Origin of the sequence: Bradyrhizobium sp. NBAIM08 (assembly GCF_020193935.1) — a bacterium.
GTDB classification, from domain to species: Bacteria; Pseudomonadota; Alphaproteobacteria; order Rhizobiales; family Xanthobacteraceae; genus Bradyrhizobium; species Bradyrhizobium yuanmingense.
In genome coordinates this window covers 1-56,561 of record NZ_JADYVR010000021.1, presented here as the reverse complement: position 1 = coordinate 56,561, position 56,561 = coordinate 1, and the positions used below count along the sequence as shown (strand labels likewise).

The 56,561-nt window shown below is 64.9% G+C and carries 51 protein-coding genes and 1 tRNA gene (1 of these 52 running past the window's edge); 30 read left to right on the top strand and 22 right to left on the bottom strand.

Annotated features, from left to right (window positions below; translation table 11 throughout):
• The 12 genes from I6F37_RS36485 to I6F37_RS36430 form a co-directional block, all read left to right on the top strand.
• Positions 1-218 carry the 3' portion of an arylesterase gene (locus I6F37_RS36485; RefSeq protein WP_036008792.1) on the top strand. The gene continues 418 nt to the left of window position 1, outside the view, so 218 of the gene's 636 nt are visible here — the last part of the coding sequence; its start codon lies beyond the left edge, outside the window; its stop codon occupies positions 216-218.
• 176 nt (positions 219-394) lie between these two features.
• Entirely contained in the window at positions 395-931 is a 537-nt protein-coding gene (gene thpR / locus I6F37_RS36480; RefSeq protein ID WP_027572985.1) for an RNA 2',3'-cyclic phosphodiesterase, read from the top strand.
• Positions 932-1,171: 240 nt separating this feature from the next.
• Positions 1,172-2,359 carry a cell division protein ZapE gene (gene zapE / locus I6F37_RS36475; RefSeq protein WP_036008788.1) on the top strand — a complete coding sequence of 396 codons (1,188 nt, stop codon included), beginning with the start codon at positions 1,172-1,174 and terminating at the stop codon, positions 2,357-2,359.
• Between the two features lie 240 nt (positions 2,360-2,599).
• Complete coding sequence (mdh, locus tag I6F37_RS36470; RefSeq protein ID WP_025032846.1) at positions 2,600-3,568, top strand: malate dehydrogenase; 969 nt, start codon at positions 2,600-2,602, stop codon at positions 3,566-3,568.
• Positions 3,569-3,771: 203 nt separating this feature from the next.
• The gene (sucC, locus tag I6F37_RS36465) at positions 3,772-4,971 is read left to right on the top strand and encodes an ADP-forming succinate--CoA ligase subunit beta (RefSeq protein ID WP_036008785.1); all 1,200 of its coding nucleotides are present in this window, start codon (positions 3,772-3,774) and stop codon (positions 4,969-4,971) included.
• A gap of 4 nt (positions 4,972-4,975) precedes the next feature.
• On the top strand, positions 4,976-5,455 hold the full coding sequence (locus tag I6F37_RS36460) for a DUF1579 family protein (protein WP_036008783.1): 480 nt from the start codon (positions 4,976-4,978) through the stop codon (positions 5,453-5,455).
• A gap of 36 nt (positions 5,456-5,491) precedes the next feature.
• Complete coding sequence (sucD, locus tag I6F37_RS36455) at positions 5,492-6,376, top strand: succinate--CoA ligase subunit alpha (RefSeq protein WP_036008780.1); 885 nt, start codon at positions 5,492-5,494, stop codon at positions 6,374-6,376.
• Positions 6,377-6,513: 137 nt separating this feature from the next.
• Entirely contained in the window at positions 6,514-9,471 is a 2,958-nt protein-coding gene (locus tag I6F37_RS36450; RefSeq protein WP_036008777.1) for a 2-oxoglutarate dehydrogenase E1 component, read from the top strand.
• Positions 9,472-9,632: 161 nt separating this feature from the next.
• Complete coding sequence (gene odhB / locus I6F37_RS36445; RefSeq protein WP_036008775.1) at positions 9,633-10,874, top strand: 2-oxoglutarate dehydrogenase complex dihydrolipoyllysine-residue succinyltransferase; 1,242 nt, start codon at positions 9,633-9,635, stop codon at positions 10,872-10,874.
• Between the two features lie 54 nt (positions 10,875-10,928).
• Positions 10,929-11,690, top strand: coding sequence for an SDR family oxidoreductase (locus tag I6F37_RS36440; protein ID WP_128265196.1), 762 nt, complete (start codon positions 10,929-10,931; stop codon positions 11,688-11,690).
• Positions 11,691-11,742: 52 nt separating this feature from the next.
• Complete coding sequence (gene lpdA / locus I6F37_RS36435; RefSeq protein ID WP_225154058.1) at positions 11,743-13,143, top strand: dihydrolipoyl dehydrogenase; 1,401 nt, start codon at positions 11,743-11,745, stop codon at positions 13,141-13,143.
• A 34-nt stretch (positions 13,144-13,177) separates the two neighbouring features.
• Positions 13,178-13,708 carry a hypothetical protein gene (locus I6F37_RS36430; protein WP_225114551.1) on the top strand — a complete coding sequence of 177 codons (531 nt, stop codon included), beginning with the start codon at positions 13,178-13,180 and terminating at the stop codon, positions 13,706-13,708.
• Between the two features lie 189 nt (positions 13,709-13,897).
• On the opposite strand, the gene I6F37_RS36425 is transcribed toward I6F37_RS36430, so the two are convergent.
• Positions 13,898-14,485, bottom strand: coding sequence for a DUF4337 domain-containing protein (locus tag I6F37_RS36425; protein ID WP_036008765.1), 588 nt, complete (start codon positions 14,483-14,485; stop codon positions 13,898-13,900).
• A gap of 85 nt (positions 14,486-14,570) precedes the next feature.
• Entirely contained in the window at positions 14,571-15,536 is a 966-nt protein-coding gene (locus tag I6F37_RS36420; protein WP_225141890.1) for a tyrosine recombinase XerC, read from the bottom strand.
• 113 nt (positions 15,537-15,649) lie between these two features.
• On the opposite strand from I6F37_RS36420, the gene I6F37_RS36415 reads away from it, so the two are divergent.
• The gene (locus tag I6F37_RS36415; protein WP_225154057.1) at positions 15,650-17,854 is read left to right on the top strand and encodes a primosomal protein N'; all 2,205 of its coding nucleotides are present in this window, start codon (positions 15,650-15,652) and stop codon (positions 17,852-17,854) included.
• A gap of 226 nt (positions 17,855-18,080) precedes the next feature.
• Here the strand turns inward: I6F37_RS36415 and I6F37_RS36410 are convergent, their stop codons facing one another.
• Positions 18,081-18,578, bottom strand: a complete 498-nt coding sequence (locus I6F37_RS36410) for a septal ring lytic transglycosylase RlpA family protein (protein ID WP_225141879.1) — start codon at positions 18,576-18,578, stop codon at positions 18,081-18,083.
• Between the two features lie 659 nt (positions 18,579-19,237).
• Between I6F37_RS36410 and I6F37_RS36405 the strand changes: the two genes are divergently transcribed.
• From I6F37_RS36405 to I6F37_RS36385, 5 genes are all read left to right on the top strand, one after another.
• Positions 19,238-19,798, top strand: coding sequence for a F0F1 ATP synthase subunit delta (locus tag I6F37_RS36405; RefSeq protein WP_109141817.1), 561 nt, complete (start codon positions 19,238-19,240; stop codon positions 19,796-19,798).
• Complete coding sequence (atpA, locus tag I6F37_RS36400; RefSeq protein WP_057026554.1) at positions 19,798-21,327, top strand: F0F1 ATP synthase subunit alpha; 1,530 nt, start codon at positions 19,798-19,800, stop codon at positions 21,325-21,327. The genes I6F37_RS36405 and atpA overlap by 1 nt, the downstream gene beginning before the upstream one ends.
• 170 nt (positions 21,328-21,497) lie before the next feature.
• Positions 21,498-22,370, top strand: coding sequence for a F0F1 ATP synthase subunit gamma (locus I6F37_RS36395; RefSeq protein ID WP_225114554.1), 873 nt, complete (start codon positions 21,498-21,500; stop codon positions 22,368-22,370).
• Positions 22,371-22,404: 34 nt separating this feature from the next.
• A complete protein-coding gene (atpD, locus tag I6F37_RS36390) occupies positions 22,405-23,847 on the top strand; it encodes a F0F1 ATP synthase subunit beta (RefSeq protein ID WP_225130761.1) in 1,443 nt (480 codons plus the stop codon).
• An 88-nt stretch (positions 23,848-23,935) separates the two neighbouring features.
• Positions 23,936-24,343, top strand: coding sequence for a F0F1 ATP synthase subunit epsilon (locus tag I6F37_RS36385; RefSeq protein WP_036008748.1), 408 nt, complete (start codon positions 23,936-23,938; stop codon positions 24,341-24,343).
• Between the two features lie 170 nt (positions 24,344-24,513).
• On the opposite strand, the gene I6F37_RS36380 is transcribed toward I6F37_RS36385, so the two are convergent.
• From I6F37_RS36380 to proB, 10 genes are all read right to left on the bottom strand, one after another.
• Positions 24,514-25,014: an RNA pyrophosphohydrolase gene (locus I6F37_RS36380; RefSeq protein WP_036024643.1), complete on the bottom strand. Its 501-nt coding sequence runs from the start codon at positions 25,012-25,014 to the stop codon at positions 24,514-24,516.
• Between the two features lie 197 nt (positions 25,015-25,211).
• A complete protein-coding gene (locus tag I6F37_RS36375; protein ID WP_036024645.1) occupies positions 25,212-25,718 on the bottom strand; it encodes an RNA pyrophosphohydrolase in 507 nt (168 codons plus the stop codon).
• Positions 25,719-25,793: 75 nt separating this feature from the next.
• A complete protein-coding gene (locus I6F37_RS36370; protein ID WP_074447571.1) occupies positions 25,794-27,014 on the bottom strand; it encodes a divergent polysaccharide deacetylase family protein in 1,221 nt (406 codons plus the stop codon).
• A 146-nt stretch (positions 27,015-27,160) separates the two neighbouring features.
• Positions 27,161-28,522, bottom strand: coding sequence for a S41 family peptidase (locus I6F37_RS36365; RefSeq protein WP_036008736.1), 1,362 nt, complete (start codon positions 28,520-28,522; stop codon positions 27,161-27,163).
• Positions 28,519-29,898, bottom strand: a complete 1,380-nt coding sequence (locus I6F37_RS36360; protein ID WP_225154061.1) for a murein hydrolase activator EnvC — start codon at positions 29,896-29,898, stop codon at positions 28,519-28,521. Before I6F37_RS36360 ends, I6F37_RS36365 begins: the two co-directional genes overlap by 4 nt.
• 32 nt (positions 29,899-29,930) lie before the next feature.
• Positions 29,931-30,413 carry a 23S rRNA (pseudouridine(1915)-N(3))-methyltransferase RlmH gene (gene rlmH, locus I6F37_RS36355; RefSeq protein WP_036008734.1) on the bottom strand — a complete coding sequence of 161 codons (483 nt, stop codon included), beginning with the start codon at positions 30,411-30,413 and terminating at the stop codon, positions 29,931-29,933.
• A 93-nt stretch (positions 30,414-30,506) separates the two neighbouring features.
• Positions 30,507-30,863 carry a ribosome silencing factor gene (rsfS, locus tag I6F37_RS36350; protein ID WP_024338888.1) on the bottom strand — a complete coding sequence of 119 codons (357 nt, stop codon included), beginning with the start codon at positions 30,861-30,863 and terminating at the stop codon, positions 30,507-30,509.
• 209 nt (positions 30,864-31,072) lie between these two features.
• On the bottom strand, positions 31,073-31,717 hold the full coding sequence (locus tag I6F37_RS36345) for a nicotinate-nucleotide adenylyltransferase (RefSeq protein WP_036024650.1): 645 nt from the start codon (positions 31,715-31,717) through the stop codon (positions 31,073-31,075).
• Between the two features lie 19 nt (positions 31,718-31,736).
• Positions 31,737-33,032: a glutamate-5-semialdehyde dehydrogenase gene (locus I6F37_RS36340; RefSeq protein WP_225148668.1), complete on the bottom strand. Its 1,296-nt coding sequence runs from the start codon at positions 33,030-33,032 to the stop codon at positions 31,737-31,739.
• 106 nt (positions 33,033-33,138) lie between these two features.
• Positions 33,139-34,260, bottom strand: coding sequence for a glutamate 5-kinase (gene proB / locus I6F37_RS36335; RefSeq protein ID WP_036008728.1), 1,122 nt, complete (start codon positions 34,258-34,260; stop codon positions 33,139-33,141).
• A gap of 191 nt (positions 34,261-34,451) precedes the next feature.
• Here proB and I6F37_RS36330 point away from each other — a divergent pair, with 191 nt between their 5' ends.
• Positions 34,452-35,417: a Bug family tripartite tricarboxylate transporter substrate binding protein gene (locus tag I6F37_RS36330; protein WP_036008726.1), complete on the top strand. Its 966-nt coding sequence runs from the start codon at positions 34,452-34,454 to the stop codon at positions 35,415-35,417.
• Between the two features lie 160 nt (positions 35,418-35,577).
• Here the strand turns inward: I6F37_RS36330 and I6F37_RS36325 are convergent, their stop codons facing one another.
• The 3 genes from I6F37_RS36325 to I6F37_RS36315 form a co-directional block, all read right to left on the bottom strand.
• A complete protein-coding gene (locus I6F37_RS36325; RefSeq protein WP_225154056.1) occupies positions 35,578-37,212 on the bottom strand; it encodes an alkaline phosphatase family protein in 1,635 nt (544 codons plus the stop codon).
• Positions 37,213-37,449: 237 nt separating this feature from the next.
• Entirely contained in the window at positions 37,450-38,490 is a 1,041-nt protein-coding gene (obgE, locus tag I6F37_RS36320; protein ID WP_036008723.1) for a GTPase ObgE, read from the bottom strand.
• Positions 38,491-38,575: 85 nt separating this feature from the next.
• A complete protein-coding gene (locus I6F37_RS36315) occupies positions 38,576-39,058 on the bottom strand; it encodes a MaoC family dehydratase (RefSeq protein WP_225115129.1) in 483 nt (160 codons plus the stop codon).
• A gap of 273 nt (positions 39,059-39,331) precedes the next feature.
• On the opposite strand from I6F37_RS36315, the gene I6F37_RS36310 reads away from it, so the two are divergent.
• Entirely contained in the window at positions 39,332-40,246 is a 915-nt protein-coding gene (locus tag I6F37_RS36310; RefSeq protein WP_225154055.1) for a DMT family transporter, read from the top strand.
• Between the two features lie 180 nt (positions 40,247-40,426).
• On the opposite strand, the gene I6F37_RS36305 is transcribed toward I6F37_RS36310, so the two are convergent.
• From I6F37_RS36305 to rplU, 3 genes are all read right to left on the bottom strand, one after another.
• Positions 40,427-41,020: a GNAT family N-acetyltransferase gene (locus I6F37_RS36305; RefSeq protein WP_225154054.1), complete on the bottom strand. Its 594-nt coding sequence runs from the start codon at positions 41,018-41,020 to the stop codon at positions 40,427-40,429.
• Positions 41,021-41,182: 162 nt separating this feature from the next.
• On the bottom strand, positions 41,183-41,452 hold the full coding sequence (gene rpmA / locus I6F37_RS36300; protein ID WP_025032812.1) for a 50S ribosomal protein L27: 270 nt from the start codon (positions 41,450-41,452) through the stop codon (positions 41,183-41,185).
• A 103-nt stretch (positions 41,453-41,555) separates the two neighbouring features.
• Entirely contained in the window at positions 41,556-41,942 is a 387-nt protein-coding gene (gene rplU / locus I6F37_RS36295; protein WP_036008712.1) for a 50S ribosomal protein L21, read from the bottom strand.
• Between the two features lie 332 nt (positions 41,943-42,274).
• Here rplU and I6F37_RS36290 point away from each other — a divergent pair, with 332 nt between their 5' ends.
• Complete coding sequence (locus I6F37_RS36290; RefSeq protein ID WP_036008710.1) at positions 42,275-43,402, top strand: ROK family protein; 1,128 nt, start codon at positions 42,275-42,277, stop codon at positions 43,400-43,402.
• 174 nt (positions 43,403-43,576) lie between these two features.
• Here I6F37_RS36290 and I6F37_RS36285 read toward each other — a convergent pair whose 3' ends face one another.
• Positions 43,577-44,440: an alpha/beta fold hydrolase gene (locus I6F37_RS36285; RefSeq protein WP_109141810.1), complete on the bottom strand. Its 864-nt coding sequence runs from the start codon at positions 44,438-44,440 to the stop codon at positions 43,577-43,579.
• A 136-nt stretch (positions 44,441-44,576) separates the two neighbouring features.
• On the opposite strand from I6F37_RS36285, the gene I6F37_RS36280 reads away from it, so the two are divergent.
• Positions 44,577-44,666, top strand: a tRNA-Ser gene (locus I6F37_RS36280).
• A gap of 34 nt (positions 44,667-44,700) precedes the next feature.
• Here the strand turns inward: I6F37_RS36280 and I6F37_RS36275 are convergent.
• Positions 44,701-45,612, bottom strand: coding sequence for a LysR family transcriptional regulator (locus I6F37_RS36275; RefSeq protein WP_225154053.1), 912 nt, complete (start codon positions 45,610-45,612; stop codon positions 44,701-44,703).
• Between the two features lie 111 nt (positions 45,613-45,723).
• On the opposite strand from I6F37_RS36275, the gene I6F37_RS36270 reads away from it, so the two are divergent.
• On the top strand, positions 45,724-47,364 hold the full coding sequence (locus tag I6F37_RS36270) for an FAD-dependent oxidoreductase (RefSeq protein ID WP_225154052.1): 1,641 nt from the start codon (positions 45,724-45,726) through the stop codon (positions 47,362-47,364).
• Positions 47,365-47,439: 75 nt separating this feature from the next.
• Positions 47,440-48,420 carry a tripartite tricarboxylate transporter substrate binding protein gene (locus I6F37_RS36265; RefSeq protein WP_225154051.1) on the top strand — a complete coding sequence of 327 codons (981 nt, stop codon included), beginning with the start codon at positions 47,440-47,442 and terminating at the stop codon, positions 48,418-48,420.
• Between the two features lie 32 nt (positions 48,421-48,452).
• On the opposite strand, the gene I6F37_RS36260 is transcribed toward I6F37_RS36265, so the two are convergent.
• On the bottom strand, positions 48,453-49,355 hold the full coding sequence (locus tag I6F37_RS36260; RefSeq protein WP_225154050.1) for a LysR family transcriptional regulator: 903 nt from the start codon (positions 49,353-49,355) through the stop codon (positions 48,453-48,455).
• A 92-nt stretch (positions 49,356-49,447) separates the two neighbouring features.
• Between I6F37_RS36260 and I6F37_RS36255 the strand changes: the two genes are divergently transcribed.
• The 6 genes from I6F37_RS36255 to I6F37_RS36230 all read left to right on the top strand — a co-directional run bounded on the left by I6F37_RS36255 (position 49,448) and on the right by I6F37_RS36230 (position 56,280).
• On the top strand, positions 49,448-50,509 hold the full coding sequence (locus I6F37_RS36255) for an aldo/keto reductase (protein ID WP_225154049.1): 1,062 nt from the start codon (positions 49,448-49,450) through the stop codon (positions 50,507-50,509).
• A 76-nt stretch (positions 50,510-50,585) separates the two neighbouring features.
• Complete coding sequence (locus I6F37_RS36250; protein WP_225154048.1) at positions 50,586-51,101, top strand: nuclear transport factor 2 family protein; 516 nt, start codon at positions 50,586-50,588, stop codon at positions 51,099-51,101.
• Positions 51,102-51,389: 288 nt separating this feature from the next.
• Complete coding sequence (locus I6F37_RS36245; RefSeq protein WP_225154047.1) at positions 51,390-52,661, top strand: DUF2157 domain-containing protein; 1,272 nt, start codon at positions 51,390-51,392, stop codon at positions 52,659-52,661.
• 5 nt (positions 52,662-52,666) lie between these two features.
• Complete coding sequence (locus tag I6F37_RS36240) at positions 52,667-53,284, top strand: GDYXXLXY domain-containing protein (protein WP_225154060.1); 618 nt, start codon at positions 52,667-52,669, stop codon at positions 53,282-53,284.
• 497 nt (positions 53,285-53,781) lie between these two features.
• Positions 53,782-54,534 (top strand): site-specific DNA-methyltransferase, encoded by a 753-nt coding sequence (locus I6F37_RS36235; protein WP_225154046.1) that lies wholly within the window; start codon positions 53,782-53,784, stop codon positions 54,532-54,534.
• A 627-nt stretch (positions 54,535-55,161) separates the two neighbouring features.
• On the top strand, positions 55,162-56,280 hold the full coding sequence (locus tag I6F37_RS36230; protein WP_368736807.1) for an FAD-dependent oxidoreductase: 1,119 nt from the start codon (positions 55,162-55,164) through the stop codon (positions 56,278-56,280).
• The last annotated feature ends 281 nt before the right edge of the window (positions 56,281-56,561 follow it).

Below are 56,561 nucleotides of genomic sequence, written 5' to 3'. Positions count from 1 at the left end.
CCGAATACGCCGCGCGCTTCAATTCGATTTATCCGGATCTGGCGAAGACATTCGACGTGCCGCTCTATCCGTTCTTCCTCGAAGGCGTCGCGGCCGAGGCCAAGCTCAACCAGGCCGACGGCATTCATCCGACCGCTGAAGGCGTCGACATCATCGTCGGCAGGATCATGCCCATGGTGGAGGCATTCATTGGCACGATCGCTGAGCAACGGCGTTGAAAACCAGGCAGCGCTAACCCTAATTCCCAGGGTTTTACCGGGGTGAGGCGCGGTGTGCTTCGCAGAGTCACACAACTGCGATAGGAATCAGGGTACCGGTGATTCGTCGCCGGCTCTAATTTGGATATGGTTCTCGCTGTTCGAGCACCGTACCCAAGCATCGGGAGTGCGAAACGATGCCGCGTTTGTTCACGGGTCTGGAAATTCCGGCCGAAATTGGCCAGTCGCTTTCCAACTTGAGAGGTGGCCTCCCCGGCGCCCGCTGGATCGATCCCGAAAATTATCACGTCACCCTGCGCTTCATCGGCGACATTGACGGGGCTTCCGCCAACGAGATCGCTTCGATGCTGTTTCGCGTCGACCGCAAGCCGTTCGAGGTGAAGGTGCAGGGGCTCACCAGCTTCGGCGGCCGCAAGCCCCGCGCGGTGGTCGCCACGATTGCGCCGAGCAAGCCGCTGATGGAATTGCAGGCCGAGCTCGAGCGCATGATGCAGCGGATCGGCCTCGACCCGGAGGGACGCAAGTTCATTCCGCACGTCACGCTTGCGAGGCTGCACGATGCCTCCGACCGCGACGTCGCCGATTATCTCTCGCTGCGCGGCTATTTCCCGAGCAAGGCGTTCATGGCCGAACGCTTCGTGCTGTTCTCCTCGCGCGCGTCCACCGGCGGCGGCCCGTATGTGGTCGAGGATGCCTACGAGCTGTGTGAGTAATTTCTTTCTTAACCTCTCCCCGCTTGCGGGGAGAGGTCGGATCGCTCTCGCGATCCGGGTGAGGGGGGACAGGTCTTTCGATGGATCTCATACGCGGATAGAGCCCCTCACCCCGACCCTCCCAGCGCGAGCGAAGCTCGTCGCGCCCCCGTAAGAACGGGGCGAGGGAGAAGAAACGCGCATACCTCTGACCCCATTTCACGGCTTGCAATTTCCGTCCGTCTCTGGCGGTAAAGAGCCATGCTCTCCACCCCAAATCCCTCATTCCGCGAGGCCTATCAGGCCGAGATCGCGTCCGGCGCGATCGAGCCGGATCCCGCGCAGGCCGAGGTCGCCGAGGCCTATGCGGCGCTGGACCTGCGGCTTTCGACCTACAAGCCCACCCGCAAGCAGGGCCTGCTCAGCCGCCTGTTCAGCTCTGGTGACAAGGACGAGGCGCCGCGCGGGCTTTACATCCACGGCGAGGTCGGCCGCGGCAAGACCATGCTGATGGACCTGTTCTTCCAGCACTCATCGGTCGAGCATAAGCGCCGCGCGCATTTCCACGAGTTCATGGCGGACGTGCACGAGCGCATCTACGATTATCGCCAGAGCATCGCGCGCGGCGAGATCGCCGACAGCGACGTCATCGCTCTGACGGCCAATGCGATCTTCGAGGAGAGCTGGCTGCTCTGCTTCGACGAATTCCACGTCACCGACATCGCGGACGCGATGATCCTGGGCCGCCTGTTCGCCAAATTGTTCGAGCTCGGCACCGTCGTGGTCGCGACCTCCAACGTCGCGCCCGACGATCTCTACAAGGGTGGCCTGAACCGCTCGCTGTTCCTGCCCTTCATCAAGCAGATCAGCGACCACATGGACGTCGCGCGGCTCGATGCGCGCACCGACTTCCGCCTGGAGAAGCTGCAGGGCGTGCCGATGTGGCTGACACCGGCCGATGGCGATGCGGACGCCGCGCTCGATCGGGCCTGGAAGCGGATGACGGGCGGCGCCAAATGCCGCTCGCGTGACATTTCGATCAAGGGCCGCATTCTGCACGTGCCGTGCTCGGCCCATGGCGTGGCGCGATTCTCCTTCGCCGACCTCTGCGAGCAGCCGCTCGGTGCATCCGACTACCTCAGGCTGGCGCACGACTATCACACCCTCCTGGTCGACCATATTCCAGTGATGGACCTCTCCCAGCGCAACGCGGCCAAGCGCTTCATCACCCTGATCGATACGCTCTATGACAACGCCGTGAAGCTGATGGCCTCGGCCGACGCCAATCCGATCTCGCTCTACCTCGCGACCGATGGCACCGAGGCCATGGAGTTCAACCGGACCGCCTCGCGCCTGATCGAAATGAGCTCGGAATCCTATCTGGCGCTGCCTCACGGCCGCAAGGATTCCACCGCTAGCGGCTCGACCAAGGGCTTGGTCGAGACTTAAGTCCTATCCCCGCCGTCATTCCGGGGCGTCGCAAAGCGACGAGCCCGGAATCCATACTCCGGATGGTGGTTATGGATTCCGGGCTCGCGCTTCGCGCGCCCCGGAATGACGGCCGGGGTATGCTGGCTGCTATCTCGGCAAGCCCGACAATTGGGCATTGGGCGACTTGAACGGGGGAGACGAAAGGGATAACCACCCGTCTCAGTTTCCCCTCCTTACGTGTCTAAAGGACAGGTTCACATGGCGCGCGACAAGATTGCTTTGATTGGCTCCGGCCAGATCGGCGGAACGCTGGCTCACCTCATCGGCCTGAAAGAACTGGGCGACGTCGTGATGTTCGACATCGCCGAGGGCGTGCCGCAGGGCAAGGCGCTCGACATCGCGCAGTCCTCGCCGGTCGACGGCTTCGACGCCCACTACACCGGCGCGAACTCCTATGAGGCGCTCGACAACGCCAAGGTCTGCATCGTCACCGCCGGCGTGCCGCGCAAGCCCGGCATGAGCCGCGACGACCTCCTCTCCATCAACCTCAAGGTCATGGAGCAGGTCGGCGCCGGCATCAAGAAGTACGCCCCCGACGCCTTCGTCATCTGCATCACCAACCCGCTCGATGCCATGGTCTGGGCCCTGCAGAAGGCTTCGGGCCTGCCGCACAAGAAGGTCGTCGGCATGGCTGGCGTGCTGGATTCGGCCCGCTTCCGCTACTTCCTCGCCGACGAGTTCAACGTCTCGGTCGAGGACGTCACCGCCTTCGTGCTCGGCGGCCACGGCGACACCATGGTGCCGCTGGTGAAGTACTCCACCGTCGCCGGCATCCCGCTGCCCGACCTCGTCAAGATGGGCTGGACCTCACAGGCGCGCCTCGACGAGATCGTCGACCGCACCCGCAACGGCGGCGCCGAGATTGTCAACCTGCTCAAGACCGGCTCGGCCTTCTACGCCCCTGCCGCCTCCGCGATCGCGATGGCCGAGAGCTATCTGAAGGACAAGAAGCGCGTGCTGCCCTGCGCCGCCTATCTCAACGGCGAGTACAGCGTGAAGGACATGTATGTCGGCGTGCCCGTCGTGATCGGCGCCAAGGGCGTCGAGCGCGTGGTCGAGATCGAACTCGCCGGCAAGGACCGCGAGGCGTTTGACAAGTCGGTCGGTGCCGTGCAGGGCTTGGTCGATGCCTGCAAGAAGATCGCACCCGATCTTCTCGGCCGCTAAGGCAAAGCAATACCCGCCGAAGATCGAAACCCGGTCTTCGGCGGTTTCACTTCCGGACCCCGGCTACCGGGGTGGGGTTCCGGTCTCGGCAGATCTCGATTGTCAAAGAATCCGGGTTGCAGTTCCTGTGGTATATGGTATGCCAGCCACAAGACTGAGGTGGGCCCATGAGGTCACCGCCCGCGGGTTCAGGGAGCGACCATATGAATATCCATGAATATCAGGCCAAAGCGCTGCTGCATGAATTCGGCGTTCCGATTTCGCGCGGCGTAGCGGTTCTCAAGGCCTCGGACTCCGACGCCGCCGCAAGACAGCTTCCCGGCCCGGTCTGGGTGGTGAAGAGCCAGATCCATGCCGGCGGGCGCGGCAAGGGTAAGTTCAAGGAAGCATCCGCCGGCGACAAAGGCGGCGTCCGCATCGCCAAGTCGGTGGAAGAGGTCAACGAATTCGCCAAGCAGATGCTGGGCGCGACGCTGGTCACCGTGCAGACGGGACCTGCCGGCAAGCAGGTCAACCGCCTCTACATCGAGGACGGCTCCGACATCGACAAGGAATTCTACCTCTCGATCCTGGTCGACCGCGAGACCTCGCGCGTCTCCTTCGTGGTGTCGACCGAAGGCGGCGTCAACATCGAGGACGTCGCGCACAACACGCCGGAGAAGATCGTGACCTTCTCGGTCGATCCGGCGACCGGCATCATGGGCCATCACGGCCGCACGGTCGCGAAGGCGCTGAATCTGTCCGGCGACCTCGCCAAGCAGGCCGAGAAGCTCACCGCGCAGCTCTACGCGGCCTTCGTCGCCAAGGACATGTCGATGCTGGAGATCAATCCGCTGGTCGTGACCAAGCAGGGCGAGCTCCGCGTGCTCGATGCCAAGGTGTCCTTCGACGACAACGCCCTGTTCCGCCATCCCGAGATCGCGGTGTCGTTGCGCGATCTGACCGAGGAAGACGCCAAGGAAATCGAGGCGTCGAAATACGATCTCAACTACGTCACGCTCGACGGCAATATCGGCTGCATGGTCAACGGCGCCGGTCTCGCCATGGCGACGATGGACATCATCAAGCTCTACGGCATGGCGCCGGCCAACTTCCTCGACGTCGGCGGCAGCGCCAGCAAGGAGAAGGTCGCGGCCGCGTTCAAGATCATCACCGCCGATCCCAACGTGAAGGGCATCCTGGTCAACATCTTCGGCGGCATCATGAAGTGCGACGTGATCGCCGAGGGCGTCACGGCTGCGGTTCGCGAGGTCGGCCTCAGCGTGCCGCTGGTGGTCCGTCTCGAAGGCACCAACGTCGAGCTCGGCAAGAAGATCATCCGTGAATCCGGACTGAACGTGGTGCCCGCCGACAATCTCGACGACGCCGCGCAGAAGATCGTGAAGGCCGTCAAGGGAGGCTAGCGCCATGGCCCAGGACCATCTCGCCGCATCATCTCCGCTCCCCGAGCATGCGCGCCTCGCCGCGTTCGCCGGCGAATGGGATGGTGAGGAGATGGTCTTCCCGTCGCGCTGGACGGCGGGCGGGCCGGCGACCTCGCGCACCGTCGCGCGCATGGATCTCAACGGGTTCTATCTGATCCAGGACTCGATCCAGATGCGCGACGGCAAGCAGGTCTTCGCCACCCACGGCATCTTCACCTTCGACCGCGACGACCGGACCTACAAATTGTTCTGGTACGATTCGCTCGGCTATACGCCGCCATCGCCCGCCTCGGGCGGCTGGGCCGGCAAGACCCTGACGCTGGTGCGCGGTTCGCTCCGCGGCAATGCGCGCCACGTCTACGAGATCATCAATGAGGATTCCTACTCGTTGAAGATTCAATTCTCGCCGGACGCGGAAGGCTGGTCCGACGTCCTCACCGGCGTCTACCGCCGCATCCACTGACCCACTCACTCTGTTAGTTTCGCGAAAGCAGACCTCATGTCCATCCTGATCGACAAGAACACCAAGGTCATCTGCCAGGGCTTCACCGGCAAGAACGGCACCTTCCACTCGGAGGCCGCGATCGCCTACGGCACCAAGATGGTCGGCGGCACCTCGCCGGGCAAAGGCGGCTCGACGCATCTGGGCCTGCCGGTGTTCGACACCGTGCGCGAGGCGCGTGAGAAGACCGGCGCCGACGCTTCGGTGATCTACGTGCCGCCGCCGGGCGCAGCCGACGCGATCTGCGAAGCCATCGACGCCGAGGTCCCGCTGATCGTCTGCATCACCGAGGGCATTCCTGTGATCGACATGGTCCGCGTCAAGCGCTCGCTGCTCGGCTCCAAGTCGCGCCTGATCGGGCCGAACTGCCCGGGCGTCATGACCGCCGGCGAGTGCAAGATCGGCATCATGCCCGCCAACATCTTCAAGACCGGCTCGGTCGGCATCGTCTCCCGCTCGGGCACGCTGACCTATGAAGCCGTGTTCCAGACCTCCCAGGAAGGCCTCGGCCAGACCACCGCGGTCGGCATCGGCGGCGACCCGGTCAAGGGCACCGAGTTCATCGACGTGCTGGAGATGCTGCTCGCCGACCCCAAGACCGAATCGATCATCATGATCGGCGAGATCGGCGGTTCCGCCGAGGAGGACGCCGCCCAGTTCCTCAAGGACGAGGCCAAGCGCGGCCGCAAGAAGCCGATGGTCGGCTTCATCGCCGGCGTCACCGCCCCTCCCGGCCGCCGCATGGGTCATGCCGGCGCCATCATCTCCGGCGGCAAGGGCGATGCCGGTTCCAAGACCGAGGCGATGAAATCCGCAGGAATTACAGTGTCCCCGTCGCCCGCCCGCCTCGGCCACACGCTTGCCGAAAAGTTGAAAGGCTAATTCAGTTCTTCGTGCTTTTCCGGGCGAAGTTTCGCAGCAAATAGGGTAAAGGGTGCCTGTCGCGTCGAGCCCTGTCGGGGGAGCTCGGCGCCAGCGCCGTTTGTTATGCGCGAATCGAAATCGCCAGGAACTCAAGTATGTCTCGCCAAGACGCGAACGCAGCCTTTGCCCTGTCATCCTTTTTGCAGGGCACCAACGCCACCTACATCGACGAAATCTACGCCCGCTACCAGAAGGACCCGTCCTCGGTCGATGCCGAGTGGCAGGAGTTCTTCAAGAGCCTGAACGACGCGCCGGCTGACATCAGCAAGAACGCGGAAGGCCCGTCCTGGGAGCGCGACAACTGGCCGCTGACCCCGAAGGACGATCTGACCTCCGCCCTCGACGGCAACTGGGCCGAGGTCGAGAAGACGGTCAGTGGCAAGATCGCCGCCAAGGCGCAGGCCAAGGGGGCCGACATCTCCTCCGCCGACCTGCTTCAGGCGACGCGCGATTCCGTCCGCGCCCTGATGCTGATCCGCTCCTACCGCATGCGCGGCCACTTCCACGCCAAGCTCGATCCGCTCGGCATCGAAGCCCAGCGTAACCGCGAAGAGCTCGATCCGCGCACCTACGGCTTCAGCGAGGCCGATTTCGACCGCAAGATCTTCCTCGATCACGTGCTCGGCCTCGAATACGGCACGTTGCGCGAGATCACCGCGATCTGCGAGCGCACCTACTGCCAGACGCTCGGCGTCGAGTTCATGCACATCAGCAACGCGGCGCAGAAGGCCTGGATCCAGGAGCGCATCGAGGGACCCGACAAGGAGATCTCGTTCACGCGCGAAGGCCGCAGGGCCATCCTGCAGAAGCTGATCGAAGCCGAGGGTTTCGAAAAGTTCTGCGACACCAAGTTCACCGGCACCAAGCGCTTCGGCCTCGACGGCGGTGAAGCCCTGATCCCCGCGCTCGAGCAGATCATCAAGCGCGGCGGCAATCTCGGCGTGAAGGAAATCGTGCTCGGCATGCCGCATCGCGGCCGCCTCAACGTGCTGACCCAGGTGTTGGGCAAGGCCCATCGCGCACTATTCCACGAGTTCAAGGGCGGCTCGGCCAATCCCGACGCGGTCGAAGGCTCCGGCGACGTCAAGTATCACCTCGGCGCCTCCTCGGACCGCGAGTTCGACGGCAACCGCATCCACCTGTCGCTGACCGCCAACCCCTCGCATCTCGAGATCGTCGATCCCGTCGTGCTCGGCAAGGTCCGCGCCAAGCAGGACCAGCACGGCGATCCCCCTGATATGCGCATCTCCGTGATGCCGCTCCTGATGCACGGCGACGCCGCGTTCGCCGGCCAGGGCGTGGTTGCTGAATGCTTCGGCCTGTCCGACCTGAAGGGCTACCGCACCGGCGGCTCCGTGCACTTCATCGTCAACAACCAGATCGGCTTCACCACCTATCCGCGCTACTCGCGCTCCTCGCCCTATCCGTCGGATGTGGCGAAGATGATCGATGCGCCGATCTTCCACGTCAACGGCGACGATCCGGAAGCCGTCGTGTTCGCGGCCAAGGTCGCGACCGAATTCCGGCAGAAGTTCCACAAGCCCGTCGTCATCGACATGTGGTGCTACCGCCGCTACGGCCACAATGAGGGCGATGAGCCGGCCTTCACCCAGCCGGTGATGTACAAGCGGATCGCCGCCCATCCCTCGACGCTGACGCTCTACTCCAAGCGCCTGATCGCGGAAGGCGTCGTCACCGAGGGCGAGGTCGACAAGCTGAAGGCGGACTGGCGCGCCCGGCTCGATGCCGAGTTCGAGGCCGGCACCTCCTACAAGCCGAACAAGGCCGACTGGCTCGACGGCAAGTGGGCGGGCTTCAAGATCGCCGACCAGGAAGAGGATGCGCGGCGCGGCGTCACCGGCGTCGACATCGCCACGCTGAAGGACATCGGTCGCAAGATCACCAAGGTGCCGGACGGTTTCCGCGTTCACCGCACCATTCAGCGCTTCCTCGATAACCGCGCCAAGGCGATCGAGAGCGGCAACGGCATCGACTGGGCGACCGGCGAGGCGCTGGCGTTCTGCTCGCTGCTCAACGAAAACCACCACGTCCGCCTGTCCGGACAGGATTCGGAACGCGGCACCTTCTCGCAGCGCCATTCGGTCCTGATCGACCAGGAAGACGAAAGCCGCTACACGCCGTTCAACCATCTCGGCCACGAGCAGGGCCATTACGAGGTCATCAACTCGCTGCTGTCGGAAGAAGCCGTGCTCGGTTTCGAATACGGCTATTCGCTCGCCGAGCCGAACACGCTGACGCTGTGGGAAGCCCAGTTCGGCGACTTCGCCAACGGCGCGCAGGTCGTGTTCGACCAGTTCATCTCGTCAGGCGAGCGCAAATGGCTGCGCATGTCCGGTCTGGTCTGCCTGTTGCCGCACGGCTATGAGGGCCAGGGGCCGGAGCACTCCTCGGCGCGCCTCGAGCGTTACTTGCAGATGTGCGCGGAAGACAACATGCAGGTGGTCTACCCGACCACGCCGGCGAACTATTTCCACGTGCTGCGCCGGCAGCTGCATCGCGAGATCCGCAAGCCGCTGATCATGATGACGCCGAAGTCGCTGCTGCGTCACAAGCGGGCGGTGTCGCGTCTGGACGAGCTCGCGAAGGGCACGACCTTCCACCGCATCCTCTACGATGACGCCCAGATGCTGCCGAACGAGGCGATCAAGCTCGTCCCTGACGAGAAGATCCGCCGCATCGTGCTGTGCTCCGGCAAGGTCTATTACGACCTCTACGAGGAGCGCGAGAAGCGCGGCATCGACGACATCTACCTGATGCGAGTCGAGCAGCTCTATCCGGTGCCGCTGAAGGCGCTGGTGGCCGAGCTGTCGCGCTTCAAGAAGGCCGAGATGGTGTGGTGCCAGGAAGAGCCCCGCAACATGGGTGCCTGGCACTTCATCGAGCCCTATCTGGAATGGGTGCTGAACCAGGTGAACGGCGCGAGCCGGCGTCCGCGTTATGTCGGCCGCGCCGCTTCCGCCGCGACCGCAACGGGTCTGATGTCCAAGCATCAGGCTCAGCTGAAGGCGTTCCTGGACGAAGCACTGAGCTGAGAAGTTTTTTTAGGACTCTGTCATGCCCCGCGAAGGCGGGGCATCCAGCTCCGCGGCTTTCGTTCTGATCACGAAAGTCACGGCGTACTGGATTGCCCGTCTTCGCGGGCAATGACGTATGAATTCATGACCGCTACCTGCGATCCCTTGAGGAAGAGACCATGACTGAAATTCGTGTGCCGACGCTCGGCGAATCCGTCACCGAGGCCACCATCGGCCGCTGGTTCAAGAAGGCCGGCGACCCCGTCGCCGTCGACGAGCCCTTGGTGGAGCTCGAGACCGACAAGGTCACCATCGAAGTCCCCGCGCCGACCGCCGGCACGCTGAGCGAGATCATCGCTGCCGATGGTGCGACCGTTGCCGTGGGCGCGCTGCTCGGTCAGATCACCGATGGTGCCGGCGCAGCCAAGCCCGCCGCCGCGCCGGCCAAGGCTGCGGCGCCTGCAGCTGCTGCCGCCGCTCCCGCGCCGGCTCCCGCTGCCGCGAAGGCGCCGCCGGCCGATGCGCCGCTCGCGCCGTCGGTGCGCAAGCTCTCCGCCGAGACCGGCATCGACGCCTCGACCGTGCCGGGCTCCGGCAAGGACGGCCGCGTCACCAAGGGCGACATGCTGGCCGCGATCGAGCGCGCCGCCTCGGCGCCGACGCCGGTCAACCAGCCCGCCGCCGCCGTGCAGGTCCGCAGCCCCTCGCCGGCCGATGACGCCGCCCGCGAAGAGCGCGTCAAGATGACCCGGCTGCGCCAGACCATCGCGCGCCGGCTCAAGGACGTGCAGAACACCGCCGCCATGCTCACGACCTTCAACGAGGTCGACATGACCAACGTCATGGCGCTGCGCGCACACTACAAGGACGCGTTCGAGAAGAAGCACGGCGCCAAGCTCGGCTTCATGGGCTTCTTCACCAAGGCCGTCGTGCAGGCGCTGAAGGACATCCCGGCCGTCAACGCCGAGATCGACGGCAGCGACCTGATCTACAAGAACTACTACCACATCGGCGTCGCCGTCGGCACCGACAAGGGCCTGGTCGTGCCCGTGGTGCGCGACTGCGACCACAAGTCGATCTCCGACATCGAGAAGAGCATCGCCGATTTCGGCCGCCGCGCCCGTGACGGCCAGCTCAAGATCGACGAGATGCAGGGCGGCACCTTCACCATCACCAATGGCGGCATCTACGGCTCGCTGATGTCGACCCCGATTCTGAACGCGCCGCAGTCCGGCATCCTCGGCATGCACAAGATCCAGGAGCGGCCGATGGTCGTCGGCGGCAAGATCGAGGTCCGCCCGATGATGTATCTGGCGCTGTCCTACGATCACCGCGTCATCGACGGCAAGGAAGCCGTCACCTTCCTGGTCCGTGTCAAGGAGAGCCTGGAAGATCCGGCGCGCCTGGTGCTCGATCTCTGATCCCCGATGCTTTGCGAGCGCCGTCGCGACTGATGCGACGGCGCGTGTCGAACCATGGAGGCGCGCGTGACGGATAAAGTCGTTGTCATCACCGGCGGCAGCCGCGGCATCGGGCGGGCGACCGCGCTTGCGGCGGCCGCGCGCGGTTTTCGCGTCGTGGTCGGCTATGCCAGCAACAAGCAGGCCGCCGACGAGGTGGTCGCGCAGATCGCGGCCAGCAACGGCAAGGCCATCGCGGTGAAATGCGATGTCGCCGAAGAAAGCGACATCCTCAATCTGTTCAAGGAGGCCGACAAGTTCGGCACGCTCGGCGCGCTCGTCAACAATGGCGGCATCGTCGGCAAGAGCGGCGTGCGCGTCGACGAGATGTCGGCCGAGCGCATCCAGCGCGTGATGGCGGTGAACGTCACCGGCTCTATCCTCTGCGCGCGCGAGGCGGTGAAGCGGATGTCGACCAAGCACGGCGGCACGGGCGGAGTCATCGTCAACCTGTCGTCCGTCGCTGCGCGGCTCGGCTCGCCCAACACCTATGTCGACTACGCCGCGTCCAAGGGTGCGGTCGATTCCTTCACCGTCGGCCTCGGCCATGAGGTCGCGGGCGAGGGCATCCGCGTCGCCGCGATCCGTCCCGGCCTGATCGACACCGACATCCACGCTGCCGGTGGCGAGCCCGACCGCGCCCATCGCCTGGCCCATCTGGTGCCGATGAAGCGCGTCGGCACCGCCGATGAAATCGCCAATGCCATCGTCTGGCTGATCTCGGACGAGGCCTCCTACGTCACCTCAGCCATTCTCGATGTGTCCGGCGGACGCTGACGCGCCGCGCTGACGCATCCTCACCACGCCTAACCTTACGGGACTTTTTCTCATGGCTACCTACGATCTCGTCGTCATCGGCACCGGACCGGGCGGTTATGTCTGCGCGGTACGCGCGAGCCAGCTCGGCATGAAGGTCGCCGTGGTCGAAAAGAACGCGACCCTCGGCGGCACCTGCCTCAATGTCGGCTGCATGCCGTCGAAGGCGCTGCTGCACGCCTCCGAAATGTTCGAGGAAGCCGGCCATTCCTTCGCCAAGATGGGCGTCAGCGTTTCCGCGCCGAAGCTCGATCTGCCCGCGATGATGAACTTCAAGCAGCAGGGCATCGACGGCAACGTCAAGGGCGTCGAGTTCCTGATGAAGAAGAACAAGATCGACGTGCTCAAGGGCACCGGCAAGATCCTCGGCACCGGCAAGGTCGAGGTCTCCGCCGACGGCAAGTCGCAGGTGGTCGAGACCAAGAACATCGTGATCGCCACCGGCTCCGACATCGCGCGCCTGAAGGGCATCGACATCGACGAGAAGCGCATCGTGTCCTCGACCGGCGCGCTGTCGCTGGAGAAGGTGCCAGGCAGATTGCTTGTCATTGGCGCCGGCGTGATCGGGCTTGAACTCGGCTCTGTGTGGCGCCGGCTTGGATCCGAAGTCATGGTGGTTGAATTCCTCGATCGCATCCTGCCCGGCATGGACGGCGAGATCGCCAAGCAATTCCAGCGTATTCTTGAAAAGCAGGGATTTGCATTCAAGCTGGGCTCCAAGGTGACCGGCGTTGAGGCGAACAGCAAGGCATTGCTCGCGAAAATCGAACCGGCTTCCGGCGGTGCCGCCGAGACCATCGAAGCCGACGTCGTGCTCGTCTGCATCGGCCGCGTGCCCTACACCGACGGTCTCGGCCTCAAGGAAGCCGGCGTCGCGCTCGATGCGCGCGGCCGGGTCCAGATCGATCCGCATTTCGCCACCAGCCTGAAGGGCGTCTATGCCATCGGCGACGTCGTTGCCGGCCCGATGCTGGCGCACAAGGCCGAGGACGAAGGCGTTGCGGTCGCCGAGATCATCGCAGGCCAGGCCGGCCACGTGAATTACGATGTGATCCCGGGCGTCGTGTATACCACGCCGGAAGTGTCCTCCGTCGGCAAGACCGAGGAGGAGCTCAAGCAGGCGGGCGTGGCTTACACGGTCGGAAAGTTTCCGTTCACCGCCAACGGCCGCTCCAAGGTCAACCAGACCACTGACGGTTTCGTGAAGATTCTGGCGGATGCCAAGACCGATCGCGTGCTCGGCGTCCACATCATCGGCCGCGAAGCCGGCGAAATGATCCATGAAGCGTGTGTTCTGATGGAATTCGGCGGCAGTGCGGAAGATCTCGCGCGCACCTGCCACGCCCATCCGACGCGCTCGGAGGCCGTCAAGGAAGCCGCGCTTGCGGTCGGCAAGCGAGCCATCCATATGTAACGACGCGCCCAGCGCCGAACCGGGCGGGAAACACATGCTGCGCCGCCTTCTTCAACCGGTCTGGGTCCTGCTTGCGATCATCTTCCTGATCGAAGCCTGGCTGTGGGATCATCTCGAGCCGATCGTCGCCAGGATCGTCGCAGCCATCCCGCTGGCGCGCTTCAAGCATTGGCTGACGGAGCGCGTCGATGCGCTCTCGCCGGCCATGACGCTGCTCGTGTTTGCGGTGCCCGTCGTCCCGCTGTTTCCGCTCAAGCTGGTCGGGCTGTGGCTGCTCGCGCATGAATACTGGACCGGCGCATTCTTCACGATCGTGTTCGGAAAGCTCGTCGGCGTCGGCGTCACCGCCTTCGTGTTCGACGTCACGCGCGCCAAGCTGCTGGAGATGCGCTGGTTCGAGCGGATCTACGCCCTGGTGCTGAGGGTGCGCGCCAAGGCCGCCGAGCTGGTCGACCCGATCAAGCGCCGCATCCGCGAGCTGATCGCCGGCAACGGCGAAGGCTGGTCCTACCGCACGCTGCGTATGATCCAGCGCTTCAGGAAGAGCGTGCACCAGGCGCGGTGATCTTCGCCACCACAAGGACCGTCCGTAGCCCGGATGGAGCGCAGCGCAATCCGGGACAGGCGTCCCCGCTCTATCCTCCGTCATTGCGAGTGCAGCGAAGCAATCCAGTATCTTTCCCCGGAGGCAGTCTGGATTGCTTCGTCGCAAGGGCTCCTCGCAATGACGCGGTGAGAACCCGGCCTCAACACCTCAATGCAAATGCAGCAGATGTGGCCACCACAGGCCGAGCGCGGTCATGAACAGGCCGGCGATCGTCAGCGCGCCGCCGACATAGGCGAGCGCGATCATGCCGGTGATGATGGTGGCGGACGCCAGCACGATGCCGATCTGGAAGGCGGCCGAGGCCAGCTCGAAATGGTGGTACTTCGCGGTCGCCTCGTCGCGGGCGTGCTCGGCGTGCTTGGCCTTGTCTGCAAGCTGCTCGGTACCTTCGCCGGTCTCGGGCTCGGAGCGGTAGCGCTGCGCGGTCTTGGTCCAGTCGTCGATCTGCTTCTGCACGGCGGGCTTCTGCGCCTCGGCCGCGGCGGCCAGTGTCAGCTTGCCCTGTTCCGCCGCGGTCACCACCACGGTGCGGCGGATGCTCTTGGCCTGGAAGAACGCCCAGAGATTGGCGGCTTCGACGTTCTTGCTGATCGATTCGGTCTGGGCACCCTTGCCGAGCGTCTCCGAGATCGCCAGGAACAGCGCCAGCACGGCGATCAGAAGAGCGATCTTCTTGTTCGAGCCGGACGCGTGTTCGGCGTGCTCGGCATGCTCCATGCTTTCATGTGCGCCCATATAATGTCCCTCCTGTGCCGGTTCCCACGATTTGACCGAACCGTGGGCGCTGTGCAAGAGGCACGCGAGCTATGACGAGAGTGTGTCAGCGCCGCGGATGGGCGCTGGCATACACCTCGAGCAGCCGCTCGGAATCGATGCCGGTATAGACCTGCGTCGTCGAGAGCGAGGAATGGCCGAGCAATTCCTGGATGGCGCGCAGATCGCCGCCGCGCGAGAGCAGATGCGTGGCGAAGGAATGCCGCAGCGCGTGCGGCGTGGCGCTGTCGGGAAGTCCCAGCGCGCCGCGCAGCCGCTCCATCGCGAGCTGGATGATGCGCGGGCTCAAGGGGCCGCCGCGCGCGCCGACGAAGATCGGGCCGTCCGCCGGAAGCGGATAGGGGCACATCGCGACGTACTCCTGCACCAGCGCCAGCACGTTCTGGAGCACCGGCACCATGCGCGTCTTGTTGCCCTTGCCGGTCACGACCAGCACGTCGCCTTCGCCGGGTTTCGGCACCTCGCGGCGCTTGAGACCCAGCGCCTCGGAGATGCGCAGGCCCGAGCCATAGAGCAGCGCCATCACCGCGGCATCGCGCGCCAGGATCCAGGTCTCGCGCTCCTCGCCGGCGCGCTCGTCGGCGTCGGCAAGACGTTTGGCCGATGCCATCGGCAGCGGCTTCGGCAGGCTCTTGGCGACCTTTGGCGCGCGGATCGCCGACAATGCGCCGACCTTGCCCTTGCCCTCTCGCTCCAGAAAACGTCCGAACGAGCGCAGGCCCGCCAGTGCGCGCATCAGCGAGCGGCCGGCAATGTCGTCGGCCCGGCGCATCGCCATGAAGGCGCGCACGTCGGTGGCTTCCAGCGCTGCAAACCGCTCCAGCGTCACCCGCTCGCCCCAATGGGCACAGAGAAAATCCAGGCATTGCCGCAGATCGCGGCCATAGGCCTCCAGCGTCTTCGGCGACAGCCGCCGCTCGGCACCGAGATGCGCCAGCCAGCGCGCCATCTCCTGCGCGATCGAGGGATCGGCGCTGGCGAGCTCGATGTGTGGGGCGGCCGCTTTGCTCATGCGCTCTGGACGTGGTGATTCCGCACAGTATATCGCATCACACTCGTTTATCGTTCGCTAAGGCCGCCGCGCGGCGCTAGCCTCAAAGCCTCAAGGTTCCGATTCCCCCGCTCATGGACCAATCGCCGCGCAAAGACACCGCCCCCGCCACCCGCATGGTCGACGTGCTGGTGCCGGTCGCGCTCGACCAGACCTATTCCTACAAGGTGCCGCGCGGCATGGAGCTGAAGGCTGGCGATCTCATCAGTGTGCCGCTCGGTCCGCGCGAGGTGCTGGCCGTGGTCTGGGGCGAGAACGCCAATCCCGATCCGCGCCTGCATAACCGCCTCAAGGAGGTCAGCGAGAAGCTCGACATTCCGCCGCTCAAGCCGGAGCTGCGCTCAGTGGTGGACTGGGTCGCCAATTACACGCTGAGCCCGCGCGGCATGGTGCTGCGCATGTGCCTGCGCATGGGCGAAAATCTCGGCCCGGAGCGGGTGCGCGCCGGCGTGCGCCTGACCGGCAATCCGCCGAAGCGTCTGACGCCGGCGCGCCAGCGTGTCATCGCGCTGCTGTCGGACCGGCTGCTGCACGGCAAGTCCGAGGCGGCCAAGGAGGCCGGCGTCTCCTCGGGCGTGATCGACGGCCTCGTCGATGAAGGCACGCTCACGGTTGAGCCAATGCCGCCGCCGCCTCCGCCGCCGGCACCCGATCCGGAATTCGGCCGGCCGGATTTTTCGCCGCTGCAGCGTGCCGGTGTGGATGCGATGCGCGCGCTCGCGGCCAACGGCACCTTCCATGTCGCGCTGCTCGACGGCGTCACCGGCTCGGGCAAGACCGAGGTCTATTTCGAAGCGGTCGCCGAGGTGATCCGCCGCGGCAAGCAGGCGCTGATCCTGATGCCGGAGATCGCGCTGACCGGCCAGTTCCTCGATCGCTTCGCGCAGCGTTTTGGCGTGCGGCCGATCGAATGGCATTCCGAGCTCACCCCGCGCACCCGCGCGCGCAATTGGGCCGCGATCTCCGAAGGTTCGGCGCCGGTCGTGGTCGGCGCGCGTTCGGCGCTGTTTCTGCCTTACGCCAATCTTGGCCTCATCGTCGTCGATGAGGAGCACGACCAGGCCTACAAGCAGGACGACGGCGTGCATTACCACGCCCGCGACATGGCGGTGGTGCGCGGACATATCGCAAAAATTCCGGTCGTGCTGGCCTCGGCGACGCCGTCGGTGGAATCCGAGGTCAATGCGCGCAAGAACCGCTATCAGCGCATTGCGCTGCCCTCGCGCTTCGGTGGCCAGCACATGCCGCATATCGAGGCGATCGACCTGCGCCGCGAGCCGCCCGCGCGCGGCCGCTTCATCTCGCCGCGGCTCGCCGGCGAGATCAGAACCGCGATCGAGCGGCGCGAGCAGGCGCTCTTGTTCCTCAATCGCCGCGGCTATGCGCCGCTGACGCTGTGCCGTGCCTGCGGCCATCGCTTCGCCTGCACCATCTGCGATGCTTGGCTGGTCGATCATCGTTTCCGCCAGCGCCTGGTCTGCCACCATTGCGGCTTCTCGATGCCGCGCCCGCACATCTGCCCGAACTGTTCGGCCGAGGAATCGCTGGTCGCGGTCGGACCCGGCGTCGAGCGCCTGCAGGAGGAGGCGGCCGCGTTGTTCCCGCAAGCGCGCACCATGGTGCTGTCGAGCGATCTCATCACCTCGATTGAGACGATGCGAAGCGAGCTCGCCGAGATCGCGGAGGGCCGCGTCGACATCATCATCGGCACGCAGCTCGTGGCCAAGGGTCACAACTTCCCGCGGCTCAATCTGGTCGGCGTCGTCGATGCCGATCTTGGCCTTTCCAACGGCGATCCGCGTGCGGCCGAGCGTACCTGGCAATTGCTCAACCAGGTGATCGGCCGCGCCGGCCGCGAGCAGGGCCGCGGCGTCGGCTATCTGCAGACCCACCAGCCCGATCATCCCGTGATGCGGGCGCTGATCGCCTGCGACCGCGAGGCGTTCTACGACAGCGAGATCGAGCTGCGCGAGAAGACGCTCTATCCGCCGTTCGGCCGGCTCGCCAGCCTGATCATCTCCGCCGGCGACCGCCCGGGCGCCGAGGGCTTCGGCCGCAAGCTCGTCGCGCTGGCGCCGCGCGACGAGCGCGTCGTCGTGCTCGGCCCGGCCGAAGCCCCGCTCGCCGTCATCAAGGGCCGCTACCGCTTCCGCATCCTGGTGAAATCGGCGCGCGGTTTCGACCTGTCGGACTACTTGCGCAACTGGCTCGCGGTCTGCCCGAAGCCGACAGGCAATCTGAAGCTGGAAGTCGACGTCGATCCGCAGAGCTTTTTGTAGGGCCACCGCAGCCATACCCTCTACTGTCATTCCGGGGCGCGCGTAGCGCGAGCCCGGAATCCATCGGGCGGCAGAGTTTGTGGATGAATCGATTCCGGGTTCGCGCTCCGCGCGCCCCGGAATGACAAAACAAAAAAAGCCCGCGGTCCCCCAAGACCGCGGGCTTGTTTCACGTGCGCAGCAAACTGATGAAAACTGCGCGCTCGATCAGGCGCGGATCGCGCCTTTAGGAGACGACTTCCGCGGTGACGCGGCCAACGCCGCGACTGGTGAGGCCAATGGCGCGGGCGGCACCCGTGGAGAGGTCGAGCACACGCCCGCGAATGAACGGGCCGCGGTCGTTGATGGTGACGATGACGCTCTGGCTGCCATGGGTGACGCGCAGCTTGGTGCCGAAGGGCAGCGAACGGTGCGCCGCGGTCATGGCGTTCTGGTTGAAGCGCTGGCCCGAGGCGGTCTTGCTGCCGGACTCATTGCCGTAAAAGGACGCGATGCCGGAGAAGCTGCGGCCCGTGCCGGAGGTCGGTGTCATCGACGCATTGGCATTGCGCCAATCGGCGGTCGCGTTGGCCTCGGTCTGGGCGTGGTGGCGGTGGTGATGCCGGTGATGCCGGGATTTGGCGGAAGCTTCGGTGGCAGTTCCACCGACGAGGAGAGTTGCGGCGACGAAAGCAATCGCCGTACGCGGCCGGGTCGCAAAGCCCAGCGTCTTCAAAGACAGCATTTAATGGTCCCTAAGCTAGTATTGCCACATGTGTGGCAAGTGGAGCCCCCATCAGTTTGTGAGCGATTTGGCGTTTCGATTCCCAATGAGGCGTGAATTGGGCAGTAAATCCGGTATGTGTCGTCATGAAATATCTTGTTACCGTCGCGAGATATTCATCCGATATCCCGTAATCTTCGCCTTTAACGATTTATTAACCTCTAATTTACTTGCGAATACTGTAAAGCGAAGTCATCGCTCCTAGCGTTTAGAATTCGATAAGTATTCGGCGGGTCGAACCGGTGGGAACGGATTCACGCCTCAAGCGATCCGTGTTCATGGCCGCTATGCGCTGGGGGCAGGAACCAATGGAAGGTGTCGCGGCACGGCCGGCGCTGAATTCCGTGACGTGGCAGGTCGCCGCCTCGGTCGGCCCTCCCGCGCGCAATGTGTTGCAAGGCTGCGACGAACTGGCGATAGAACCTCATGCCTTTAGTTTGGCGTCATGTTGCACCTGCGCACCTGCTATGTTAGCAAAGCCGCGATTTTAACGAGCCCGGCACCTCCCGTGCTGGTCGGAAATCGAAGTCCCGCTTGAATTCCAAGGGCTTGGATCGCTAGGCGCCGCTTCGTGGCGACGGTTTTTCCCTTGCGAGTTTGACAGCAAAAAGAGCGCGTCTGTGGCTGCAGAAGATACGTCCGTTTCAGGTGTGTCCGGCCGTTATGCAACGGCCTTGTTCGAGCTGGCCCGCGACCAGAACGTGGTCGACGAGGTCAAAGCCGATCTTGATAAATTCGATGCCTTGCTGAACGAAAGCGCTGATCTCAAGCGCCTCGTCCGCAGCCCGGTGTTCGCCGCCGATGCCCAGTCCAAGGCCCTTTCGGCCGTGCTGGACAAGGCGGGCATCGCCGGCATCACCGCCAACTTTCTGAAAGTGCTGACCGCCAACCGCCGCCTGTTCGCGGTGGCCGACGTCAGCCGCGCCTACCGCGCCCTCGTGGCCCGGTTCAAGGGCGAGACGACGGCCGACGTCACGGTGGCGGAGGCGCTCTCAGACAAGAATCTCGATGCCCTCAAGGTTGCCCTGAAGTCGGTGACCGGCAAGGACGTCGCGCTGAACGTGAAAGTCGATCCCTCGATTATCGGTGGCCTCGTCGTCAAGCTGGGCAGCCGCATGGTGGATGGTTCGCTTCGCACCAAACTCAATTCGATCAAGCACGCGATGAAAGAGGCAGGCTGATGGACATCCGCGCCGCGGAAATTTCCGCGATCCTCAAGGACCAGATCAAGAATTTCGGCCAGGAAGCTGAAGTCTCCGAAGTCGGACAGGTGCTGTCCGTCGGCGACGGTATCGCCCGCGTCTACGGTCTGGACAACGTCCAGGCCGGTGAAATGGTCGAGTTCGAGAACGGCACCCGCGGCATGGCGCTGAACCTCGAAACCGACAACGTCGGTGTCGTTATTTTCGGTGCCGACCGCGAGATCAAGGAAGGCCAGACCGTCAAGCGCACCCGCGCCATCGTGGACGCGCCGGTCGGCAAGGGCCTGCTTGGCCGCGTGGTCGACGCGCTCGGCAACCCCATCGACGGCAAGGGCCCGATCCAGGCCGACAAGCGCATGCGCGTCGACGTCAAGGCGCCCGGCATCATTCCGCGCAAATCGGTGAACGAGCCGATGGCGACCGGCCTCAAGGCCATCGACGCCCTGATCCCGATCGGCCGCGGCCAGCGCGAGTTGATCATCGGCGACCGCCAGACCGGCAAGACCGCGATCGCGCTCGACACCATCCTGAACCAGAAGCCGCTCAACGCGCAGCCGGACGAGAACATCAAGCTGTACTGCGTCTACGTCGCGGTCGGCCAGAAGCGTTCGACCGTCGCCCAGTTCGTGAAGGTGCTGGAAGAGCAGGGCGCGCTCGAATACTCGATCGTCGTCGCCGCCACCGCCTCCGATCCGGCGCCGATGCAGTACATCGCGCCCTTTACCGGCTGCACCATGGGCGAGTACTTCCGCGACAACGGCATGCACGCGGTCATCATCTATGACGATCTGTCCAAGCAGGCCGTCGCCTACCGTCAGATGTCGCTGCTGCTGCGCCGCCCGCCGGGCCGCGAAGCCTATCCCGGCGACGTGTTCTATCTGCACTCCCGCCTGCTCGAGCGCGCGGCGAAGCTGAACAAGGACATGGGCTCGGGCTCGCTGACGGCGCTGCCTGTCATCGAAACCCAGGCCAACGACGTGTCGGCTTACATCCCGACCAACGTCATCTCGATCACCGACGGCCAGATCTTCCTGGAAACCGACCTGTTCTTCCAGGGCATCCGTCCTGCCGTGAACGTCGGTCTGTCGGTGTCGCGCGTCGGTTCGTCGGCGCAGACCAAGGCCACCAAGAAGGTCGCCGGCAAGATCAAGGGCGAGCTCGCGCAGTACCGCGAAATGGCGGCGTTCGCGCAGTTCGGCTCCGACCTCGACGCCTCGACCCAGCGCCTGCTCAACCGCGGCTCGCGCCTCACCGAGCTGCTCAAGCAGCCGCAGTTCTCGCCGCTGAAGATGGAAGAGCAGGTCTGCGTGATCTGGGCCGGCACCAACGGCTATCTCGATCCGCTCCCGCTCAACAAGGTGCGCGCGTTCGAGGACGGCCTGCTCTCGCTGCTGCGCGGCAAGCACGCCGACATCCTCAACGCGATTCGCGACAGCCGCGATCTCTCCGACGATACCGCTGCCAAGCTGAAGTCGGTGGTCGAGGGCTTCGCGAAGTCTTTCTCGTAAGAAGGCCGTCATGGCCGGGCCAAAGCGCGAAGCGCGTCTTCGCAACTGAAGTCCCGGCCATCCACGTCTTGTGCGTGGAAGACGGAGAACGTGGATGCCCGGGACACGCCCGGGTATGACGAAAGGATAGGGTCGCGGTCGAGCCGCAGGCTGATCGCTGGGGACGAAGAATGGCGTCACTTAAAGACATGCGCGTCCGCATCGCCTCCACCAAGGCGACGCAAAAGATCACCAAGGCCATGCAGATGGTCGCGGCCTCCAAGCTGCGCCGCGCGCAGACCGCCGCGGAAGCGGCGCGTCCCTATGCCGACAAGATGAGCGCGGTGATCTCCAACATCGCCAGCGCCGCGGTCGGCTCGCCCGGCGCACCGGTGCTGCTGGCCGGCACCGGCCGAGACCAGGTTCATCTGCTGCTGGTCTGCACCGGCGAGCGCGGCCTGTCCGGCGCCTTCAACTCCTCGATCGTGCGTCTCGCCCGCGAGCGCGCTCTGGCGCTCGCTGCGCAGGGCAAGGAGGTGAAATTCTTCTGCGTCGGCCGCAAGGGTTACGAGCAGCTCCGCCGCCAGTTCGACAAGCAGATCGTCGAGCACATGGACCTGCGCAGCGTCCGCCAGCTCGGCTTCGTCAACGCCGAGGAGATCGCCAAGAAGGTTCTGGCGCGCTTCGACAACGGCGAATTCGACGTCTGCACGCTGTTCTACTCGCAATTCAAGTCGGTGATCGCGCAGATCCCGACCGCCCAGCAGGTCATCCCGCTGGTCATCGAGGAGGGCGGTGCCGCCAACACGACGTCGTACGAATACGAGCCGGAAGAGGACGAGATCCTCACGCGGCTGTTGCCGCGCAATCTCGCCGTGCAGATCTTCCGCGCCCTGCTCGAGAACAACGCCTCGTTCTACGGCGCGCAGATGAGCGCGATGGACAACGCCACGCGCAACGCCGGCGAAATGATCCGCAAGCAGACGCTGGTCTACAACCGCACGCGTCAGGCTCAGATCACCAAGGAACTCATCGAAATCATCTCCGGCGCAGAAGCAGTCTGACCGGACACGAAATTCGGATCGAAGGAGACAGTAAATGGCTACAGTAGCCACACAGATCGGTCGCGTTACCCAGGTCATGGGCGCTGTCGTCGACGTGCAGTTCGAAGGCCACCTGCCGGCCATTCTCAACTCGCTCGAGACCAAGAACGGCAACAACCGCCTGGTGCTGGAAGTCGCGCAGCATCTCGGCGAGTCGACCGTCCGCACCATCGCGATGGACGCCACCGAAGGTCTGGTGCGCGGCCAGGAAGTGACCGACACCGGTCAGCCGATTTCGGTTCCCGTGGGTGACGGTACGCTGGGCCGCATCATGAACGTCATCGGCGAGCCGATCGACGAGGCCGGCCCGATCAAGTCGGAAGGCACGCGCGCCATCCACCAGGAAGCGCCGACCTATACCGACCAGTCGACCGAAGCCGAAATTCTCGTCACCGGCATCAAGGTCGTCGATCTGCTCGCTCCGTATGCGAAGGGCGGCAAGATCGGCCTGTTCGGCGGCGCCGGCGTGGGCAAGACCGTGCTGATTCAGGAGCTGATCAACAACGTCGCCAAGGCGCACGGCGGTTACTCCGTGTTCGCCGGCGTCGGCGAGCGTACCCGCGAGGGCAACGACCTCTACCACGAGTTCATCGAGTCCAAGGTCAACGCCGATCCGCACAATCCGGATCCGAGCGTGAAGTCGAAATGCGCTCTCGTGTTCGGTCAGATGAACGAGCCGCCGGGCGCCCGCGCCCGCGTCGGCCTGACCGGTCTGACCGTTGCCGAGCACTTCCGCGACCAGGGCCAGGACGTGCTGTTCTTCGTCGACAACATCTTCCGCTTCACGCAAGCGGGTTCGGAAGTGTCGGCGCTGCTCGGCCGTATTCCTTCGGCGGTGGGTTATCAGCCGACGCTCGCGACCGACATGGGCGCGCTGCAGGAGCGCATCACCACCACGCAAAAGGGCTCGATCACCTCGGTGCAGGCCATCTACGTGCCGGCCGACGACTTGACCGACCCGGCGCCCGCGACCTCGTTCGCGCACTTGGACGCCACCACGGTGCTGTCGCGCGCGATCTCGGAAAAGGGCATCTATCCGGCGGTGGACCCGCTCGACTCGACCTCGCGCATGCTCTCGCCGCTGGTCGTCGGCGAGGAGCACTACACCGTCGCCCGTCAGGTCCAGCAGGTGCTGCAGCGCTACAAGTCGCTCCAGGACATCATCGCCATTCTCGGCATGGACGAGCTTTCGGAAGAGGACAAGCTGACGGTGGCCCGCGCCCGCAAGATCGAGCGCTTCCTGTCGCAGCCGTTCCACGTCGCCGAAATCTTCACGGGTTCGCCGGGCAAGTTCGTGGATCTCGCCGACACCATCAAGGGCTTCAAGGGCCTGGTCGAAGGCAAGTACGACCACCTGCCGGAAGCTGCCTTCTACATGGTCGGCACCATCGAAGAGGCTGTCGAAAAGGGCAAGAAGCTGGCGGCGGAAGCGGCCTAAGGTGCGAATGGCGAATAGGGAGTAGCGAATAGACGCGCTGCTCTCTTCGCCACTCGCCATTCGCTACTCACCATTCGCAAGGTTTCCCATGGCCACCTTCCATTTCGATCTCGTCTCTCCGGAAAAGCTCGCCTTCTCGGGTGAGGTCGATCAGGTCGACATCCCCGGCGCCGAGGGTGATTTCGGCGTGCTGGCGGGGCATGCGCCGGTCGTGGCTGCGATCCGGCCCGGCATTCTCACCGTCACCACCGGCGGCCGCCACGAGAAGATCATCGTGCTCGGCGGCCTTGCCGAAGTCTCCGAAAAGGGCCTCACCGTGCTCGCCGACGTCGCGACCTCGCTGGACGAGCTCGACCGTGTCCAGTTCGCCGAGACGATCGCGGAGATGGAAGAGAACTTGAAGGAGCACGAAGGCACCGAGCTCGATCAGGCCATCGAGCGGCTCGACCACTTCAAGAGTATCCAGCATCAGCTCAACGCCACGGCTATGCACTAAGCCCCGGGGCACCGCTCCGGGGCTCGATCTCCAAATTCCTGAACAGTTTCAGCGCTCGTCACGGTCGTGGCGGGCGCTGAAACTTTATTGCGCTATCGTTGGCGCTGTCGCCTATTTTATCGCGGCGCGTCAGACACTTCGCTACTGTGCATGGGGTTGTTTTCGAGAGTTCAGTCGGCGAGGTGCGCAAACTCCTGTGCCACCGCGCGGTAGACCTCGCGGCGGAACGGCACCACGAGGTCGGCGACACGGCCGAGGCGCTCCCAGCGCCAGGCGTCGAACTCGGCGGGCTGGCCGTTGCGCGGCGTCAGCGGATCGATCTCGTCGTCCGTGCCGGTGAAGCGCAGCGCGAACCATTTCTGACGCTGGCCGCGAAATTTCGCCAGCCGGTGCGTCTGCGGTCCGTCGTAAGGCGGGAATTCATAGGTGAACCAGTCGGTCTCGCCGAGATAGTCGGCACTGACGACGTTGGTCTCCTCCCACAGCTCGCGCATCGCCGCATCACGCAGGTTCTCGCCCTCGTCGACGCCGCCCTGCGGCATCTGCCAGTCGAGCCCCGGCAGGATGATCTCGGGTCCGTCACCCTTGAAGCGATGGCCGATCAGCACGCGGCCGTCGGCGTTGAACAGCGCGATGCCGACGTTCGGGCGGTAGGGTTTGTGGGTCGTCACGCGTAACCTTCTCTCGTCATTCCGGGGCGCGCGAAGCGCGAGCTCTGGTGCGCAATTGCGCACCTGAGAATCCATAACCACAGGCCACAATGGGTTGAAAGGCCGTGGCTGCGATCCTTCGCACAGCTTCTGCCTGGGAGTATGGATCCCCGCCTTCGCGGGGATGACGACCGAGCGAGCCGCGACAGGTGATCTGATCACCCCTCCGCCAGCGCAGAAAATTCCTGCACCACGCGCTCATAGACTGGGCGCTTGAACGGGATGATCAACTCAGGGAGATTCTTCATCGACTCCCAGCGCCAGCTCACGAATTCCGCCTTGTGGCCGCCGCCGCCGGGATGCTCGACGTTGATCTCGCTGTCCTTGCCGGTGAAGCGCACCGCGTACCATTTCTGGCGCTGGCCGCGGTAGCGGCCCTTCCAGGCGCGCCCGGCAACGGTGCGCGGAATGTCATAGGTGAGCCAGTCCGGGACCTCGCCGAGCCGCTCGACCGAGCGCACGCTGGTCTCCTCGTAGAGCTCGCGCTTAGCCGCTTCCCAGGTGTCCTCGCCGGGATCGACCCCGCCCTGCGGCATCTGCCAGACATGGGTGTCGTCGACATGCTCAATGCCGCCGGCGCGGCGGCCGATGAACACCAGTCCCTTTGGATTGATCAGCATCACGCCGACACAGGTCCGGTAGGGCAGATCCTCGTAACGCGCCATTCCGCCAGACCTCTTGCCTGCTTCTTGGGAAGGCATGCCGGCCCCGCGAGACCCGCGCCGAACCAATTCGTTGATTTAGCTGGATTTTGATTTCAGCATCGCGGTTGTCAATGGCACCAAAAGGATACCTCGGTCGCCCAATGTCTTGGTCCAGGCGCTGATGCGCTCGATCGAGACGGGCAGGGCGGAGGCCGTGCCGACGGCGATGCCGCGCTCGCGCGCCGCCGATTCCAGCTTGTTGAGGGCGCGGTCGATCTCGGTCGCCGTCGGCACCGCGTCGATGGCGATATCGCCCTTGCCGAACGGCACGGCCTGGTTCGCCGCGGCCTGGGGCGCGATGCTGCGGGGCGAGGAGCCGTCGTCGAAGAAGCCGAGCCCGCGCTTGGCCGCCTCGCGGATGATCGGCTGCATCGCCGGCTCCGTGGCGATGAAGCGGGCGCCCATGAAATTGGTGAGGCCGGCATAGCCCTGCATCCGGCTGAGGTGCCAGTACAGGCGGTCCATGTTCTGGTCGGGGCTGAGCGAGGTCAGCAGCGTCTGCGGCCCCGGATCGTTGTCGGGGAAGTCGTAGGGCTCCATCGGGATCTGGAGGAAGATCTCGTGGCGCTGCGCCCGCGCCCGCTCGGCGAGCTTGCCGGGGTCGGAGCCGTAGGGCGTGAAGGCCAGCGTCACCGCCGGCGGCAGCTTCATGATGGCGTCCAGGGTCTTGGCGGCGCCGACGCCGAGGCCGCCGATCACGATCGCGACCACCGGCATCTTGGCGGCCTTGGCGCGGTCGGCGTCCGCCGCATAGACGTTGAACGGCCTCAGCCCGTCGGCGACCACCGGGATCATGCCGTAGCGCGATTTCTCCAGCAGCTTCGGATTGATCCCGGTCATGACGGGCGGCGGGGCGGATGCAGCCTCGCCCTTGTCGGCGGCATCGCCCCCGCCGATCACCACGTCGCGGCGGGCGCCGGTGGAGCCGTCGATCATGGTGATGGTCTTCTGCTCGCCGGGCGCGGCCTGCTTCGGCGCTTCCTTGGTCTCGTGCTTGGTTTCCTGGCCTTGGCCGATGGCAGACTTGTCGTCCGTGGCCTTCTCGGCCGGCCTGAGCTGGTTGATCGCGATCCGGCTCATCGGCTCACCGCCGAGCGGGTCCTTGTTGAAGATGGCGAAGCCGGCAAAGGTAACCAGGAACAGGCCGAGCAGAACAGCCAGCAGCTGCATAGACGTGAACGGCAGCCGCAGCCGCCGTTTGCGGCGCGGCTTATCCTGTCCGAGCGGGGCGCTCAGATCATCGGCCGTTTCAGTCATGCGCGATCCCGAATCACTCCAGCCGACGATACCACGCCGAGGTCAAGCGGCGGCAGGCCGGGATAGGCCGGAGGCAGCAGCAGTTCCCAAGCAAAAAGGGCGGCTTCGGGAAGCCGCCCTTTCGCTGGATCGCGTGATACGCCGACCTAGTTCGCCGCTTTGGCCTTGTCGGTCGCCGCCTTGTTGTCGTTGCCGGGCGTCGGCGCCGCGGAGGCGCTGTTCTTGATGCCGTGGAGCAGGTCGCCGGCGAGCTTGAGCGCCTTGTCGTCCTTGGCGTCCGGCGGGACGTAGGACTGCGAGCCCGTCTTCTCGTCGCCGTCGTTCTTGAGGTGGCCGCGCAGCGAAGCCTCACCCTTGGTGTCGGTGCGCGACTTCAGCTCGTCCGGCACGTCCTGGAGCACTTCGATATCGGGCACGATGCCCTTGGCCTGGATCGACTTGCCCGACGGCGTGTAATAGCGCGCGGTGGTCAGCCGCAGCGCGCCGTTGCCGCTGCCGAGCGGAATGATGGTCTGCACCGAGCCCTTGCCGAACGAGCGCGTGCCGACGATGGTCGCGCGCTTGTGGTCCTGCAGCGCGCCGGCGACGATTTCCGACGCCGAGGCCGAGCCGCCATTGACCAGCACGATGACCGGCCTGCCCTTGGTCAGGTCGCCCGTATGCGCGGCGCGGCGCTGGGTCTCCTCGGCATTGCGGCCGCGGGTCGAGACGATCTCGCCCTTCTCGAGGAACGAGTCGGAGACGGTGACCGCTTCCTCGAGCAGGCCGCCCGGATTGTTGCGGAGGTCGATGATGAAGCCCTTGAGCTTGTCGCCGCCGATCTGGTTCGTGAGGTTGCCGATCTCGCGCTTCAGGCCTTCGGTGGTCTGCTCGTTGAAGGTGGTGATGCGGATATAGCCGATGTCATCCTGCTCGACGCGCGCGCGCACCGAGCGGACGCGGATGTTGTCGCGCACCAACGTGACGTCGAGCGGATTGTCCTGGCCCTTGCGGATGATCTTGAGCTTGATCTTGGTGTTGACTGGACCGCGCATCTTCTCGACCGCCTGGTTCAGGGTCAGGCCCTGCACCGCCTCGTCGTCGAGATTGGTGATGATGTCGTTGGCCATGACGCCGGCCCGCGAGGCGGGCGTGTCGTCGATCGGCGAGACCACCTTGATCAGGCCGTCCTCCATCGTGACCTCGATGCCGAGGCCGCCGAACTCGCCGCGGGTCTGCACCTGCATGTCGCGGAAGCTCTTCGCGTCCATGTAGCTCGAGTGCGGATCGAGGCCGGTAAGCATGCCGCTGATGGCGGATTCGATCAGCTTGGTGTCATCGGGCTTCTCGACATAATCGGAGCGCACGCGCTCGAACACGTCGCCGAACAGGTTGAGCTGGCGATAGGTGTCCGCGGTGGCGGCTCGCGCGCTGGAGCCCATGAACACCGCGCGCGGCTGGGTCACGAACAGCGTCAGCGCTGCACCGGTGGCGGCGCTGAGGAGGATTACTGAAGTCTTGCGCATCATCCGCGAACCTTCTCGCCTTCATTTGCGGCCCACCATGGGCCTGGATCGATTGGAGTGCCGTCTTTACGGAACTCGACATACAGCACAGGTTGACTCGCATTGGTGGCGAGAATGGAAGCGACCTGAGAGGTCGACCCCATGGTCGCGACCGGCTCCCCCGTGAGCACAAACTGGCCGATGTTGACCGAAATGCGCTCCATCCCGGCGATCAGGACATGATACCCGCCCCCGGCGTTTAGGATCAAGAGTTGTCCATAGCTGCGGAATGGGCCGGCATACACAACCCAGCCATCACACGGCGTCGTGACCTGGGCGCCGGGCTTGGTCGCCAGCGAAATGCCCTTCTGGACGCCGCCGACCCCGTCGGAACCGCCAAAGTCCCTGATCTTGTTACCGTTAACCGGAAACGGCAGGAGGCCCTTGGCCGAAGCGAAGGCGATCGCCGGGGTGGTGCGGGACTTGTCCTTGAACGCGCCCGGGCCCTGTTTGGCGCTGGCGGCCGCGTTTGCCGCCGCCAGTTTGGCCTCCTTGGCCTCGGCCTGCCTTGCGGCCTCGGCAGCCTTCTCGGCCGCCCTGGCGGCGGTTTGCAGATCCTGCTCCATCTTGGCGATCAGCCCCTGGAGATCGCCGACCTGCCTTGACAGCGCGATCGCGCGCGCGCTTTCGGCATCGAGGTCTTTTTCCCGCGCGGACTGCTGACGCTGCCGTTCCTCGATCAGGGCGGTGAGCCGGGCCTGGTCATTGCGGACCTTGTCGCGGTCGGAGGCGAGCTGATCGCGCTCGGTGGCAATGGTCCTGCGCAAGGCCACGAGCTCGCCGAGCTCGCCTGCGATCTTCTCGGCGCGGCCGCGCAATTCCGGCACGACGGCGCCAAGCAGCATCGCGGTGCGCAAGGATTGCAGCGCATCTTCGGGCCGCACCAGCAGCGCCGGCGGCGTGCGCCGGCCGGCGCGCTGCAAGGCCGCCAGCACCTCGACGATGTCGGCACGGCGCGAATCCAGCGAAGCGCGCATCTGCTGCTCGCGGCCGTTCAGCGTTCGCAGCCGCGCCTCGGCCTCGTCGATCTTGGTTTCCACGGCGCGCACATTGGCGGCGGTGTCGATCAGCTGCTGATTGAGCTGGGTGCGGTCCTGGCCGAGCGCGGTGATCTCGGCCTTCAGCTTGGCCTGCGCTTCTTCCGCGCTTCGTTGCCTCGCGCGCGCGGCCTCCAGCTCCTGCTCGCGCTGCTTGATCGCATCGGGCGAGACGGCGGCAGTCTGCGGCGACGGCGCAACTGTCTGACCTTGCGTCTGGGCTTGCGCGAGGCTTTCTTCGGCGAAGAGGCTTGCGCCGGCAAGGCCGGTGATCAGCAGCAGGTTGAGGAGCGGCGCTCGCATCGTGTCGGCAAAGGTGCTCGTTGTGGCGCGCATCACGCGCGGTGATAGGGATGGCCGGCCAGGATGGTGGCGGCCCGATACAGCTGTTCCAGAAGCATGACGCGGACCATTTGGTGCGGCCAGGTCGCAGAGCCGAACGCGATCGCGAGCTTGGCCTTACGGCGCAATTCGGGCGAAAGTCCGTCCGCCCCTCCGATCACGAAAATAGTATGTCCGGCGCCCTCGTCGCGCCAGCGCGCCAGATGCCGTGCGAATACGGTGGACTCGAGATTCTGGCCGCGCTCGTCCAGCGCCACCAGGATCGCCTTATCAGGAATATGCGCCGAGATCGCCGCGGCCTCTTCGGCCATCCGTGTCGCGGCGTCGCGCGCGCGGCTTTCGGGAATTTCGTGGATGCCGAGCTCGCGGAATCCAAGCTTGCGGCCAGCCTCCTCGAACCGCTCGAAATAGCGGTCTGCAAGCTCCCGTTCGGGGCCCTGCTTCAGCCGGCCCACCGCAATGACAGCAACACGCATGATTTTAGGAGTCGCGTTGACGAGACCGCGCGCAACAGGCGCGCGCACGACGCTAGCATGCGCGTCAGCCGATTCGAAATCGGCCAGTTGAGCCTAGATCGCCTTCGCCGCCCCTGGGCCCTGCGTGTACAACCGCTCGAGGTTGTAGAACTCGCGGACCTCGGGTCTGAACACGTGCACGATCACGTCGCCGGAATCGATCAGCACCCAGTCGCAATTGGGCAAGCCCTCGACATGGATGTTTTTGATGCCGTTTTCCTTGAGGCTCTTGGTGACGTTTTCCGCGATCGCGCCGACGTGCCGGTTCACCCGGCCGGTGGTGACGATCATGTAGTCGGAGTACGCCGATTTGCCGCGAAGGTCGATGGTGACCGTCTCTTCCGCCTTCATGTCCTCGAGGCGGGAGAGGATCAGGCTCAGCGTCTTGTCGGCGTCGGGTTGCGCCTTCAAGGCCGCAGCTTTGGTCGATGTTTTACGCGTAGGCTTGGCAACCTTGGGTAAAACAGACTTGGACAATACAGATGCGGTCAGGGACCATTCCTTTCACTGTATCGCGAACGCCGAATCCGGGCGCCCACTGGTTACACTACATCATGTGGGGTTAAGGGTTTCAATATGCCAGAGAGACCGAAATCCCCACCAGGTCGGCACACTTCGTCTCACTTCGTACCTTTCCAGCTCCCGTCCGGGTTCCGTAGGCCGGTCGAGGACAGATTCAGCTTCAATCCGGTCAGGAACACCCAGGCCGGTGCCGGCCGATCTGCAAGCTGGACGGCCTTGTTCTCGGGCAGACGGTAGCGCGATAACGCCTGGGCCGCGGGCGAGCCGAGCGCGCGAAAACTCTGCGGGGGGCGATCGATCACGGCCATCGGCACCTGGGCGGCGATGCGCCGCCAGTCCTGCCAACGATGGAATTGAGCGAGATTGTCGGCGCCCATGATCCAGACGAAGCGCAAGCCAGGGAAGCGGCGGCGCAAGGTGTTGATCGTGTCGATAGTATAGCGGGTGCGAATGACGGATTCGAGACAGCTCACCTCGATGCGCGGATCATCGGCGACCTCGCGCGCGGCCTGCATGCGCTCGCCGAGCTCGTGCAGCGTGCCGTTCTCCTTGAGCGGATTGCCCGGCGTAACCAGCCACCAGACGCGATCGAGCTGCAATCGCTTCAGCGCGAAGCGGCTGATCGCGCGGTGCGCCTGATGCGGCGGGTTGAACGAGCCGCCGAGCAGGCCGATGCGCATGCCCGGCGTCGAGGGCGGAACCGCTTGCGCCACGAAGCGCGGCACGACGAGATTGTTGCTCAATGCCCGCGCCCCGCGACGTCTACGGCCGGGTCTGTCCGGTGCCGCGGACGCGATATTTGAAGCTCGTCAATTGCTCGGCGCCGACCGGGCCGCGGGCGTGGAAGCGGCCGGTGGCAATGCCGATCTCGGCGCCGAACCCGAACTCGCCGCCATCGGCAAACTGCGTCGAGGCGTTGTGGAGCACGATCGCGGAATCGACCTCGCTCAGGAACTTGCTCGCCGCAGCCTCATCCGCGCTCACGATGGCATCGGTGTGATGCGAGCCGTGGTCCTGGATGTGCGCGATCGCGCCGTCGACGCCGTCCACCACCTTCGCCGCGATGATCGCGTCGAGATATTCGGTGTCCCAATCCTCCTCGCTCGCCGGCTTGACGCGCGCATCGGCCTTCTGCACGGCCTCGTCACCGCGCACCTCGCAGCCGGCATCGAGCAGCATCTCCACCAGCGGCTTCAGGTTCTTGCCAGCGGCGGCACGATCGACCAGCAGCGTCTCGGCCGCGCCGCAGACGCCGGTGCGTCGCATCTTGGCATTGAGCACGATCGACTTCGCCATGGCGAGGTCGGCGCTGCCATCGATATAGACGTGGTTGACGCCTTCGAGATGCGCGAAGACAGGCACGCGCGCCTCCTGCTCGACCCGCGCGACGAGGCTCTTGCCCCCGCGCGGCACGATGACGTCGATGGCGCCGTTGAGGCCCGACAGCATCATGCCGACCGCTGCGCGGTCGCGCGTCGGCACCAGCGTGATCGCAGCTTCCGGCAGGCCGGCTTCGCGCAGGCCCTGCACCAGGCACTCATGGATGGCGCGGCACGAGCGGAAACTGTCGGAGCCGCCGCGCAGGATCACGGCATTGCCCGACTTCAGGCACAGCACGCCGGCATCGGCCGCGACATTGGGCCGGCTCTCAAAAATCACGCCGACGACGCCGAGCGGCACGCGCACGCGCTCGATGGACATGCCGTTCGGCCGCTGCCAGCGCTCGGTGACGACGCCGATGGGATCGGCGATGCCGCGCACAATGCCGATGCCTTCGGCCATGCCTTCGATGCGCGCCGGCGTCAGCGTCAGGCGATCGATGAAGGAGGAGGTGGCATTGCCGGCGGCACGGGCCTCCGCGACGTCCTCCGCATTGGCGGCGAGGATCGCGGCCGAGTTGGCGCGGATTGCCCGCTCCATGGCTTCCAGCGCGCGGTTCTTCTGCTCCGGCGGCGCCAGCGCCAGCACGCGCGCGGCAGCGCGGGCACGGGTTCCGAGATCGGACATCAGCGCCTGAAGATCGGCATTGCCGTCAACGGCTTTGAGGGGGGCGGCCATGGGGTCAAAACCTTCTGCTAAGGCGGTGTCCTAGCACGGAAATCCCGCTTTTGCGAAGGGCGGGGAGGGTATGACTGGTCTCCCGGCGGCGAGCGGGGCGGGGCCCTTACCCGCCCACCACCAGATCATCCCGGTGGATCATCTCCGCGCGGCCGCTGATGCCGAGGATGGTCATCACGTCGGGGGAGGAGCGGCCCTTGATCCGCTCGGCATCATCGGCGTCATAGGCGATCAGGCCGCGGCCGACCTCGCTGCCGTCGGGGCCGCGCACGATCACGGCATCGCCGCGGGCGAACTGGCCCTCGACCTTGTTCACGCCGGCCGGCAGCAGGCTGGCCCCGGCCCGTAGCGCGGTCACCGCGCCGGCGTCGATGGTCAGCGTGCCCTTCGGCTCCAGCGTGCCCGCGATCCAGCGCTTTCGCGAGGTGATGGGATTGGCCGGCGTCAGGAACCAGGTGCAGCGGCCGCCATCGGCGATCGCCTGCAAGGGATGCTCGATCTTGCCGGAGGCGATCAGCATATGCGTGCCACCGGTCGTCGCGATCTTGGCGGCCTCGACCTTGGTGCGCATGCCGCCACGCGACAGCTCGGACTCGGCATCGCCGGCCACCGCCTCGATCTCCGATGAGATGCTGTCGACGACGGGAATGAGTTTTGCGTTCGGATTGTTCTTCGGCGGGGCATCGTAGAGCCCGTCGATATCTGAGAGCAGCACCAGCAAGTCGGCGCTCGCCATGGTCGCGACGCGCGCGGCGAGGCGATCATTGTCGCCGTAGCGGATCTCGGTGGTCGCCACCGTGTCGTTCTCGTTGATCACGGGGATCGCGCGCCATTCCAGCAGCTTGCCGATGGTGGAGCGCGCGTTGAGATAGCGGCGGCGCTCCTCGGTGTCCTGCAGCGTCACCAGGATCTGGCCGGCGCCGATACCGTGGGCGCCAAGCACCTCCGACCAGATTCGCGCCAGCGCGATCTGACCGACGGCGGCCGCGGCCTGGCTCTCTTCCAGCTTCAGCGGGCCGCGCGGCAATTTCAGCCGGCTGCGGCCGAGTGCGATCGAGCCGGAGGAGACGACCAGCACGTCGCGCCCTTCCTTGTGCAGCTTGGCCATGTCGTCGGCCAGTGCAGCCAGCCAGGACGCACGCACCTCGCCCCTGTCGGAATCCACCAGCAGCGCTGAGCCGACCTTGACGACGATGCGGCGGAATTGGCTGAGTTCGGGGCTGGCCATGTCTCTTGTGTGCTGGCGCTGGATGCGAATGACGGCGGAGCGACAGGCGGCGCCGATGAGCCCTGCTTTTGCAGCAGGACGGTGACCGGCGCAAGTCAGCCGGGATGGTAAACGACGCATGTCGGCCTTGTGTCAGCCGTCCGTCTGGCTCTAATGGCGATCAACGATAAACGGGCCGAAAGAGGAAACGAATGGATCGCCGCAAATTCATGGCCGGATGCCTCGGCCTGTCGCTGTTCGCGCAGGCGGGTGGTGCGCGGGCGCAGGCCGGGCTGACGAAGATCATCTTCCCGTTTGCGGCCGGAGCCGGCGGCGACACGCTGTGCCGGCTGCTCGCGCAGGAGATGGCTCCGCTGCTGCAGCGGACCGTCGTGGTCGAGAACCGCACCGGCGGCGACGGCCTGATCGGCATCAAGGCGGTGAAAGGCGCGAGCCCCGACGGCAGCATGGTGCTGGTGACGACAGGGCCGACCATGTATCTGCTGCCAATGGTGGAGGCGACGCCGAGCTTCGACACGGCCAGGGATTTCATGCCGGTGTCGCTGCTGGCGCGCTTCGAGTTTGCGCTGGTGATCGGCCCGGGCATCGATGCTGCCGATTTCAAAGCGTTCGTAGCGTGGCTGAAATCGCATCCGGACAAGACCTCGTTCGGAGTGCCGAGCAACGGCACCATTCCGCATTTCACCGGCTCCAAGCTCGAGAAGGATCTCGGTATTCCCCTGACCCGCGTGCCCTATCGCGGCAGCGCGCCGATCCTTAACGACCTCGTCGGCGGCCACATTTCCTTCGGGATCACCACGCTGGCGGACGCGCTGCCGCAGCACCGCGCCAAGGGCGTGAAGATCATCGCGGTCGCGAGCGCGGAACGTTCACCCTTCGCGCCTGACGTGCCCACGCTGAAGGAGAGCGGCATCGATCTCGTTGCCGACGCCTGGTACGGCATGTGGCTTCCCGCCGGCAGCCCGCCGGAGTTCGCGAGCAAGCTCGGGGCGGCGGCGAGCGCCGCGCTCGCCAAGCCGGAGGTGAAGGAGAAGTTGACGGCGATCGGGCTGATTCCGATCGGCAGCAATGCGGACGCGCTATCCAAGGAGCTCGCCGCGAACACCGCGCTGTGGCAGCCGATCGTGAAGGCGACGGGCTACAAGATCACGAATTGAAGGCTGCCTCTTCTCCCTCTCCCCGTTCTTACGGGGAGAGGGTTGGGGTGAGGGGCTGTCTCCGCGAAAGCGCTGGCAATTGAACTCGCGGAGAGTCCCCCTCATCCGGAATTTGCTCTCGCAAATTCCGGCCTCTCCCCGCAAGCGGGGAGAGGCTGCTTCACATCTTCGCGCGCTGGGCGATGCCGTCCTTGATCGCCGCGAGCTCTTTCTCGTCCCAGATGCCGATCAGGATGCCACCCTTCACCTGGAGCTGACTATCCGCATAGGCGGCGATCTTCTCGCGTGGTGTGGTGATATGATCGTTAGGATGCAGCGCCCAGTCGAACAGCTCGGCCTGGAGCCGCGCGATGATGCCGGCGCATTCCGGATCGTCGCCGCGATCCAGATATTCGTCCGGATCGGTTTCGAGGTCGTACAGCATCGGGCGGAAGCCGGAGGCGTGGATGTATTTCCAGCGCCCGTCGAACACCATGAACAGGCGGCAGCGCTCGATCGGCTGGTTCAGCTTCAGCCGTACGTCCTGCATGGCATAGTCGTATTCGGAGAACGCCACCTTGCGCCAATCTGATGGCGTGCGCCCGCGCAGCAGCGGCAGCAGCGAACGTCCTTCGAGAATGTGGCCCGGCACCTTGCCGCCGAAATAATCGACGAAGGTCGGCGCGAGATCGATTCCCTCGACCAGCGCGTCGCTGCGTGTGCCGCGCGTGGCGTCGGCTTCCCGCGAAGGATCGATGATGATCAGCGGGATCTTTGCCGATTGCTCGTGGAACAGGTCCTTCTCGCCCATCCAGTGATCGCCGAGATAGTCGCCATGATCGGAGGTGAACACGATCATGGTGGTGTCGAGCAGGCCGCGCTCACCTAAAAACTTCATCAGTACGCCCATCTGGTCGTCGATCTGGGTGATCAGGCCCATATAGGTCGGGATCACCTTTTCGCGGGCATCGTCGCGCGCCATGTTGCGGGAATAGCGCATGTCCATGTAGGCGCCGAACACCGGATGCGGATTCTGCCGTTCGCGCTCCGAGCGGATCACCGGGATCATGTCATCCGTCGAATACATGCTGGCATAGGGCTCCGGCGCGATATAGGGCCAGTGCGGCTTGATGTAGGACAGATGCAAACACCACGGGCGGCCGTCCGTTTCCGCCTCGCTGATGAAGTCCATCGCGCGCCGCGTCATGTAGGGCGTCTCGGAATGCTCTTCTGGCACGCGCGCGGCCTTGTCGGCGTGCACCAGCAGCCAGCCGTTCTGCAAGCTGCCATCCTCGGCAGCGCCGGAATTGGCCCAGTGCTCCCAGGGATTGGTGGCTTCAAAACCCTGCTTTCGCAGATATTCGTCGTATTTCGGGCGTGGCCGTCCGGTCGGATGCAGGCCGTCGTCGCGCTCGTAAGGCTCGAAGCCGCATTCGGCGACATGCACGCCGATCATCGATTCCGGCGGGATGCCGAGCGCCTTCATGCCTTCGATGTCAGGCGCCATGTGGGTCTTGCCGACCAGCACGTTGCGCACGCCGATCTTGTTGAGGTGATCGCCGAGCGTGGGCTCCCCGACGCGCAGCGGCCAGCCGTTCCAGTGCGAGCCGTGCGAGCGCATGTAGCGCCCGGTGTAGAACGACATCCGCGACGGGCCGCAGATCGGCGATTGCACATACGCCTTCGTGAACAGCACGCCGCGCTTGGCCATGGCGTCGATGTTCGGTGTCTTCAGCGTGGGATGGCCGGTGCAGCCGAGATAGTCATAGCGAAGCTGGTCGCACATGATCCAGAGAACGTTCTTCGCGCGCGCCATGCGTTGTCCCTGCCGTTTCTTGATTGTTTGATGCTGCGCTATCGCGGGCGCGAAGACAAGCCGGTGATGCGCGCGCTCGCAGCGATAGACTCCGCTGTCGTCCCCGCGAAGGCGGGGACCCATAACCACAGGGAGTCGTTTGGCGAAGACTCGTCGTTCGGTACTTCGACCCTTCGCAACAGATAGATCACGCGGTATGGGTCCCCGCCTTCGCGGGGACGACGTTGGGGAGAGAGTTTAAGCCGACCACGGCTCCGCTTCGGCCGCGCTCTTGGCCTTGGCGGAGACCGGGCTCTCGCCGATCACATCGGCCAGCGCGCGCAACGCCTCCTTGACGCCCTGGCCGGTGGCGCCCGACAGCAGCAGCGGCGTCTTCTTGGCGGCGCGCTTCAGGCGGTCCTTCTGCTTCTTCAGCTCGTCCGGCTCGACCGCATCGATCTTGTTCAGCGCGACGATTTCGATCTTGTCGGTGAGCTGCCCGCCATAGGCGTCGAGCTCCTTGCGCACGGTCTTGTAGGCCTTGCCGGCATGCTCGCAGGTGGCGTCGATCAGGTGCAGCAGCACGCGGCAGCGCTCGACATGGCCGAGGAAGCGATCGCCGAGGCCGGTGCCTTCATGCGCGCCCTCGATCAGGCCGGGAATGTCGGCCAGCACGAATTCGCGGCCGTCGGCATTCACGACGCCGAGCTGGGGATGCAGCGTGGTGAAGGGATAATCGGCGATCTTCGGCTTTGCCGCGCTGACCTTGGAGAGGAACGTTGACTTGCCCGCATTGGGCATGCCGACGAGGCCGGCGTCCGCGATCAGCTTCAGCCGCAGCCAGATCCAGCGCTCCTCGCCGGGCTGGCCGGGATTGGCGTTGCGCGGCGCGCGGTTGGTCGAGGACTTGAAATGCGCATTGCCGAACCCGCCATTGCCGCCTTCGGCCAGCACGAACTTTTCGCCGACCTTGGTGAAGTCGTGGATCAAGGTCTCGCGATCCTCGTCGAAGATCTGCGTGCCGACCGGCACCTTCAGCACGATGTTCTTGCCGTTGGCGCCGTGGCGGTCCGAGCCCGAACCGTTCTCGCCCTTCTGCGCCTTGAAATGCTGCTGGTAGCGGTAGTCGATCAGCGTGTTGAGGCCGTCGGCGACCTCGATGATGACATTGCCGCCGCGGCCGCCATTGCCGCCGGAGGGACCGCCGAATTCGATGAACTTCTCGCGGCGGAACGCCACGCAGCCGTTCCCGCCGTCACCGGAGCGGATATAGACCTTTGCTTCGTCGAGGAATTTCATGGGCCATAGGTAGGCCAGCCGGCCCCCTGCGGCAACCCGGATCGGTCCGCAAATCGGCTGAAATTCCGCGAATTGGACCCCTTGCTTAATCCACCGGCCGCCGCCGGATCAGGAATTTCTGCGTGCCCTCCAGCACCAGCTCCTTGCGCTGGTTGAACACGGTGCTGCGCAGCGTCACCACGCCGGTGCTGCGCCCCGGCACCAGCTCGGTGACTTCGAGCGCGGGATAGATGGTGTCGTCGGCGAACACCGGCTTGAGGAACCGGCTCGACTGCTCGAGGAAGCCGACCAGGGAGTCCTCGACCATGAACGGAAACAGGCCGGCGCCGGGCGCGGTGTGGATCAGGGTCTGGAAGCCGTGGGCGAGCAGATGCGGCATGCCGCGGGCGCGGCAATATTCCACGTCGTAATGCACGGGGTGGGTGTCGCCGCTCGCGGTCTGGAATGCGGCGAACAATGCCGAGGTTTGGGTGCGGCTCGGCAGGACGAAGCGTTCGCCGACGACGAAATCCTCAAACCAGCGTTGCGTCGGGATCATGCGATGCCGTGCCGGATCGAAATCGGTCATGGCTTAGCTCTCTTCTTGGCTCTCTCGTCGCGTGGCCTGTATCGCTACCGCGATGCGAAGAGTGCGACAATCCGTTCAATTCGGCGTTGTGGGCTTGTCCCGGCGGCTCACGTCATTAAAACGACGGCAAGCACCACTACCAGCCGATTCCTGACGCTCTCTCCCCGTCATTGCGAGCGCAGCGAAGCAATCCAGAATCCCTCCGCGGAAAGATTCTGGATTGCTTCGTCGCAAGAGCTCCTCGCAATGACGAGCCCCCGAACGCGTGTTGTCATGCCCCTGTTCAAGAATCTCTCCGCCTATGACGATCGCTCCGCGCGCCTGGCCGGCATCGGGCTCATGGTGCTGTCGATCTTCATGTTCTCGTTCGGCGATGCCATGGGCAAGTTCCTGGTCGGGACCTATTCGGTGGGGCAGCTGCTATTCCTGCGCGCCTGCGCGGCACTGCTCCTGCTGTCGCCGCTGATCTGGAAGCAGCGTCACCAGTTTCTGCATTTGGAGCGGCCAGGCCTGCAGCTGGTTCGCGTCGTGCTGTCGACGCTGGAAGTCGCGGCTTTCTTTCTCGCAACCGTCTATCTGCCGCTCGCCGACGTCATCACCTATTATCTCGCCGGCCCGATCTTCGTCACCGCGATGTCGGCGATCTTTCTGGGCGAGAAGGTCGGCTGGCGGCGCTGGACCGCGATCCTGATCGGCTTCTGCGGCGTCTTGGTCGCGCTGCGCCCCTCGGCGCAGACCGTCAGCCTGCCGGCGTTGATCGCGCTCGGCGGGAGCCTCTCCTTTGCAACCCTGATGCTGATCACGCGCAGCCTGCGCAAGACGCCCGACATCGTGATGGCGTCCTCGCAATTCGTCGGCACGTTTTCGCTGGGCGCGGTGCTGTCGGCGTTCAACTGGGTGCCGCCGACGCCCGGCAGCCTCGCGATCTTCGCCGCCGCCGGGCTGGTTTCGGTCACCGCGCTGTTCTGCGTCAACCGTTCGCTCAAGCTGGCGCCGGCCAGCGTCGTGGTGCCCTACCAATATTCGATGATCGTCTGGGCGGTGATCTTCGGCTTCGTCGTGTTCGGCGACGTCCCATCCATCGCAACACTCGTCGGCGCCGCGATCATTATCGGCGCCGGGTTCTACATTTATCTTCGGGAGCGCGATCTGGGACGTGAGAGCGACGAGGTCAATCCGCCGGCGTAGCCACGCTCACAACGTCATCCCCGGGCGCGCAAAGCGCGAGCCCGGGATCCATACCCACAGGGAGCAGTTGAACGACGACCGGGAGTGGGCGCTTTGCCCCGCACTGCGCTCCGGGATTATGGATCCCGGGCTCGCGCTACGCGCGCCCCGGGATGACAATTGCGAGTGCGGCGCCTCGCTCTACCGCACTCGTCTCGCACTGCTCCAGCTCTTCAGCGAGGCCCACACGCCGCGCGACAGGCGGAAGCAGTCGACGGGCGTGGAGGAGCCCAGCGCCAGGAAACGGTGCAGCTGCACGCCGCTCCACTGGAAGCCGCACTTCTCCAGCACCTTGCGCGAGGCCGGATTGGTGACGCGCGCGCCGGCATAGAGATGCTCGTGCTCGAACTCCTCGAAGAAGAAATCGATCGCGCCGCGCGCGGCCTCGGTGGCAAAGCCCCGGCCCCAATGCTCGACGCCGAGCCAGTAGCCGAGCTCGGCATTGCCGGGCTTGGAGCAATCGATGCCGACCATGCCGACCGGCCCGCTGTCGTGCTCGATCAGGAACACGGTCTCGCTGCCGAGTTCGGCGGTGGCGCGGATGAATTCGGCGGCGTCGTCCTGCGAATAGGGATGCGGCAGGCGGCGCGTGTTCTCGGCGACGCGGCGGTCGTTGGCGAGCCGGGCGATGGTCCTGACGTCGGCCAGCGTCGGCCGCCGCAAGGTCAGCCGCTCGGTGGCGACGACGCTTGGTCTCGCCTCGGCCAAGGTCACGCTCGAGAAATCCTGCAACATGTCCGGCTCCGTGAAAGTCACTAAGTCAAAGTGCAAAGAACAAAGTGAGCAAAGAAAAGGGGAGGCCGGTTTCCCGCCTCCCCTTGGAGCCTTCGATCTCTTGCGATCTCTAGGACTCCGCCGGTTCAGTCGGGACCGGCGGACTCCGTTTTTGTCCACCGTCTATTCAGCAGCCTCGGCAAGCGGGAGCACCGATACGAAGGTGCGGCCGTTGGCTTTGGCTTGGAACGCAACGCGGCCCTCGATCTTGGCGAACAGAGTGTGGTCCGTACCCATGCCGACATTGAGGCCGGGGTGCCAGGTCGTGCCGCGCTGACGCGCAATGATGTTGCCGGGCGTGACGATCTCGCCGCCGAACGCCTTGATACCGAGGCGCTTGCCCTTGGAATCGCGACCGTTGCGCGATGAACCGCCTGCTTTTTTGTGAGCCATGGCTCGTCTCCGAAATCCTGCGTAGTTCTAGGTCAATTCCTTGACGGAATCATTTCAAAACGTCGCACGCATCAATTCGTGAATTGGCGTGATCGGTTTTGCGTTACTCGGCGGCTTCCGCTGCCGGCTCCTTCGTCACCTTTTCCTTCTTCGGACGCGGGCCCTTGGTGGGCTTGGCGCCGTCCGTCAGAATCTCGCTGATGCGCAGAACCGTGATCTCGTCGCGATAGCCGCGCTTGCGGCGCGAGTTCTTGCGGCGGCGCTTCTTGAACGCGATGACCTTCGGTCCGCGCTTGTGGTCGAGCACCTCGACCGCGACGGACGCGCCTGCGACCGTCGGGACGCCCAGCACCGGCGTGTCGCCGCCGACCACGAGCACTTCATTCAGCTGCACGATCGAGCCGACTTCGCCTTCGATCTTGCCTACTTCGAGAACATCATCCGGCACGACGCGGTATTGCTTGCCGCCGGTTTTGATGACTGCGAACATCGTTCTTTCTCCGTGTTCAATCCCGGCCTCGGGACGCGGAGCGTCCGGGTCGGCTTTTTGTCAGTCGCTATGGTTTATGCGAGTCTGCGCGGGCGGGAGTTATCCCTTTGAAAACCCAAGCAAAAACAAGCGGCGCGAGAAACGCCCCGCGCCGGCTGTGGGACTTATAGCGGCCGAGCGCGCCAAGTCAAGGAAAACTGGGCGAAAACCGCCCGGATTTGAAGGCTTTGGCCGCGCTGAAAGCGCGCAGCCGAATCTCGGGTGGGCTTTGCAACAAACGGGTTCCCCCGCAGTTGTCCCGGCCGGAACAAGCAAGCGGGGCAAGGGCTCTCATGGCAACAGACGAACTGGTCAAAACAACGGGCATCGCCCAGCATGGCGCCGAACGGCTGCCGTCGGTCGACGTCGACAGCTTCAACATCGAGATCAAGGACGAGGACGGCTTTCTCGGCGACCGCGCCAGCAAGGGCGCGTTCCGGGAGGTGCTCGAGCGCTGGCGCAAGCCGCTGCGCAAGACGGGGGAGGACCCGTTCGGGAAGGTGCCGACCGAGGAGATCAACAAGAAGACGCTGGACGCCATCCTGATCGGCGACGACACCGAGGCCTCGGCCGTGGTGCACAGCGCGATCGAGGATTTCTCCCAGGAGCTCGCTTATGTCACGCGCCGATTCCTCAAGACCAAGGCCTGGGCCAAGACCGAGCGCATCGTCGTCGGCGGCGGCTTTCGCGATTCAAGGCTCGGCGAGCTCGTGATCGCCCGCGCCGAGATCATCCTGAAATCCGAGGGCTTCAAGATCGACCTGCAGCCGATCCGCCATCATCCTGACGAGGCCGGCCTGATCGGCGCGCTGCACCTGGCGCCGTCCTGGATCTTCGAGGCTCATGACAGCATTCTCGCCGTCGACATCGGCGGCACCAACATCCGCTGCGGCGTGGTGGAAACCGGCTGGAAGAAAGCCAAGGATCTGTCCAAGGCCAAGGTGGTGCATGCGGAGCTGTGGCGTCACGCCGACGACGAGCCGACGCGCGAAGGCGCGGTGAAGCGGCTGACCAAGATGCTGAAAGGGCTGATCACGGAGGCCGAGGCCGAAGGCTACAAGCTCGCGCCGTTCATCGGCATCGCCTGTCCCGGTGTGATCAACCCGGACGGCTCGATCGAGAAGGGCGCGCAGAATCTGCCGGGCAATTGGGAGAGCAGCAAGTTCAACCTGCCGGCGAGCCTGATCGAGGGCATCCCCGCCATTGGCGAGCACGACACCGCGATCCTGATGCACAATGACGGCGTGGTGCAGGGGCTCTCGGAAGTACCGTTCATGCAGGACGTTGACCGCTGGGGCGTGCTCACCATCGGCACCGGACTTGGCAATGCGCGCTTCACCAATCGCCGCAAGGAAGGCAACGGCAAGGACCGGGATTCCACGGAGAACGGGAAGAAAAAAGGTAAAGCGGACAAGGAGTAACCTTGACCGGTTAGGTTAAGGACCGGATTGCGTTGCGGACCGCCCGTCGCACGCTAGGGTCGAATCGTCGCTTCCACTCGGCCGGCGAAGCCGCCCTTCACGGCCAGTATTTCAATAAGCGGCACGGGACCGCCAGTGTTTACCGCGTCTGGCGGTCCCACCCCGTTTTTCTCCTCAGCTCCAGCCGATGCGCGCAAAGAACGCGGCGATCTCGCGTGCCGCGCGATCCGGATTTTCCCGATGCGGGAAGTGGCCGACGCCGGGAAACATCTCGAGGTCGAGATCGCTGAAGGTCTCGGACAGCCGGTCGGTCCAGCCAAAGGGAAACAGCGGATCGTGCTCGGCCCAGCGCACGCAGGTCGGCACCGCGATCGGCGGAAGTGGCGGCGCTTCGCCCTTCATCATCGCCACGCGCCCGGCATGCGAGGCGCGGTAATGCGCAAAGCCGCCGGCGAGGTTGCCGGCTTTCAGGAAATTGTCCGTGAAGGCGTCCAGCACGTCGTCGAAGGCATTTGTCCGGTGCGCCCAGCCTTTGAGGAAATGGCTGATGTAGAGCCGGCAGCTCTCCCGGCTCGCACCGATGAGCTGTGGCGCCATCTCCATCTGGTGAAAGGACTGGTACCAGATGTGGTTGAGCCTATCGGGCGCGGCCATGCGCGGCCCGATCCCGGGATAGACGAAATCGAAGAAGAAGAGGCCCGCCATCCGCTCGGGCGCCTGCCGGGCCAGCGGCTGCATGACAGCGCCGCCGACATCGTGGCCGACGACGCCGAATCGGTCGATGCCGAGCCGGTCCATCAGCGCCAGCATATCGGCGGCATGGCCGTCCGGTCCGTAAGGTCCACCTGGCTTGTCGCTGTCGCCGAAGCCGCGGAGGTCAGGCGCGACAAGCGTGAATCGGTCCGAAAGCCTCGATATCACCGGCTCCCAGGTCAGCCAGAATTCGGGCCAACCATGCAGCAAAAGCAGCGGTTTGCCGCTTCCGGCACGAGCCACGTGGAATTTGGCGCCATTGGCGGTGACCGTCAGATGCTCCATGGCAGTTCCTTCCCAAAGCGGGATAGTGGGCGAAAAGAGGCAGCGGATTTTCCCCTTTCGCGCCTTGTCTGGCCCGCCATCCTCGCCTATTAACGCCCCCAACCACAGGGGCCCAGCTCCTAATATGGCGCCTTCAGGAGAGGTGGCAGAGTGGTTGAATGCACCGCACTCGAAATGCGGCATAGGTGCAAGCCTATCGGGGGTTCGAATCCCTCCCTCTCCGCCAGCTCAGCGACCCCCCTCTCAATAGCTCCGCAAAATCAGCCTGATGCCGGTGCCGTTCGCCCCGCGAGCACCATCCGCGCCGTCGCCACAAACGCCTGCGCCGCGGGCGACAGCGTCCGGCCTTGGCGCTGCAGCAGCGACACGGGGCGGGTGAGGGCGGGGCGCACCAGCGGTCTTGCGATCAGTGTCGGGAACTGGTCGGCCGGCAGCATCGTCGCGGGAAGGATGGCGAGGCCGAGGCCCTGCGCCGTCATGGCGAGCGCGGTGTTGATCAGGGTCACTTCATAGGTCGGATCGAGGCGCTTGCCCTGCGCGCTCAGGGCCTGATCGATCTGCATGCGGATGCGTGTCTCGCTGCGCATCGCAATCGTCGGCAGTTGCACCAGCTCGTCCCAGGTTAGGGACCGACGCGCGGCGAAGTCCGCGGTGCGACGGCCGATCGCGCTCAGGCGGCCGCTCGTCAGCGTCTCGATCGTCATGTCCGCGAATTCGCCCTCCACGCTGCCGATCGCGAACTCGGCGTCGGTCGTGCTCAGCCGTGGCACGAGATCGTCGGCGGCGACATCGCGCATGTCGATCTCGATGTCGGGATGACCAGTGCGGAATTTCGCCAGCACCATGGGCAGCAGCGCCGATGCCGTGCCGGCGGAGGCGAGAAACACGACCCGGCCTGCGCGGGCCTGCGCGAGGTCACGCATGCGGCGCGACAGGCCTTGCGCATCGCTCAGCATGCGCTCGGCGGCGGCGAACGCCTCGTCGGCGGCCAGCGTCGGCTGCACCGAGCGCGTGGAGCGGTCGAACAGCTTGACGCTGAGCTCGGCCTCGAGCTGCTGGATCAACAGGCTCGCCGCCGATTGCGTGATGCCGAGCTCGCGGGCGGCCCGCGTGATGCTGCGCGTCCGATACACGCCGGTGAAGATCCGCAGCTGGCGCAATGTGACATTCATAGAGAAATCTCATGAATTGATGAGTTCTTTCCGACTTATCGCATAAACGGACCTGCAATAAAATGCATGCTGTGCGGACGGAAAGAATCCGCGGCAAGGATTGGAGCGAGCATGAGAGCGCAAGTGCTGGTGGTGGGCGCCGGGCCGGTCGGATTGACCGCGGCGATGGATCTCGCTTCGCGCGGGATCGACGTCGTCGTCGCGGAAATCCGCCACGCCGGCGATCCGCCCAGCGTCAAGTGCAACCACGTATCGGCGCGCTCGATGGAGATTTTTCGGCGGCTCGGCGTCGCCGCTCGCTTGCGCGATGCGGGGCTCCCTGCGGACTTTCCCAACGATTGCTCCTATCGGACCACGGCGACCGGGATCGAGCTTTGCCGCATCGACATTCCCTCCCGTGCGCGCCGCTATAGCGCGACCGGCGGCCCCGACACCTGGTGGCCGACGCCCGAGCCGCCGCACCGGATCAACCAGGTCTATCTCGAGCCGATCCTGTTCAGCCATGCCGCGGCGCAATCACGCATCAAGATCCTGGCGCGCACGGAAATCACCGACATCGAGCAGCACGACGACCATGTCGTCGCGCTGGCGCGCGATCTCGACAGCGGACATTCGCTCCGGATCGAAGCCAGCTTCGTGATCGGCTGCGACGGCAGCCGATCCCTCGTCAGAAAAGCAATCGGTGCCAGCCTGTCCGGCACGCCGGTGATCCAGCGCGTGCAGTCGACCTTCATCGAAGCGCCGCAACTGAAGGAGCTGATGGGGGCGCACAAGCCGGCCTGGATGGTGCTCTCGCTCAATCCGCGCCGCTCCGGCACCGTTGTTGCGATCGACGGCCACGACCGCTGGCTGATCCACAATCACCTCAAGCCCGACGAGCCCGAGTTCGACTCGGTCGATCGCGACTGGGCCATCCGTGCCATCCTCGGCGTCGACGAGCGCTTCGAATACCGCGTGCTCAGCAAGGAGGATTGGGTCGGACGGCGCCTGGTGGCCGACCGCTTCCGCGACCGCAGGGTCTTCATCTGCGGCGACGCCGCACATCTGTGGATGCCCTATGCCGGCTACGGCATGAATGCCGGCATTGCGGATGCCGTCGACCTCTGCTGGCAATTGGCGGCGCATCTGAACGGCTGGGCGCCGGCTGCGATTCTCGATGCCTATGAGGCGGAGCGCCAGCCCATCACCGAGCAGGTGTCGCGCTTTGCAATGGACCATGCGATGAAGATGATGGCGCAGCGCGGCGGCGTGTCCGCCGAGATCGAGGATGACACGCCGCGCGGCCACGCGGCGCGCGCGGCGCTGGCGAAAGCGGCCTACGATCTCAACGTGCAGCAATATTGCTGCGCCGGCCTCAACTTCGGCTATTATTACGACGCCTCGCCGATCATCGCCTATGACGGCGAGCCGCCGCCGCCTTACGCGATGGGCAGCTTCACGCCCTCCACCGTGCCGGGCGCCCGCGCGCCGCATTTGTTCCTGCGCGACGGACGCTCGCTCTATGATGCCTTCGGCCCCGGCTACACATTGCTGCGGTTCGATCCGGCAATCGATGTGACGCGGCTGCAGGACGCCGCAAAGGCGCGCGGCGTGCCGCTCGCGCTGGTCGACGTCGCGCCGGAGGAGGCGAACGGCGCCTATGCCGAGAAGCTCGTGCTGGCGCGGCCCGACCAGCACATCGCCTGGCGCGGGCAGTCGGCGCCGGAGAACGCGCAGGGCCTGCTGGCCCGTATCACTGGCGCTGCGGCGTAGGACGACATCGAGCGGACGGCCTGGCGACGTAGCTCGCCAAGCCGAGTTTCAAAAACAGAATACATGGAGGAGACCGTGTTTCACGTTGCAAGACGCCGCATGCTGGCCGCGCTGACGGCCGCTTCTTTCGCATTGTTGCCGGTGGCGGCGGCCCGAGCCGCCTATCCCGAGCAATTGATCAAGATCATCGTGACCTTCCCGCCCGGCGGCAGCGCCGACACGGTCATCCGCGCGCTCGAGCCGCTGGTCACCGCCGAGCTCAAGCAGGGCCTGGTGATCGAGAACCGCGCCGGCGCCGGCGGCAACATCGGCATGACCGCGGTCGCACAGGCAAAGCCCGACGGCTACACGCTGGGCGTGGCGCCGGCGGGTGCGTTGACCGTGAATCCGCACCTCAATGCCTCGATGCCGTTCGCGCTGAAGGATCTCGCGCCCATCACCCTGCTCGCGGAAATTCCCTTTGTGCTGGTCGCGTCCGCGAATATTCCGGCGCGCACACCTGCGGAGACCATCGCGCTCGCCAAGGCGAAGCCGGGTGGGCTCTCGATCGGGCATGGCGGCAACTCGACCGCGATGCATTTGACTGCTGCGCTGTTCACACACAGAAGCGGGATCGCGATGGAGCTGGTGCCGTATCGCGGGACGGCGCCGGCGGCGGTCGATGTTCTCGCAGGCCATGTCCCGTTCGCGGTGCTGGATATTCCGGCATCGCGACAATTGATCCTCGAGGGCAAGCTCAACGCGATCGGCGTGTCCTCGGCGCGCCGCCTTGCGTCCCTGCCCGATGTGCCGACGCTGGCCGAGAGCGGCCTTGCCGGTTTCGAATCCGTCGGCTGGTTCGGGCTCGTTGCTCCCTCCGGCACGCCTGCGGATGTCATCGCCCGACTGAACGAGGCCTTCACCAAGGCGCTGAAGGACCCTGCCGTGGCCGAGAAGATCCGCACCCTCGGCGCGGAGCCTGCGCCGACCTCGCCCGAGCAGTTCGGCCGCTTCATTCAGGACGAAAGTGCGAAATGGGGCAAGCTGATCAGCGAGGCCGGCATCAAGGCAAACTAGAGCGGATCGATTCGATCTAAAGCCATTCCGCTTTAGCGCTTTCCGCTTCCCCGATAACGCACGTGATCGACCAGCGCGCGCAGCTTCGGCGGAAGATTCCGCCGATCCGGAAAGTAGAGGAAGAAGCCGGGGAAGAACGGGCAGAATTCCTCCAGCAGGGGCACCAATTCTCCGCGCTCGATATACGGCTTGAACGTCTCTTCCATGCCGAATGTCAGGCCGCCGCCCGCGCAGGCGGTCCGCACCATGACCCACATGTCGTTCGTCGTGATCCTCGGCTCCACTGCGACGTCGAACTCGCGCCCACCTTCCGCAAATTCCCAGCGGTAGGGAGCGACGTGCGGCGCCGGCCGCCAGCCGATGCAGCAATGCTGTGAGAGCTCGCGCGGGTGCGAGGGCGCGCCGAACCGCTCCAGATAGGCGGGAGCGGCCACCACCAGCTGGCGCTGATCGCCCGAAACAGGCACGGCGATCATGTCCTGCTCGATCACTTCGCCGAGCCGGACGCCGGCATCAAAGCCCTCGGCCACGATGTCGAATTCCTCGTCGGTCACGGTCACGTCGACCTGCACGCCGGGATGAGCCTGCGTGAATTCGGCCAGCAACGGACCGCGAATGAATCGCTCGGCGATCGATGAGACGGCAAGACGCAGCTGCCCCGTCGGCTGCGCGTCACGGTCGCGGGCGCCATTGATTGCCTGTTCGACTTCGGCGAGCGCCGGGGTCACGCGCTCGTGCAGGCGCAGGCCGGCTTCGGTCAGACTGACGCTGCGCGTCGTTCGCTGCACGAGAGCCACGCCCAGCTGGTCTTCCATGCGTCGGATAGCCTGGCTCACGGCGGATCGGGTCACCCCGAGCCGCTCGGCGGCGCCACGGAAGCTCTTGGCTTCCGCGACCGCGATGAAAACGGCAACGAGGTTCAGGTCCGTGGTCATTGGTTAGCTAGGCTTACCACCCCGGTCATCATTGGCCAACTTCTCTCACCTCTCGCCGGGGGCTATCTCCGAGCCACACGAAGGAGGCTCTGATGACGTCGCTCGATCAATACCGCCTGCTTGGCCGCTCCGGCCTGCGCATATCACCGCTCGCACTGGGCACGATGACCTTCGGAACCGAGTGGGGATGGGGAGCCGATGCCGGCGAGGCACGGCGGATCTTCGATCTCTACGTCGACCGCGGCGGCAATTTCATCGACACCGCGGTGAACTACACCAACGGCGCGTCCGAGCGCCTGGTCGGCCAGTTCGCCCGCGGCAAGCGCGACCGTCTCGTGCTCGCCACCAAGTTCACCATGGCGCGCGATCCCGGCAATCCCAATTCCGGCGGCAACCACCGGCTCAACATGGTGCGTTCGGTGGAGCAGAGCCTGCGGCAGCTCGAGACCGATCGCATCGACCTGCTTTACCTGCACGCCTGGGACGCGACGACGCAGCCGGACGAGGTGATGCGCGGCCTGGACGATCTCGTGCGCAGCGGCAAGGTCCAGTACGTCGGCATCTGCAACACGCCGGCCTGGCGCATTTCACAGCTGCAGACGATCGCAGATCTGCGCGGCTGGTCGCCATTCGTGGCGCTGCAGATCGAATACAATCTGGTCGAGCGCACCGTCGAGCACGAGCTCATTCCGCTGGCGGCGAGCCTTGGCCTCGGCGTGCTGCCCTGGTCGCCTCTCGGCGGCGGCGTGCTCACCGGCAAGTACAGCCGGGCCGACCTCAGGGATTCCCAGGAACGCGCCGTCGGCACGACACGCGCCTCGATCATCGCGTCATCCGGCCTTCTCAACGAGCGATCGCTGGACGCGGCCGAGACGGTGCGATCCGTCGCCTGGGAGCTCGGCGCAACGTCTTCGCAGGTGGCCATCGCATGGACGCTGGCCAATCCCGCGGTCACCGCGCCGGTGATCGGGGCCCGCACGCTGGAGCAGGCGGAAGACAACCTCAGTGCGGTCGGGATCTCGCTGTCTCCAGAGCAAATGGCGCGCCTCGACCAGGCGACCGCGCCCGATCCCATCTTTCCAGGCCGCTTCCTGCGCCGTCCGATGGTCGAGCAACTCATCTTTGGCGGCGCCGCTGTCGCGCGGCGCGGGTAGGTCGAGCAACAACGCGACCGACCTGCGTGCATCACTTCGGGGCAGACGACATCTTGCACCAGAAAGGGAGACACCAATGGCAACCCTGCTTAATCGCGCACTTGCGTCGTGCGTCTACGCGGTCATCGTCACCGCTTCCACCCTGACGACGGCCGCACCCTGCGGACAGGCCAATTCCGTGCAGGACGACAACAAGCGCATCGTCACCGACGCCTTCGATCGCTGGGCGGCGGGAGGAACCACCTTCTTCAATGACCTGCTGCACGACAACGTGGTCTGGCGCATCAAGGGGTCCGGCCCCAGCGCCGGCGAATTCCGGGGCCGCGATGTGTTCGTTGATCGCGCGGTCCGCCCGTTCGCCAGCCGGTTGTCGACCCCGGTCCGCCCCACGTCCGTGAGGATCTACGCTGATGGCGACCACGTCATCGCGCATTGGGAAGGCAGCGGCGTGGCGCGCGACGGCAAGCCTTACGCGAACTCTTACGCGTGGATCCTGCTCATGCAGGACGGCAAGGCGGCGGAGGTGACGGCCTATCTCGACCTCGCACCCTATGACGACGTCCTCCGGCGCATTCCTCTGCCGGCACAATAGGCCGCACATAAGAGTGATATCGCTTGTGGCCATCCTTCGAGACCCCCGCCGTTGGCGGGCCCTCAGGATGAGGACCGCGTGCGTGGCACTGGTTTCAGCGGGCTCCGATGCCGCTGAGCCTCATCCTGAGGAGGCGCGTAAGCGCCGTCTCGAAGGACGAGGCGCGCGCTCAGCTCGCGCCAAGAGCCATATGCGAAAGCCCCACCGCGAGCAGGAGCTTGAACCCATCGCCCGTACGATCCGACCTAGCAAGGTCCCGCCATCCGGCGGCCAGGTGATCCCAGGACGATGTTCGACAAAACCTACCGGCAGCGCCTCGAAGCCGATCTTGCGCGATGGGAGGCCGACGGCGTGATTGCGCCGGCGGCGGCCGTCGCGATCCGCAGCGCGCTGCCGCCGCTTCCGGCCGGCATCAACATCGCCGTAGTCGTCGCCATCGTCGGCGGCCTGCTGATTGCCGCCGCGTTCCTCGCCTTCGTCGCGGCGCACTGGACCGAGATCGCGCGCCTGGCGCGGTTCGCGATCCTGCTGGCCGGCATGGTGATCGCCGGCGGTCTCGGCGCCTGGTTCGCCGCGAGAGAGCGCACAATTCTCGCCGATCTCTGTGCCAGCGTCAGTGCCATCATCTTCGGCGCCGGCATCGCGCTGGTCGGTCAGATGTACCACCTCGGCGACGACTTCGCCGGCGGCATGCTGCTGTGGTCGGTCGGCGCGTTCGCCGCGGCCCTCCTGACCGGCTCGCGCGGCGCGCTCGCGGTCGGTCTCGTCGCCGCCTCGATCTGGACCTGCATGCGGATCACCGACGCGTCCGACGTGCTGCATCTTCCGTACGTCTTGGTCTGGCTCATCGCCGCCGCGACAGCCTTCGCCTGGAATTCGCGCGTCGCGGCCCATCTCGTCGCGCTGGCGCTGCTGCCGTGGTGGATCGCGACCTCGCTCCGCTTCGAATTCGAGGGCACCCAGCCGTCCTTCGTGCTCGCGAGCGGTGCGGCGCTGCTGTTCGGCGCCGGGCTCGCGATCGCCGCCGCGCCGTCGCCGCGGGCGCTCCGGCTCGGCAGCGTGCTGTCGATTTACGGCGCGTTTTCATTGGCCATTGCCGCGTTCCTGGAGGTGACGACGGTCGACGATCTCGTCCGCTTTCGCGAAGGGTCTCTTGCGGGCCAGCCGCTTTGGGCGATCGTGTGCGGAAATGCCGGCGTGATCCTCGCGCTGGCCTCGGCTGCCATCACCAGGCGCGCGGGAGAACTGCTTGCAGCAGCCGCGATCGCCCTGGTCCTGCTCGCGGCGCCGGTCTGGCCGGCCTCCATGGCCGGCGAATCCTGGCTCGCCTATGCCGCGCTGCTTGCGGCCATGCTGTGTCTCGTCGTCTCCGGCATGCTCGATGACGTGCGTCCGCGCATCGTCGCCGGCTGGCTCGGGATGGCCGGGGTCATCGCCGGCATCACCTGGGCGGTGAAGGGATCGCTGCTGCGCCGCTCAGCCTTCTTGGCAGTGGCGGGCGTCGCGGCCGTCGCCTTTGCCACCGCGCTCAATCGCATGCTGCCGAGGGCCGCGCGATGAACGGGATGATCGCACCCGTGGTAGCATCCTTGGCCGCATTCTGGCGGCGCATCCCGAAAGCCATGCTGTTCGGCGTCGCCATCCTGATCCAGTGCGCGCTGCTGGTCCTGATGGTCGCCGACCGCATCCAGATCCTGCGTAACGGCGTCGAGGTCACCCTGCAGACGCAGCCGGTCGATCCCCGCGATCTCCTGCGCGGCGATTATGTCGTGCTCCGTTACGACATCTCGCAAGTGCCGGCCGGCGCGCTCGCCGGCAAGGTAGCCGACGCGCGCCATCCAACCGTGTTCGTCAAGCTCGCGCCCAGGGCGGACGGCGTCTATCAGGCGGTCTCGGTGCATGCCGAGCCTGTTACGGCCACCGCGCCCGAAGTGCTGATCCGCGGCCGCGTCGGCAATTACGGCGGGTCCTGCGGCGACGACCGGCGAAGGTTCTGCGACAACCTGCCGATCAAATATGGCCTCGAAAGCTATTTCGTGCCCGAAGGCGAGGGCAAGAAGCTCGAGGACGCCCGCAACCAGCAGAAGCTGCGCATCGTCGCCGCCGTGCTGCCCTCCGGCCGCGCCGCGATCAAGCGGCTGCTGCTGGATGGGGAGAAGGTGTATGAGGAGCCGCTGTATTAGGGGATGGTTTTAGGGGTACCCGAGTCAAACAAGGCCGCTCAAGTTTTGGTTCCCACGCAACCTATTGATGTTACAAAACTTCTTTGAAGCACCGCGCTCGAAATGCGGCATAGGTGCTAGCCTATCGGGTCCGAATCCCTCCTCTCCGCCATAAGTTGTGGTTCCAAAAAATTCCCCGTAGAGTAAGTGTGGCTTACGTTTGCTTCAGGCGGCGAAATTCGTGCGCGCACAGCCGAGGGAGTGGCCGTCCGCATGGCGACCGTCTTCCAGATGACTGTTGACCTTCGTCTGAGCGAGTAGAGCCCCACTACGAGGTGGGCTAAGCAGGGAAGTTACGATGGGGCCGATTCGGCTCCTAATGGGGGGCTTAGACCGTGCAAAGTTCAAATGCCGCACGAGCAACAAACGTCATTCCGCTCCGCCCTAGGGGCAGTCCCGAGATAGCTGTCGAGTGTGCAGACAATCTTACGTTTATGCGTAAGCTTCCAAACGAGAGCATGCACCTGATCATCACGTCACCGCCGTACAACATCGGTAAGGCGTATGAGAAGCGGACGACAAATGAGCTCTACATCGAGCAACAGGCGGCGACTATCGCGGAGGCAGTTCGCCTGCTCCATCCGCGTGGGTCGATCTGCTGGCAAGTCGGAAATGGTATTGAGGATGGCGAGGTCTTTCCTCTCGATATCCTTCTCTATCCTAAGTTCAAAGATCATGGCCTGAAACTCAGAAACAGAATTGTTTGGACATTCGGTCACGGGTTACATTGTCAGAAGCGACTTTCTGGGCGCCACGAAACCATTTTGTGGTTCACCAAATCAGACGACTACACATTCAACCTTGATCCCATTCGAGTTCCGTCCAAGTACCCACTGAAGAAGCATTTTAAGGGGCCGAATAAGGGCAAGGTTTCGAGTAATCCCCTTATGGGAACGACGGCCGATATGCCTTGGCCTCGGGTCCTCGAAGCGATCCGAGAGTTTGGGGGGCGTTCGGTTCAGCAGTCGCTAAAGTTTCGATTTCGACCAACAGGCGAAGCAACCGCGCGGGTGGCGACCTTCGTACGGGAATTGAAGGAAGCCAGGCAAAAGCGAGACAAGCTGGTACTCGAAATCACGCCCGAGGAGATTGAGGCAAAGCTTGTCGAGAATAGCTGCAGACAAAATGCCGGCATCAGGCAGGCCTCTTCTAAAACTGCTCTGGAGGCAAAAAGAGGCGATCGGATCGCGTTGCGGGGCAGGGGGCGTTGAATGGACGCGGCGTCAGAATTCACGGCTCTTAAGGATGGGGTTCTGTTTATCGTAGCACTCTATGGTGCAGTGCTCTCGACATTCAATTGGCGCCAAGCTGTCAAGAGGGAGCAGCGCCAGATCACTGTAAGTGCAACGATGACCGCGCCAGTATACGACGGCGGTGCCGTTGGGGGCGACTTACGCCAAACTTGAAGCTGTGAATATAGGTCAGCGTCCAGTAGCGATCAAAACAATTGCCTTCGAGCTGCCAAAAGGTGATCGCCTTTCCTTAGCCGCGGACGAGTTTCCTGGGACGCCGAACACGACACTCCCAGCGACGCTTTGTGATGGAGAGACGGCTTTCCTGATGGTGAGTCATGCTGCCATTGGCAACGCTTTACTCGAAATGCGGGTGAAGAAGGTACATCTAACGCCCATTTGTACCGACACCGCTGGCAATGTATATCGTGGCACGCCTTGGCCAGTCGATGGCCGGAAGCTCGCGGAGCGAGTATTCTAAGCTTACGGCGTTGTCGGTGCCGTCCGTAATCCCCCCGTAGACCTTGCAAACCCGCGAAATCATCACGATGATCGCCGCGTCGTAGCATCGCTCGCGAGGTCTTCATGCGAAAATGCGAAGTTGCCGTGCTGGGTCTGGGGCTCATGGGCGGAGCAGCGCTGGGCGCATTGCTGGATGCCGGCGTCGATGCGCTCGGCTTCGACCCTGTCGCAGCAGGTTCGGATCGAGGCTCGTCCCATGGTTCATGTCGCATTTTCCGTCGCTTCAATTTCGAAAACCCCAACTACACCGGCCTGAGCGACGAGGCTCATGCCGGCTGGATCCGGCTGCAGACCGAAAGCGGTCAAACAATTCTGACGGAAACCCCTGTCTTGGAGGCCGGCCGCCCCGGCTCCGCCATGGTGGCGTCCTCGCGCGCGGCCGCGATCGCGAAAGGGCGGCCGGATCCGATGTTGACCGCGGCTCAAGCGAACAAGGAATTTCCGGCTTTCAGCCTGCCCGGCGACTGGGACGTTGTCGTGCAGGACGGTGGCGCGATCCTGCGGACCGAGGTCGTCATGAAACTGATGCGCGCACGCGCTCGCGACCGCGTGATTCCGGAACGCGCGAGCTTCTCGCCGCACCGGGACGGCGTGTCGATCCGCACTGATACCGAAGAGTTCTTCGCCGAGCGCGCTATTCTGGCGCTGGGCCCATGGCTCGGTCGCGCACTCCCGCAACTCGCCGCGCTGCTGAACGTGACCCGACAGGCGGTCGGCTGGTTCGCGCCTGTCAGCCCCGAGAGCGTGTCGCTCGGTCGTTTCCCGATCTTCATCCTGGACCGAGGTCCTGATGACACCGTCTACGGCTTTCCGGACTTCGAACAGCGCGGCGTCAAAGCTGCGCCTCACAACCACGGGCCCGTGGTCGGCCCCGACGACTGGGGTCCGGAGGCCAGCGATGCCGAACTCCGCCCGGTCGGCGAAGCGTTGGTCGCTCTGGTCCCGGGCGCGGCCGGGCCCATCATCGATCGCGACGTCTGCCTCTACACCAACACCGCGCCCGCCGACATCAGGCTAGACGCGGGCGAGGAATTCATCATCGATCGCTGGCCGGAGTCCCGCCTGATCGTCTGCTCCGCGTGTTCAGGCCATGGTGCGAAATTCGCGCCCGCCATCGGGCAAAGGCTTGCTCGCCTTGCTACCGATCCCACCTACCAGGCAGAACCGTTCTTTCAGCTTTCGCGCTATTCTCGATTCGCCTGAGCGGATGCTGGATGTTGCGGTGACAGTGCACAAAAATACGCAACGTCCAGCGGCAGACGCCTTCACGAGACCCGGCGAAAGACCTGCCTGTCCGACCTCCCGCGATGATGCCACTATGCTCCTGTTTTGCCCGACGAAGCAAATCGAGAGACGTCATTCGGACTGCGCGGCAACGATCGCCGCCCATCTCGTCGGCTCGAACGGATGCCCCGAACAGCCGCGTCAAACCACGATCTCTCGACTTTTCAGCCCCCGAAACCCCACCTGACCTGTCTCTTATA

What these genes read in the sequence shown, in the direction of transcription:
- thpR (WP_027572985.1), top strand. Translation starts at nt 395, where the DNA reads ATGCCGCGTTTGTTCACGGGTCTGGAAATTCCGGCCGAAATTGGCCAG.
- zapE (WP_036008788.1), top strand. Translation starts at nt 1,172, where the DNA reads ATGCTCTCCACCCCAAATCCCTCATTCCGCGAGGCCTATCAGGCCGAG.
- mdh (WP_025032846.1), top strand. Translation starts at nt 2,600, where the DNA reads ATGGCGCGCGACAAGATTGCTTTGATTGGCTCCGGCCAGATCGGCGGA.
- sucC (WP_036008785.1), top strand. Translation starts at nt 3,772, where the DNA reads ATGAATATCCATGAATATCAGGCCAAAGCGCTGCTGCATGAATTCGGC.
- I6F37_RS36460 (WP_036008783.1), top strand. Translation starts at nt 4,976, where the DNA reads ATGGCCCAGGACCATCTCGCCGCATCATCTCCGCTCCCCGAGCATGCG.
- sucD (WP_036008780.1), top strand. Translation starts at nt 5,492, where the DNA reads ATGTCCATCCTGATCGACAAGAACACCAAGGTCATCTGCCAGGGCTTC.
- I6F37_RS36450 (WP_036008777.1), top strand. Translation starts at nt 6,514, where the DNA reads ATGTCTCGCCAAGACGCGAACGCAGCCTTTGCCCTGTCATCCTTTTTG.
- odhB (WP_036008775.1), top strand. Translation starts at nt 9,633, where the DNA reads ATGACTGAAATTCGTGTGCCGACGCTCGGCGAATCCGTCACCGAGGCC.
- I6F37_RS36440 (WP_128265196.1), top strand. Translation starts at nt 10,929, where the DNA reads ATGGAGGCGCGCGTGACGGATAAAGTCGTTGTCATCACCGGCGGCAGC.
- lpdA (WP_225154058.1), top strand. Translation starts at nt 11,743, where the DNA reads ATGGCTACCTACGATCTCGTCGTCATCGGCACCGGACCGGGCGGTTAT.
- I6F37_RS36430 (WP_225114551.1), top strand. Translation starts at nt 13,178, where the DNA reads ATGCTGCGCCGCCTTCTTCAACCGGTCTGGGTCCTGCTTGCGATCATC.
- I6F37_RS36425 (WP_036008765.1), bottom strand. Translation starts at nt 14,485, where the DNA reads ATGGGCGCACATGAAAGCATGGAGCATGCCGAGCACGCCGAACACGCG.
- I6F37_RS36420 (WP_225141890.1), bottom strand. Translation starts at nt 15,536, where the DNA reads ATGAGCAAAGCGGCCGCCCCACACATCGAGCTCGCCAGCGCCGATCCC.
- I6F37_RS36415 (WP_225154057.1), top strand. Translation starts at nt 15,650, where the DNA reads ATGGACCAATCGCCGCGCAAAGACACCGCCCCCGCCACCCGCATGGTC.
- I6F37_RS36410 (WP_225141879.1), bottom strand. Translation starts at nt 18,578, where the DNA reads ATGCTGTCTTTGAAGACGCTGGGCTTTGCGACCCGGCCGCGTACGGCG.
- atpA (WP_057026554.1), top strand. Translation starts at nt 19,798, where the DNA reads ATGGACATCCGCGCCGCGGAAATTTCCGCGATCCTCAAGGACCAGATC.
- I6F37_RS36395 (WP_225114554.1), top strand. Translation starts at nt 21,498, where the DNA reads ATGGCGTCACTTAAAGACATGCGCGTCCGCATCGCCTCCACCAAGGCG.
- atpD (WP_225130761.1), top strand. Translation starts at nt 22,405, where the DNA reads ATGGCTACAGTAGCCACACAGATCGGTCGCGTTACCCAGGTCATGGGC.
- I6F37_RS36385 (WP_036008748.1), top strand. Translation starts at nt 23,936, where the DNA reads ATGGCCACCTTCCATTTCGATCTCGTCTCTCCGGAAAAGCTCGCCTTC.
- I6F37_RS36375 (WP_036024645.1), bottom strand. Translation starts at nt 25,718, where the DNA reads ATGGCGCGTTACGAGGATCTGCCCTACCGGACCTGTGTCGGCGTGATG.
- I6F37_RS36370 (WP_074447571.1), bottom strand. Translation starts at nt 27,014, where the DNA reads ATGACTGAAACGGCCGATGATCTGAGCGCCCCGCTCGGACAGGATAAG.
- I6F37_RS36365 (WP_036008736.1), bottom strand. Translation starts at nt 28,522, where the DNA reads ATGATGCGCAAGACTTCAGTAATCCTCCTCAGCGCCGCCACCGGTGCA.
- I6F37_RS36360 (WP_225154061.1), bottom strand. Translation starts at nt 29,898, where the DNA reads ATGCGAGCGCCGCTCCTCAACCTGCTGCTGATCACCGGCCTTGCCGGC.
- rlmH (WP_036008734.1), bottom strand. Translation starts at nt 30,413, where the DNA reads ATGCGTGTTGCTGTCATTGCGGTGGGCCGGCTGAAGCAGGGCCCCGAA.
- I6F37_RS36340 (WP_225148668.1), bottom strand. Translation starts at nt 33,032, where the DNA reads ATGGCCGCCCCCCTCAAAGCCGTTGACGGCAATGCCGATCTTCAGGCG.
- proB (WP_036008728.1), bottom strand. Translation starts at nt 34,260, where the DNA reads ATGGCCAGCCCCGAACTCAGCCAATTCCGCCGCATCGTCGTCAAGGTC.
- I6F37_RS36330 (WP_036008726.1), top strand. Translation starts at nt 34,452, where the DNA reads ATGGATCGCCGCAAATTCATGGCCGGATGCCTCGGCCTGTCGCTGTTC.
- I6F37_RS36325 (WP_225154056.1), bottom strand. Translation starts at nt 37,212, where the DNA reads ATGGCGCGCGCGAAGAACGTTCTCTGGATCATGTGCGACCAGCTTCGC.
- obgE (WP_036008723.1), bottom strand. Translation starts at nt 38,490, where the DNA reads ATGAAATTCCTCGACGAAGCAAAGGTCTATATCCGCTCCGGTGACGGC.
- I6F37_RS36315 (WP_225115129.1), bottom strand. Translation starts at nt 39,058, where the DNA reads ATGACCGATTTCGATCCGGCACGGCATCGCATGATCCCGACGCAACGC.
- I6F37_RS36310 (WP_225154055.1), top strand. Translation starts at nt 39,332, where the DNA reads ATGCCCCTGTTCAAGAATCTCTCCGCCTATGACGATCGCTCCGCGCGC.
- I6F37_RS36305 (WP_225154054.1), bottom strand. Translation starts at nt 41,020, where the DNA reads ATGTTGCAGGATTTCTCGAGCGTGACCTTGGCCGAGGCGAGACCAAGC.
- rpmA (WP_025032812.1), bottom strand. Translation starts at nt 41,452, where the DNA reads ATGGCTCACAAAAAAGCAGGCGGTTCATCGCGCAACGGTCGCGATTCC.
- rplU (WP_036008712.1), bottom strand. Translation starts at nt 41,942, where the DNA reads ATGTTCGCAGTCATCAAAACCGGCGGCAAGCAATACCGCGTCGTGCCG.
- I6F37_RS36290 (WP_036008710.1), top strand. Translation starts at nt 42,275, where the DNA reads ATGGCAACAGACGAACTGGTCAAAACAACGGGCATCGCCCAGCATGGC.
- I6F37_RS36285 (WP_109141810.1), bottom strand. Translation starts at nt 44,440, where the DNA reads ATGGAGCATCTGACGGTCACCGCCAATGGCGCCAAATTCCACGTGGCT.
- I6F37_RS36275 (WP_225154053.1), bottom strand. Translation starts at nt 45,612, where the DNA reads ATGAATGTCACATTGCGCCAGCTGCGGATCTTCACCGGCGTGTATCGG.
- I6F37_RS36270 (WP_225154052.1), top strand. Translation starts at nt 45,724, where the DNA reads ATGAGAGCGCAAGTGCTGGTGGTGGGCGCCGGGCCGGTCGGATTGACC.
- I6F37_RS36260 (WP_225154050.1), bottom strand. Translation starts at nt 49,355, where the DNA reads ATGACCACGGACCTGAACCTCGTTGCCGTTTTCATCGCGGTCGCGGAA.
- I6F37_RS36255 (WP_225154049.1), top strand. Translation starts at nt 49,448, where the DNA reads ATGACGTCGCTCGATCAATACCGCCTGCTTGGCCGCTCCGGCCTGCGC.
- I6F37_RS36250 (WP_225154048.1), top strand. Translation starts at nt 50,586, where the DNA reads ATGGCAACCCTGCTTAATCGCGCACTTGCGTCGTGCGTCTACGCGGTC.
- I6F37_RS36245 (WP_225154047.1), top strand. Translation starts at nt 51,390, where the DNA reads ATGTTCGACAAAACCTACCGGCAGCGCCTCGAAGCCGATCTTGCGCGA.
- I6F37_RS36240 (WP_225154060.1), top strand. Translation starts at nt 52,667, where the DNA reads ATGATCGCACCCGTGGTAGCATCCTTGGCCGCATTCTGGCGGCGCATC.
- I6F37_RS36235 (WP_225154046.1), top strand. Translation starts at nt 53,782, where the DNA reads ATGCACCTGATCATCACGTCACCGCCGTACAACATCGGTAAGGCGTAT.